52 protein-coding genes and 2 pseudogenes (1 of these 54 only partly in view) are annotated in these 50046 nt (G+C 63.1%); 34 read left to right on the top strand and 20 right to left on the bottom strand.

The features are described from left to right. The first annotated feature begins 176 nt into the window (after positions 1–176). The gene (locus B4393_RS20840; protein ID WP_078335713.1) at positions 177–749 is read left to right on the top strand and encodes a nuclear transport factor 2 family protein; all 573 of its coding nucleotides are present in this window, start codon (positions 177–179) and stop codon (positions 747–749) included. A gap of 24 nt (positions 750–773) precedes the next feature. After that, positions 774–1628 carry an N-acetylmuramoyl-L-alanine amidase-like domain-containing protein gene (locus B4393_RS20835; RefSeq protein WP_078335695.1) on the top strand — a complete coding sequence of 285 codons (855 nt, stop codon included), beginning with the start codon at positions 774–776 and terminating at the stop codon, positions 1626–1628. Here B4393_RS20835 and B4393_RS27595 read toward each other — a convergent pair. Both B4393_RS27595 and B4393_RS20830 read right to left on the bottom strand, forming a co-directional pair. After that, the gene (locus tag B4393_RS27595; protein WP_133285879.1) at positions 1611–1955 is read right to left on the bottom strand and encodes a hypothetical protein; all 345 of its coding nucleotides are present in this window, start codon (positions 1953–1955) and stop codon (positions 1611–1613) included. The two genes, B4393_RS20835 and B4393_RS27595, sit on opposite strands and share 18 nt — an antisense overlap. Before the next feature lie 9 nt (positions 1956–1964). Beyond that, positions 1965–2621: an MspA family porin gene (locus B4393_RS20830; protein WP_236743201.1), complete on the bottom strand. Its 657-nt coding sequence runs from the start codon at positions 2619–2621 to the stop codon at positions 1965–1967. Between the two features lie 84 nt (positions 2622–2705). On the opposite strand from B4393_RS20830, the gene B4393_RS20825 reads away from it, so the two are divergent. Next, a complete protein-coding gene (locus B4393_RS20825) occupies positions 2706–3170 on the top strand; it encodes a MarR family winged helix-turn-helix transcriptional regulator (protein WP_078335694.1) in 465 nt (154 codons plus the stop codon). A gap of 51 nt (positions 3171–3221) precedes the next feature. On the opposite strand, the gene B4393_RS20820 is transcribed toward B4393_RS20825, so the two are convergent. Both B4393_RS20820 and B4393_RS20815 read right to left on the bottom strand, forming a co-directional pair. Beyond that, positions 3222–3590, bottom strand: a complete 369-nt coding sequence (locus B4393_RS20820; protein WP_078335693.1) for a SpoIIAA family protein — start codon at positions 3588–3590, stop codon at positions 3222–3224. Between the two features lie 70 nt (positions 3591–3660). Then, positions 3661–4704 carry an acyltransferase family protein gene (locus B4393_RS20815; RefSeq protein WP_078335711.1) on the bottom strand — a complete coding sequence of 348 codons (1044 nt, stop codon included), beginning with the start codon at positions 4702–4704 and terminating at the stop codon, positions 3661–3663. Between the two features lie 262 nt (positions 4705–4966). Here B4393_RS20815 and B4393_RS20810 point away from each other — a divergent pair, with 262 nt between their 5' ends. Further along, the gene (locus B4393_RS20810; protein WP_078335692.1) at positions 4967–5719 is read left to right on the top strand and encodes an SIR2 family NAD-dependent protein deacylase; all 753 of its coding nucleotides are present in this window, start codon (positions 4967–4969) and stop codon (positions 5717–5719) included. Positions 5720–6044: 325 nt separating this feature from the next. Beyond that, positions 6045–6959, top strand: a complete 915-nt coding sequence (locus B4393_RS20805; protein WP_078335691.1) for an SDR family NAD(P)-dependent oxidoreductase — start codon at positions 6045–6047, stop codon at positions 6957–6959. 7 nt (positions 6960–6966) lie between these two features. Here the strand turns inward: B4393_RS20805 and B4393_RS20800 are convergent. The 4 genes and pseudogenes from B4393_RS20800 to B4393_RS20785 form a co-directional block, all read right to left on the bottom strand. Then, positions 6967–7086 (bottom strand): annotated as a pseudogene (locus B4393_RS20800) (pyrimidine dimer DNA glycosylase/endonuclease V); the annotation flags it as partial. A gap of 3 nt (positions 7087–7089) precedes the next feature. Continuing rightward, on the bottom strand, positions 7090–7977 hold the full coding sequence (locus B4393_RS20795; protein ID WP_078335690.1) for an SDR family NAD(P)-dependent oxidoreductase: 888 nt from the start codon (positions 7975–7977) through the stop codon (positions 7090–7092). A 259-nt stretch (positions 7978–8236) separates the two neighbouring features. Further along, complete coding sequence (locus tag B4393_RS27865) at positions 8237–8428, bottom strand: PASTA domain-containing protein (protein WP_078335689.1); 192 nt, start codon at positions 8426–8428, stop codon at positions 8237–8239. Between the two features lie 119 nt (positions 8429–8547). Then, positions 8548–10086 carry an acyl-CoA synthetase gene (locus tag B4393_RS20785; protein ID WP_078335688.1) on the bottom strand — a complete coding sequence of 513 codons (1539 nt, stop codon included), beginning with the start codon at positions 10084–10086 and terminating at the stop codon, positions 8548–8550. Positions 10087–10230: 144 nt separating this feature from the next. Here B4393_RS20785 and B4393_RS27295 point away from each other — a divergent pair, with 144 nt between their 5' ends. From B4393_RS27295 to B4393_RS20765, 5 genes are all read left to right on the top strand, one after another. Further along, positions 10231–10386 (top strand): hypothetical protein, encoded by a 156-nt coding sequence (locus tag B4393_RS27295; RefSeq protein ID WP_109558521.1) that lies wholly within the window; start codon positions 10231–10233, stop codon positions 10384–10386. A gap of 4 nt (positions 10387–10390) precedes the next feature. Continuing rightward, a complete protein-coding gene (locus tag B4393_RS20780; RefSeq protein ID WP_078335687.1) occupies positions 10391–11521 on the top strand; it encodes a YeiH family protein in 1131 nt (376 codons plus the stop codon). A 92-nt stretch (positions 11522–11613) separates the two neighbouring features. Continuing rightward, on the top strand, positions 11614–12930 hold the full coding sequence (locus B4393_RS20775) for a cytosine permease (protein WP_078335686.1): 1317 nt from the start codon (positions 11614–11616) through the stop codon (positions 12928–12930). After that, positions 12927–13604 carry a biuret amidohydrolase gene (gene biuH / locus B4393_RS20770; protein ID WP_078335685.1) on the top strand — a complete coding sequence of 226 codons (678 nt, stop codon included), beginning with the start codon at positions 12927–12929 and terminating at the stop codon, positions 13602–13604. The genes B4393_RS20775 and biuH overlap by 4 nt, the downstream gene beginning before the upstream one ends. A 58-nt stretch (positions 13605–13662) precedes the next feature. Beyond that, entirely contained in the window at positions 13663–14382 is a 720-nt protein-coding gene (locus tag B4393_RS20765; protein WP_078335684.1) for a DUF2275 domain-containing protein, read from the top strand. Here B4393_RS20765 and B4393_RS20760 read toward each other — a convergent pair. Continuing rightward, complete coding sequence (locus tag B4393_RS20760; RefSeq protein WP_078335683.1) at positions 14371–15783, bottom strand: PepSY-associated TM helix domain-containing protein; 1413 nt, start codon at positions 15781–15783, stop codon at positions 14371–14373. The two genes, B4393_RS20765 and B4393_RS20760, sit on opposite strands and share 12 nt — an antisense overlap. Before the next feature lie 76 nt (positions 15784–15859). Here B4393_RS20760 and sigC point away from each other — a divergent pair, with 76 nt between their 5' ends. Continuing rightward, positions 15860–16411: an RNA polymerase sigma factor SigC gene (sigC, locus tag B4393_RS20755; RefSeq protein WP_070938832.1), complete on the top strand. Its 552-nt coding sequence runs from the start codon at positions 15860–15862 to the stop codon at positions 16409–16411. Here the strand turns inward: sigC and B4393_RS20750 are convergent. Further along, positions 16408–16899, bottom strand: a complete 492-nt coding sequence (locus B4393_RS20750) for an SRPBCC family protein (protein WP_078335682.1) — start codon at positions 16897–16899, stop codon at positions 16408–16410. The two genes, sigC and B4393_RS20750, sit on opposite strands and share 4 nt — an antisense overlap. A gap of 32 nt (positions 16900–16931) precedes the next feature. Here B4393_RS20750 and B4393_RS20745 point away from each other — a divergent pair, with 32 nt between their 5' ends. Then, positions 16932–17948, top strand: a complete 1017-nt coding sequence (locus B4393_RS20745; RefSeq protein WP_078335710.1) for an LLM class flavin-dependent oxidoreductase — start codon at positions 16932–16934, stop codon at positions 17946–17948. Here B4393_RS20745 and B4393_RS20740 read toward each other — a convergent pair. Continuing rightward, positions 17945–18607 (bottom strand): NAD(P)H-binding protein, encoded by a 663-nt coding sequence (locus tag B4393_RS20740; RefSeq protein WP_078335681.1) that lies wholly within the window; start codon positions 18605–18607, stop codon positions 17945–17947. The genes B4393_RS20745 and B4393_RS20740 overlap by 4 nt on opposite strands. Positions 18608–18788: 181 nt before the next feature. On the opposite strand from B4393_RS20740, the gene B4393_RS20735 reads away from it, so the two are divergent. From B4393_RS20735 to B4393_RS20725, 3 genes are all read left to right on the top strand, one after another. Next, the gene (locus B4393_RS20735; protein ID WP_078335680.1) at positions 18789–19598 is read left to right on the top strand and encodes an SDR family oxidoreductase; all 810 of its coding nucleotides are present in this window, start codon (positions 18789–18791) and stop codon (positions 19596–19598) included. 52 nt (positions 19599–19650) lie between these two features. Beyond that, positions 19651–20643, top strand: a complete 993-nt coding sequence (locus B4393_RS20730; RefSeq protein ID WP_078335679.1) for a CobW family GTP-binding protein — start codon at positions 19651–19653, stop codon at positions 20641–20643. Positions 20644–20795: 152 nt separating this feature from the next. Continuing rightward, the gene (locus tag B4393_RS20725; protein ID WP_078280758.1) at positions 20796–21245 is read left to right on the top strand and encodes a 2-isopropylmalate synthase; all 450 of its coding nucleotides are present in this window, start codon (positions 20796–20798) and stop codon (positions 21243–21245) included. 12 nt (positions 21246–21257) lie between these two features. On the opposite strand, the gene B4393_RS20720 is transcribed toward B4393_RS20725, so the two are convergent. After that, positions 21258–22736 (bottom strand): cytochrome P450, encoded by a 1479-nt coding sequence (locus B4393_RS20720; protein ID WP_078335678.1) that lies wholly within the window; start codon positions 22734–22736, stop codon positions 21258–21260. Between the two features lie 116 nt (positions 22737–22852). Between B4393_RS20720 and B4393_RS20715 the strand changes: the two genes are divergently transcribed. Next, positions 22853–23476 carry a TetR/AcrR family transcriptional regulator gene (locus B4393_RS20715; protein ID WP_078335709.1) on the top strand — a complete coding sequence of 208 codons (624 nt, stop codon included), beginning with the start codon at positions 22853–22855 and terminating at the stop codon, positions 23474–23476. On the opposite strand, the gene B4393_RS20710 is transcribed toward B4393_RS20715, so the two are convergent. Beyond that, a complete protein-coding gene (locus B4393_RS20710; protein ID WP_413816159.1) occupies positions 23447–24322 on the bottom strand; it encodes a DUF4349 domain-containing protein in 876 nt (291 codons plus the stop codon). The genes B4393_RS20715 and B4393_RS20710 overlap by 30 nt on opposite strands. Positions 24323–24459: 137 nt before the next feature. On the opposite strand from B4393_RS20710, the gene B4393_RS20705 reads away from it, so the two are divergent. Next, entirely contained in the window at positions 24460–25344 is an 885-nt protein-coding gene (locus tag B4393_RS20705; protein WP_078335676.1) for an SDR family oxidoreductase, read from the top strand. Here B4393_RS20705 and nadE read toward each other — a convergent pair. After that, positions 25341–26162: an ammonia-dependent NAD(+) synthetase gene (nadE, locus tag B4393_RS20700; protein WP_078335675.1), complete on the bottom strand. Its 822-nt coding sequence runs from the start codon at positions 26160–26162 to the stop codon at positions 25341–25343. The two genes, B4393_RS20705 and nadE, sit on opposite strands and share 4 nt — an antisense overlap. A gap of 22 nt (positions 26163–26184) precedes the next feature. After that, on the bottom strand, positions 26185–26811 hold the full coding sequence (locus tag B4393_RS20695; RefSeq protein WP_078335674.1) for a TetR/AcrR family transcriptional regulator: 627 nt from the start codon (positions 26809–26811) through the stop codon (positions 26185–26187). A gap of 131 nt (positions 26812–26942) precedes the next feature. On the opposite strand from B4393_RS20695, the gene B4393_RS20690 reads away from it, so the two are divergent. Then, on the top strand, positions 26943–27467 hold the full coding sequence (locus tag B4393_RS20690; RefSeq protein ID WP_078335708.1) for an NADPH-dependent FMN reductase: 525 nt from the start codon (positions 26943–26945) through the stop codon (positions 27465–27467). Between the two features lie 42 nt (positions 27468–27509). Here B4393_RS20690 and B4393_RS20685 read toward each other — a convergent pair whose 3' ends face one another. Further along, a complete protein-coding gene (locus tag B4393_RS20685; protein ID WP_078335673.1) occupies positions 27510–28823 on the bottom strand; it encodes an MFS transporter in 1314 nt (437 codons plus the stop codon). A 670-nt stretch (positions 28824–29493) separates the two neighbouring features. Here B4393_RS20685 and B4393_RS20670 point away from each other — a divergent pair. From B4393_RS20670 to B4393_RS20620, 12 genes and pseudogenes are all read left to right on the top strand, one after another. Next, positions 29494–29736, top strand: a complete 243-nt coding sequence (locus B4393_RS20670; RefSeq protein ID WP_046254347.1) for a redoxin NrdH — start codon at positions 29494–29496, stop codon at positions 29734–29736. A gap of 32 nt (positions 29737–29768) precedes the next feature. After that, complete coding sequence (gene nrdI, locus B4393_RS20665; RefSeq protein WP_078335707.1) at positions 29769–30239, top strand: class Ib ribonucleoside-diphosphate reductase assembly flavoprotein NrdI; 471 nt, start codon at positions 29769–29771, stop codon at positions 30237–30239. A 62-nt stretch (positions 30240–30301) separates the two neighbouring features. Further along, positions 30302–32383 (top strand): class 1b ribonucleoside-diphosphate reductase subunit alpha, encoded by a 2082-nt coding sequence (gene nrdE, locus B4393_RS20660; protein WP_232783616.1) that lies wholly within the window; start codon positions 30302–30304, stop codon positions 32381–32383. 331 nt (positions 32384–32714) lie between these two features. Then, positions 32715–33257, top strand: coding sequence for a hypothetical protein (locus B4393_RS20655; protein ID WP_133052591.1), 543 nt, complete (start codon positions 32715–32717; stop codon positions 33255–33257). Positions 33258–33618: 361 nt separating this feature from the next. Continuing rightward, complete coding sequence (locus B4393_RS20650; RefSeq protein WP_165758507.1) at positions 33619–35472, top strand: hypothetical protein; 1854 nt, start codon at positions 33619–33621, stop codon at positions 35470–35472. 69 nt (positions 35473–35541) lie between these two features. Further along, entirely contained in the window at positions 35542–36504 is a 963-nt protein-coding gene (locus B4393_RS20645) for a hypothetical protein (protein ID WP_078335669.1), read from the top strand. Between the two features lie 591 nt (positions 36505–37095). Next, positions 37096–37719: pseudogene (locus B4393_RS20640) on the top strand (hypothetical protein); the annotation flags it as partial. A 180-nt stretch (positions 37720–37899) separates the two neighbouring features. Next, complete coding sequence (locus tag B4393_RS27590) at positions 37900–38319, top strand: hypothetical protein (protein WP_133052592.1); 420 nt, start codon at positions 37900–37902, stop codon at positions 38317–38319. 75 nt (positions 38320–38394) lie between these two features. Continuing rightward, the gene (locus B4393_RS20635; RefSeq protein WP_236743199.1) at positions 38395–39753 is read left to right on the top strand and encodes a hypothetical protein; all 1359 of its coding nucleotides are present in this window, start codon (positions 38395–38397) and stop codon (positions 39751–39753) included. Then, on the top strand, positions 39750–40475 hold the full coding sequence (locus B4393_RS20630; protein ID WP_109558523.1) for a hypothetical protein: 726 nt from the start codon (positions 39750–39752) through the stop codon (positions 40473–40475). Before B4393_RS20635 ends, B4393_RS20630 begins: the two co-directional genes overlap by 4 nt. After that, positions 40472–41023: a DUF6636 domain-containing protein gene (locus B4393_RS28410; RefSeq protein ID WP_330359282.1), complete on the top strand. Its 552-nt coding sequence runs from the start codon at positions 40472–40474 to the stop codon at positions 41021–41023. The genes B4393_RS20630 and B4393_RS28410 overlap by 4 nt, the downstream gene beginning before the upstream one ends. A 179-nt stretch (positions 41024–41202) precedes the next feature. Beyond that, positions 41203–41697 carry a TspO/MBR family protein gene (locus B4393_RS20620; protein WP_078335667.1) on the top strand — a complete coding sequence of 165 codons (495 nt, stop codon included), beginning with the start codon at positions 41203–41205 and terminating at the stop codon, positions 41695–41697. On the opposite strand, the gene B4393_RS20615 is transcribed toward B4393_RS20620, so the two are convergent. Genes B4393_RS20615 through B4393_RS20600 form a run of 4 tightly spaced genes read right to left on the bottom strand, consistent with a single transcriptional unit; the run spans position 41694 to position 46031 of the window. Beyond that, the gene (locus B4393_RS20615) at positions 41694–43061 is read right to left on the bottom strand and encodes a cryptochrome/photolyase family protein (protein WP_078335666.1); all 1368 of its coding nucleotides are present in this window, start codon (positions 43059–43061) and stop codon (positions 41694–41696) included. The genes B4393_RS20620 and B4393_RS20615 overlap by 4 nt on opposite strands. Next, entirely contained in the window at positions 43058–44416 is a 1359-nt protein-coding gene (locus B4393_RS20610; RefSeq protein WP_078335665.1) for a TIGR01777 family oxidoreductase, read from the bottom strand. The genes B4393_RS20615 and B4393_RS20610 overlap by 4 nt, the downstream gene beginning before the upstream one ends. Before the next feature lie 50 nt (positions 44417–44466). Continuing rightward, the gene (locus B4393_RS20605; protein WP_078335664.1) at positions 44467–45114 is read right to left on the bottom strand and encodes an SOUL family heme-binding protein; all 648 of its coding nucleotides are present in this window, start codon (positions 45112–45114) and stop codon (positions 44467–44469) included. A gap of 23 nt (positions 45115–45137) precedes the next feature. Then, positions 45138–46031 (bottom strand): cyclopropane mycolic acid synthase family methyltransferase, encoded by an 894-nt coding sequence (locus tag B4393_RS20600; protein WP_078335663.1) that lies wholly within the window; start codon positions 46029–46031, stop codon positions 45138–45140. A 231-nt stretch (positions 46032–46262) separates the two neighbouring features. Here B4393_RS20600 and B4393_RS20595 point away from each other — a divergent pair, with 231 nt between their 5' ends. The 4 genes in view from B4393_RS20595 to B4393_RS20580 are tightly spaced (each overlapping or abutting the next) and all read left to right on the top strand, a layout consistent with a single transcriptional unit that may run on beyond the window. Next, positions 46263–47585, top strand: coding sequence for an NAD(P)/FAD-dependent oxidoreductase (locus tag B4393_RS20595; protein ID WP_191988835.1), 1323 nt, complete (start codon positions 46263–46265; stop codon positions 47583–47585). After that, entirely contained in the window at positions 47582–48319 is a 738-nt protein-coding gene (locus B4393_RS20590) for a DUF1365 domain-containing protein (protein ID WP_078335661.1), read from the top strand. Before B4393_RS20595 ends, B4393_RS20590 begins: the two co-directional genes overlap by 4 nt. Further along, entirely contained in the window at positions 48316–49590 is a 1275-nt protein-coding gene (locus tag B4393_RS20585; RefSeq protein ID WP_078335660.1) for a class I SAM-dependent methyltransferase, read from the top strand. The genes B4393_RS20590 and B4393_RS20585 overlap by 4 nt, the downstream gene beginning before the upstream one ends. Next, a protein-coding gene (locus B4393_RS20580; RefSeq protein ID WP_078335659.1) for a DUF1295 domain-containing protein crosses the window boundary here: on the top strand, positions 49587–50046 show its 5' portion. 326 nt of this gene lie beyond the right edge of the window; only the first 460 of its 786 coding nucleotides appear in the window; the start codon lies at positions 49587–49589; the stop codon falls past the right edge of the window. The genes B4393_RS20585 and B4393_RS20580 overlap by 4 nt, the downstream gene beginning before the upstream one ends.

Here is a 50046-nt window from a genome sequence, read left to right as displayed (position 1 = left end):
TGGGTTCGAATCCCCTTAGCTCCGCAATAATCCCAGGTCAGAGGGCCTGGGATTTTTTGTTTCTCGGGCCAAGACGCTTGTTGTCGTCTCGCCGTGTAGATCGCGGGCACTCTTAACTCCTCACGCTAAACGTTATGGTCGGGCTCAGTCGCCGCGTACTTGTGAAGGAGCTCCCGATGTCTCGCGTAGAGGATCGTCTCGTCATTGCCGACCTCTTGACGGGCTGGTTGCACCGCGACAATGGCCAGTGGGATGAGCTCGCCGCACTGTTCCACGAAGACGCGACAATATCGGTGACATGGTTCTCCGGAGCGGCACGGGATTTCGTCGCTGCCTCGCGTGATCACGGCGCCGGCAGTGCACGCAACAAGCATCTCATCGCTAGCCCGTATGTCACCTTTCATGGGGATCGCGCGCTCGCCGAGACGAACATCATGATCGTGGCCGACAGTCCAGAGGCGAGACTGGGCTGTGTGTCGCACGCTCGCTTCTTTGATCGGATCTCGCGGCGCGACGGGGTATGGCGCATCGAGCAGCGCAATGCGATCTACGACATTGCCGCGTTCACGTTTCCCGATGGCCCGGTCGATGTGGACCCGGAGGTGCTCGCGCGTCATCCGAGGGAGTACGCCGCATTCGCGTACTTCCTCGAGCTGACCGGCAGTGCGGTCGTCGAAGTGCAACCAACACGAGGCAGCGACCAGGAGGCCGCGATCAAAACGGCGGGGCATGAATGGCTTAGGGCTTGAGCGTCGAATCGGTAGCGTTGGTTGATGGGCTACTTGGGATCGCACGGGAAGGGCATCACGACAATGCGTCGAGTTCCGGAACGACCCCGCTACGGCCTATTCGTCGTCCTGGCGCTGATATGTGCGCTATGCGCCTCACCTGTCGCGTCCGCGGACACTGTGCAGATCTCCCCGGCGAATGAACGCAGGCTTCAAGAGCTGCTCGCCGAACGAAACCGCCTCGCGACCATGAACCCCGGGCAGCTGAGTGCCGGAGTGTCGGCCCTCTTTCTGCAGGTGCCCTACGGTGCCGACACCCTGGTTGGATCCGCTTCCGTCCCGGAACAATTGGTTGTCGAGCTCACACGCGTGGACTGCTTCACGTTCGCCGACTATGTCGAAGCGCTGAAGCGGTCCAGTAATCGTGCCGATTTCCTGGCGCAGCTGACCCAGATCCGTTATCGCGCAGGAGAAGTCAGCTTCACGCAGCGCCGCCACTTTTTCACCGACTGGGCCGCCGATGCGCCCATCAACGCCACCGACGTGACGGCGAGTCTTGGGGCGCCCACGGAGCAGGTAGCCAAGATGCTCAACCTGACGGATTCCGGTGGCAGTTACCTGCCTGGGCTTGTGCCGCGGCCACGCACAATTGTCTATGTGCCGAGTGCTCGTGTCTCCGACGGTGTCATCGCGAATCTTCGCGACGGTGATTACCTGGGCGCCTACGCGACGGCCGGCGGGCTCGACGTCACGCACGTAGGGATTTTCCTGCACACTCCAACCGGGCCGGTATTGCGCAACGCATCGTCATTGAAGGTGAACAACCAAGTTGTGGACACACCGCTGAGGGAGTACCTCGCTACGGTCCCGGGGATTGTGGTGCTACGGCCGACTCGCTGACCCTGCGACAGGACTGAGCGCGTCCGCCGAAGTCCGTACTCCCGAGATGCCGCCGGGAGCGTTGGGCGTAGCCGGAGGTGGTGCCACGGGGCTCAGTGCGTCGGCCGATACGGATACGCCCGAGCGTGCCGGGGGAAGCAGCGGAACCCCGATCGCCGCGGGGTATCCCGGTGGCCCGTACTGCAATGGCCCGATTACCGGCGGGGGTGGGGGTGTTACGGGGCCGGGGTCGGCGTGTGCGATACCCGTACCCACGGACAATGCCAGGATGGAGGCCACGCGCAGGGCGGTACCGTGATATCGGGGAATTCTGTTGAACAGCAACATTTGTCGCTCCTAATTGAGGACGTAGGGATCGCCGTATACGGACAACTGCGTCTGCTGTACGGCGCTGGCAACGGCGAATGTCGCGTAAGAGCGCACGGTCACCGGTCCGCCACAGGCATCCACTTTCACATGAACGTCTTGCATATCCAGTCGCCCCATGCCTGCCGTCACGGGCATCGTGCCCATCGCGACAGTGGTGATCACGCCCGGCTGTAGGTCGGTCTGCACAAAGCCGCCGATCGCGCCGGTGCCGCCCACCTGAACCCCCGGCTGGCCGCTGATGGTCGCGCCGACCGATCCCGCCAGCTGACCGGTGCCGCCAATCTGAAGACCCTGTGACACGTCGACCTGGCAGCCGACTTGGTAGCCCGCGACGAAATTGGCCGCGGTGACGGGATTGCTGCCGCTGCCGCCGATATTCGCTTGCGCGGACAGCGTCATGAACGCCTCGCGAGAGTTCTGCGCACCGGCCAAGTTGGGGACCGCATTGATCACCTCGCCCGAGAGGGCGACCGACAGGTGCCAGCCGTCGATGGTGGTGCGGTGGCTGGATTGCGGAGCCATTTCGACGGGCTCGGCCCAGCTGGTTGCCGATGTGGTGAGGGCCAAGCCGATCGCCACCACGATTGCTCCGGCGGTCAAGCCGGGCCGGTTCGATCTGTTCACAGTGGGTTCCTCCAATCAAATAGTTTGAGTAGAACTAATGATTTGATTAAAGCAGATGATACGAATGTATGTACTATTGGGGCCATGAGCGAGTTTCCGCCTGAGGATCACCCCAGCCCAGCGGGGTTATTCGGACCTCTGTTCGAGATCCTCCTGCGACGCATGCATGTCGAAGTGGCTGCCGTATTGGGTAAGCACGAACTGCGGCTGCTGCATATGGGTGTGCTCAACGTCTTGACTGCCGCAGGCAAGCAGTCGCAGGCGGACCTCGCCGAAGCCCTGCGTGTGGACAAGACCACCATGGTCGGGCTTTTGAACGACCTGGAAGCCGTTGGCTTCGTCGAGCGGCAGCGGTCCCCGGAGGACCGTCGCCGTCACGATGTGGTTATGACGCCGGTCGGTAAACGCCGGAACGCCGAGATAGTAGAGGCGCTCAGGGGAGCGGAGGGTCGGGTGCTGTCCGCCCTGAGTGCGACACAGCGATGTGAGCTGTTTGCGCTATTGGAACAGGCGTTTCTGGCGGGGGCCGCAGACCCGCGGCCGGTGTGAATCGTACGCGTCGCCTGATGGATGTCATTCCGGGATAGGAGTATTGATCACCTAATCGGCGGCCCAGGCTTTCGCGCGGTCCAGCTCGTCGAGACCGAACAACGAGATCTCACCGGGCACCATCCACGCGAGTGCGTGCAGGGTGTGCGCCACCCATTCCTTGTCGGTCACCACCGCGATCTTCTTGAAGGCCGAATGGTGCTGGAAAAGCATTCCGAAGCCCAGCTTCAGGTCTGCGGCGAGTCCGCCGGGTCCAAAGCCCTCGTAGTCGCTCGCGATCACCTCGACGATCCGCAGCTCATCGCCCGTCAGGGACTCTTCTATGGTCGGAGCGAGCTCGCGTAGCTCGTCGCCGGCCACCTTGCCGGACACCCGGAACCCCACGACTCCGTCGGGCATATCGGTCAGTGTTTCAATCATCCCTCCATGGTGCCGATCCCAGGGCGCGGCGCAAGAGGCGCCGGTAAAGCCGGCAGGCAACGTCGTTGCGTCAGGGCACCGGTGCACGTCTGAATCGAGTCTTGAGCGACATCGCATGTTTCTCTACGACGAACCAGCTCAGCGCGGCCAGTGGCAGGGTGACGGCAGCGGCGAGCAGGAAAAACACGAATGGTTTGAGGTCTGCTAGTCCCGCAACAGCCATCAACTGCTGGATCGGAAACGCGTAGATGTACACCCCATAGGACAAGTCGTTGCGCAGGGTGAGTCGTCTGTCGTGAATGAGCGCGCCGGACGTGATGACGACATAAGCGAGCGGGAGGGCACCGATGACGCGGTAATTTGAGGTCAGTCCCGAGAGTGTAAGTACGCCAACGCATATCATGACGAGTGACCATCGGGCGGGGAGCACATCTCGATACTGGTAAACAAGCGCTCCCGCCGCGAACATCAATGCGAATCGTGCCACCATCTGCGGAATAGTCTCCATCGCAAAGACGGGGTACGACAAATACGCTGCGGCACAAAGGAAGAACACAAACGCGGCGGGAATGACCCATCGCCGCGCCAGCATCCCCAGTACGCCCAAGATGGCTACTGCTATGTAGCAGACGAATTCGAAGATGAGTGTCCAGATCGATCCGTTCCAGATGCCTGGCCACGGAATGTCGCGTGGTGTTCCGTCGATACCCGCGTAGAACACATTCAGAACGGCGTTGTTGAGGAAGTACTCAACTGGTTTGAGGGAACCCATCAAGCCCGCCGCAGAGCCACCCTGGATCGCGACACTGACGGGTGCGATGACGAATGCGGTGATCGCCAGGCATACCCACAATCCGGGGAAGATGCGCAATGCCCGGGCGATGAAGTAGTCACGCAGATTCGGATTGCGCATCCAGCTTGCGGTGATGAGGAAGCCCGAGAGTGCGAAGAATCCGTCGACTCCTACCTGTGCGAGCAATCCCTCGTAGGCGGGGAAGGGTAGTCGATGTCCGGTGAGCGGCCAGGAATGCCACAAAATGACGGTCGTCGCCAACGCAAGTCGCCACGCGTTGAGCGCGTTTCGTCGAGGGTCGAATACCTGTCCGAGAGTCATGAGACCCCCCGAGTAGACCTGGATGCTCACCCGTAAGGGTGGTGTTGTCGAACTATGTGGCGAACGCTTTCGCCTTTTGTGCCGGCCGCGCTCGTGAGCACCCCGGCCGCGTTCCAGCGTCTGTGTGGCCATATCGGCCACTCGTGATCTTGATGAGCGCACCATACGCCCAATGAAGATCGTCTGTGTCGATTTCGCGCGCCGATAATTGAGAAACGCCCATTTTGGACGCGGGCGGTCGGTGTGGGTGAGAATTTGTTCGATGAAGCACACGCAGGTCCCCGAGGAACTGGTCGCCGCCGCGTCGAAGGCGCGCACCGTCGCGGTACTCACGGGCGCGGGCATGTCCGCCGAGAGCGGGCTGCCCACATTCCGTGATGTTCAGACGGGACTGTGGTCGAAATACGACCCGATGACGCTGGCGACACCGGAAGCCTGGAACGAGGACCCGGGGCTTGTCTGGGCCTGGTACCAGAATCGACGTATCCAGCTGCTGGACGTGCAGCCGAACGACGGGCATCGTGCGCTGGCGCGGTGGGGATCTCACCGCGACATCCGGATCGTCACTCAGAATGTCGATGACCTTCACGAGCGCGCGGGCAGCACGGACGTGACCCACGTTCACGGCAGCCTGCTCAAATCGCATTGTGACACCTGCCAGACCGGTTTCGAGGCGACGGTCGTCGCCCCCGAGTCCGAGCGGGTCGCGCCGCCCGAATGCGGCTGTGGCGGAAAGGTTCGGCCAAGCATCGTGTGGTTCGGGGAGATGCTTCCTGAGGTCGAATTCGGTCATGCCGTCGCGCATTCGCAGAACTGCGACCTGATGCTGCTCATCGGCACGTCCGGGATCGTGTACCCGGCGGCGGGACTCCCGCAGTTGGCATTGAGCCGTGGCGCCACCGTCGTCGAGATCAACCCGCATGAGACCGATCTGTCCGATCGTGCGGACCTGGTCTGGCGGGCCACCGCGGCCACCGCGCTACCGGCGCTTGTCGAGGCGCTGTCGCTGTCTTGAGTAGCGCTGGTTCTTTATGGGAAACAGGCGAAGCACCTGGACCCTCACTCCCAGGAGCACGGGGGCTGGGGTCCCATACTGCGGCGCGGTCGGAATCGGGCGTGCAGGTGCCCGGCTACGAGCGACAGCTGAGCCGGGGGTTTTGTCGCTCATAGCCGGGCACTGTCGAGTGGTCTTCTCGGAATCGCCCTCAGCGGCACGCCGCTCAAGATCACCCTTGCGCCACATACGTTATTTCCGATAACGTATCTGCCGAGGCGAGGGTTCAACTCAACGTCGAGATGAATTCAGATGGAGGCGTGTGTGTTTGGGGTGGGAGCAGTCAATGAATGACATCCGATTCGATGGACGGGTAGCCATCGTCACCGGTGCGGGAGGCGGGCTCGGGCGTGAGTACGCGCTGTTGCTGGCCAGTCGCGGCGCCAAGGTCGTGGTCAACGACATCGGATCGCCCGACGAGCTGCTGGGCACCGGCAGTTCCGATACCCCGGCCAGCTCGGTGGTGGCCGAAATTCAGGCGCTCGGCGGTGAAGCCATCGCCGATACGCACACCGTCGCCACCGGAGACGGCGGACGTGCCATCGTCGGCGCCGCGCTGGACACCTGGGGGCGGGTCGACATCGTCATCAATAACGCGGGAATCGTCGGGCCCATCAAGGCTTTCGCCGAACTCACCGATGGGGACGTGGACACCGTTCTCGGCGTTCAGCTGCTCGGGCCGTTCAACGTGCTGCGCCCGGCGTGGAAGGCCATGGTCGACCAGGGATACGGGCGAATCCTGAACATCTCCTCGGGCAGCATGTTCGGGCAGGGGGAGGCCTGCACCTATCCGACCGCAAAGGCCGGAATGATCGGCATGACAACCAATCTGGGCCTCGCGGGACCGGCGTACGGCATCAAGGTGAACGCGCTGCTCCCGGTCGGGTTCACCCGAATGGTGGAGAACATGCCCGAACCGGCGCTCAGTTGGCTTCGCGATACCTTCCCCGCCGCAGCTGTGGCACCGGTGGCGGCCTTCCTGGTATCCGATGACGTGCCTTGTTCGGGGGTCAGCTTCAGCGCCGGCGGCGGGCGATTCGCGCGGGTCTTCCTCGGCGAGGCGCAGGGTGTCACCTCGGCTCAGCTCACCATCGAAGAGGTGCGCGACACATTCGGGGCAGCGATGGAGACCGACGGTGCCGCGACCATCGCCAACGTCGGTGACGAACTCGCGCTCTACGCGGCCACATTGGCCGGGTAGTGAGACCTCACGCCGGGTAATCCGGCAGCACCTTCTCCCAGCCTTCGATCTCTCCGCGAACCGGCCGGAAGATGGGATGCGGGCGTAGTCTGCGTGGGTTTTCTGCCGCGAGTAGATCCGGATCACGGTGTTACAGATTCACCAGCTCGCCGGAGCGCCGCCACAGTCCTTCTTGCGCCTGCAGGTTGGAACGGATTCGTACGGCCGGCAAGAGGCCCAGTCCAGGGGTGGAGGTGAAGAACTGCCCGGTGATACTTGCGAGATCCTCATCGAGCACCAACCGGATTCCCATCTTGGCGCCCTGATCGGGCCGTCGCACGAATGGTGTGCGCGAGGCAAGGCCCGTCGCCGCGGTGAGCACGCGGCTGTCCCGAACCAGTCCGGTCGACACCATGCCGGGGCAGAAGCAGTTGACCGTCACGCCGGTGCCCTCGAGGCGCCGCGCAAGTTCCTGGGTGAACAAGATGTTCATCAGCTTTGACTGGCCGTACCGAACCTCCGAGCGGATCGCCTTGTAGCGGCGTGGTTCTGTGAATCGCTCCAAGTCGATACGCGGCCACGACCGATGCGCCTCGGAAGCGGTGACGACGATGCGTGCACGATCCGCGGCGATGATCGGATCCAGTAGCAGGTTGGTCAGCAGAAACGGCCCGAGGTGGTTGGTCGCGGTCATCAGGTCAAAGCCGTCGGTGCTGGGCTTGCCGGTGAGGGAGTGGATGCCGGCGTTGTTCACCAGCGTGTCGATCCGGGGGTGTGTCGCGGCGATCTCGCGTGCTGCGGCCCGCACCGAGTCCAGGTCGGCGAGGTCGGCCTGGATGTACTCCGGCGCCGTGATCGCGCCGTTCTCGGCCGCCAGTTCACGGACCGTCTCGGTGGCCTTGTCGGGATCCCGGGCCAGCAGGGTCAGCAGCGCCCCGCGCCGCGCCAGAGCCCGGGCAATCTCCTTTCCGATTCCGTTGGTCGCACCGGTGATGACGATCCGGGAACCGGCGATAGGGCGATCTGGATAGGTGGCCATGACCCTCCTCAGTGAGTGAACTCCGCGCATTCAAATTCTGTTGACATGCGAATGCTGCGAGCATCTCAATGGAGTGCCGCCGTGTCAAGAGGGGGCGAATGGCGGCGGGAGGCCGGACCGGGGCATGGGGAGCTGGCCTGGGGTCAAGACGAATCGAATCCGCGTCGCGGCCGTGCCGGGCAGACGGCTGTGCGGTGATGTCCGCGGGTGCGGTCTCGTGAAGAGTAGCCCGGTAATGCTCGAAAGGTGCTGCTGCGCCTTAGGTTCCGAAAGTAAGGGTGATCTTCGCGCCCGGCTCGAGGTGAGCCCCTGCGGTGGGGTCCTGTGCGATGATCCGGGACTTCTTACTCGGGTCGTCGACGGGAATTTCCTTGGTGGCCACGTTGACCCTGCCCAACTTGCGCAGCAGGGGTTTCACGTCACTCCACTGCAGTCCGGTCAGATTGGGCATGACACCCGGTTGAACTGTGGGCACCGTGACGCTCGGCGCGCTCGATGGCCCCTCCTGTGTGGCGGATGTCGAACACCCTGTCAGTAACCCCGCGGCAACGCAGATCGCGGCCACCGTCCTCATTGAGCCCCCTCCCAATATTTCTGGCGCACCTGTCCTTTGGCGAGCTTACCGGTGGGGGTGCGCGGAAGGGTATCGGTGAAGTCAAAGCTACGGGGCACCTTGTACCGGGCGATGCGCTCACACAGAAATTCGGCGAGCTCGGCGGCGAGAGCCTCTCGATCCACCGAGGGATCCTCGGGTTGCACCACCGCCTTTACCGATTCGCCCATCTCGGCATCGGGCACCCCGATGACGGCGACATCCAACACGGCAGGGTGCAGCGCCAGCGCATTTTCGATCTCCTGGGGGTAGATGTTCACGCCCCCGGAAATGATCATGAATGCCTTGCGGTCGGTCAAGAACAGGAAGCCCTCGTCGTCGACGTAGCCGATATCGCCCGTCGTCGTCCACGTCTCATGATTGGGATGGCAAGCGCTACGCGTCTTTTCGTCGTCGTTGTGATAGGCGAACGGCAGCTCGTCTCGCTCGAAATACACCAGCCCGGCCTCACCGGCGGGAAGCTCGGCGCCTTCTTCGTCGCAGATATGCAGTACCCCGAGTGCGGGGCTGCCGACCGAACCCGGCCGCTTGAGCCAGGTCTCGCAGTCGATGAAGGTGACACCATTGCCCTCGGTGGAGGAGTAGTACTCGTACAGGATCGGGCCCCACCAATCGATCATCGACTGTTTCACCTCGATGGGGCATGGCGCGGCGGCATGCACGGCGACCTTGAGTGAGGAAACGTCGTATCGGTCCCGGATTTCTTTGGGCAGCTTCAGCATTCGCACAAACATCGTCGGAACCCATTGGCTGTGGGTTATCCGGTGTTTCTCGATGGCCGCCAGCGCCTCTTCGGCGCCGAAGCGTTCCATGACCACCGCGGTGCCACCCATCGACTGCACAAAGCCGCAAAACCGCAGCGGTGCCGCGTGATAGATCGGTGCCGGCGACAGATACACGGTGTCGGCGTTGAATCCGTACAGATGGGCGAAAAGCATCGCGAATGGACTTGGCTCATCGATCTGCCGGTCCATGAGCGGAACCTTGATTCCCTTGGGCCGACCGGTCGTTCCCGAGGAGTACAGCATGTCCGACCCGGCGGGCTGTGAGGGGAGCGGCTCGTCGGCGGCATTTTCGAGCGCCTCTTCGTACGAGTCGTACCCGGGCACCTCGCCGCCGAATGCCAGGCGCAGCGTGACTGCCGGAATGTCGTCGAGGATCGCCTCGGCCTGCTCTCGCACACCGGCGGCGACCACGAGTGCCGTGGAGCCGGAATCGTTGACGATGTAGCTGACTTCCGCGGGCGCCAGGTGATGGTTGACCGACGTGATGTACAGCCCGGACCGCAGTGCGGCCCAGTACACGACGAACACCTCGGGAACGTTGTCGCTGAGCAGCGCCACGTGATCGCCTCTGCGTAGACCGCTGTCATACCAGTGGCGGGCCAACCGCCGGGACTGCTCGTCCAACTCTCCGTAGGTGAGCGTGGCCCCGGAGCCTGCCATCACGACGGCGGGCTTGTCGGGGAACTGGGCTGCGTGGGTGCCTGGATACACGGGACGAGGACCTTCCGACGGCGTTGTCTGCGGGCGTCGTCGACTGTACTTGACAGGGTGTCAAGTTTGATCCGGGGCCTGGCCTCGACTCAATACGAGCGGATGTCTTGCGGGCCTGGTGGCGCAGCAGAAAGATTTCCGTCCGTGACCGACGAACAGTCCGGCGCCTCGACACCCGCCGCGGACCAGCCCACAACATCTCTCATCGCGCGCATAGGCGTCGACTGGTGGGCAACCATCATCGCCGGTGTGATCGCCCTACTGGCCGTGGCCAATGTGCTGCCGAAGATTCCGTGGTGACCCGATGACTTCAAAGACCGAGACACAAACCGCCGCCGAGGCATACGAAGACCCTGAGGCGAGTTTCACCTCGCACCGCCCACTCGACTACGTGCCCGGCATCCTGCTGCTCATCGGCGTGGGTCTGCTGGGCAAGTACGCGCAGATTTGGTGGAAAGATCTGGCCAAGGCGCAGCACTGGACGGTGCCCGACATCGAATATGTCTTGTGGGCCATCGTGATCGGCCTGCTGATCACCAACACCATCGGGCTACATCGCATCTTCCGGCCCGGGGTGCAGACCTACGAGTTCTGGCTCAAGATCGGCATCGTGGCGCTCGGTGCGCGATTCGTGCTGGGCGACGTCCTCAAGTTGGGTGGCACCAGCCTGGTGCAGATCCTGGTGGACATGACCGTGGCCGGTTCCATCATCTTGTTGGCGGCCAGATGGTTTGGGCTGAGCGGAAAGTTGGGATCGCTGCTCGCCATCGGCACCTCGATCTGCGGGGTGTCGGCCATCATCGCGGCCAAGGGCGCCATCCGGGCCCGCAATTCCGACGTCAGCTACGCCATCGCGTCCATTCTGGCGCTCGGCGCGGTGGCATTGTTCACCCTGCCGGCGATCGGACACGGGCTTGGCCTCACTGACTACGAGTTCGGTTTGTGGGCGGGCCTGGCCGTCGACAACACCGCCGAGACGGTCGCCACGGGGCGCCTCTACTCCGAGCATGCTGGTGACATCGCAACGGTCGTCAAATCCACCCGCAACGCGCTCATCGGGTTCGTGGTGCTCGGTTTCGCGCTGTACTGGGCGGCCCGCGGTGAGGCGGACAACGTCGCTCCCGGACTGAAGGCCAGGGCCGCGTTCGTGTGGGACAAGTTCCCCAAGTTCGTTCTGGGCTTCCTGGCCGTATCCGCCGTCGTGACCCTCGGGTGGCTGACAAAGGGTCAGGTCAACAACCTGGTCAATGTGTCCAAGTGGGCATTTCTGCTGACCTTCGCCGGAGTGGGGCTGAACACCAATTTCCGGGAGATCGCTCGCAGCGGCTGGCGCCCGCTCGTCGTCGCGGTGATCGGTCTGGTGGTGGTGGCGGCGGTGTCTCTGGGCCTGGTTCTACTGACATCACGGGTGTTTGGCTGGGGCGCGCACGCCTAGACCCCCCGGTATTGAACCGGGGGGGGTGTCGTCACGCACACGTAACCGGTGCGGACCGCGCGTGCAACATCGTGCCGAGATCCTGTGCGTCGATGACCACAGAAGTCGCTGCTTCGTCAGACGTCACTGCCGCCGACGCCCCCGAATCCGGGAGCTCCGAGTACGAGAACGAACCGGTTCCGCAACACGCGCGACGAAGCCTGATCTCCGTTGGCGCGGTGTGGCTCGGATTCCCGATGATCCTGACCTGCGCCGTATTTGGCGGGCTCGTCGTCTACTCGCTGGGCTTTTGGCGCGGGATGTTGGCGATCGCATTGGGCAACGCCGTGCTGACCGGCTACGTCGGTGCATTGAGTTACCTCGCAGGTAAGACGGGAAAGAACTTCGCGCTCATCGCGATCGGGACATTCGGGACGCTCGGATACCGGGTGGTCTCCGGCTTCCTGGCTACCGTGGTGATCGGTTGGTTCGCGTTCCAGACGGGTCTCACCGGATCGGTGTTGGCCAGCAGCGCAGGATGGGACGCGCGGTGGACGGCCCTGGCCGCAGGCATCGGCTATGTGACGGTGACGCTGCTCGGCATCAGGGCGCTGTCGGTGATCGGCCTGGTTGCCGCGCCGCTATATCTGTTGCTGGGTGCGGTGGCTATTGCTCTGGCCCTGCGTAATTCGACGCTTGCGGACGCCTTCGGCTATGGCGGAGGAGCGGGCGGGGCCGCGATGAGCATGGGCGCCGCGGTTACCCTGGTGGTCGCCTGTTTCATCGATTCAGGGACCATGACCGCGGACTTCACCCGCTGGTCTCGCAGTGGGCGCCAAGGCTTTTGGGCCTCTTTTGCGGCCTTCCCGCTCGGCAACGCCATTGCCATGGTGATCGGCGGCCTGATCGTTGCCCTGGGTGCCGCACCTTCACCCGGTACGGACGGCGGCAATTTCCTCGGCGCGCTGATCGGCGCGGGCGGTTGGCTGGTGCCGGTCTCCATAGCGTTCGTTTTCGTCAACCTGGGGTCGGTCTGCACGCATTGCCTGTACAACGGCGCGGTCGGCTGGAGCCAACTCGCCGGTCAGAAGATGCGGCTGCTGGCCGTGCTGCTCGGCTCGGTGGGGGTGTTGTTGGCGGTGCTGGGTGTGTGGTCGCAGTTCGAGCAGTGGCTGACCCTCTTGGGTGTGGTGGTTCCGCCCATCGGAACGGTGCTCATCCTTGACCAGTTAGTGTTGCCGCGTTTCGGATTCACCACGGGTGACGCGGCGATTCGTTGGGAGTCCTTCGGGGCCTGGGCGGCGGGCGCGGCGTCGGCGTTGGCCGCACATCTGTGGGCGCCGCAGTTTTCCGACGCTCTGGTGGGAATGGTGACCGCCGCACTTGTCTATGTCGCGATACGCCACGCGCGGCGCGGGGTGTCGGCATGACGGGGCAGGTGGACGCACAGCCGTACCCGTGGCCGTTTGACGGCCCCGTGGACCCCGCGCACACCGCCGTGCTGTGCATCGATTGGCAGGTCGATTTCTGCGGTCCCGGCGGGTACGTCGACACCATGGGTTATGACCTATCGCTGACGCGTGCAGGTTTGGAACCGACGGCACGTGTGCTCGCGGCGACACGGGCCGCAGGGATGACCATCATTCACACTCGCGAGGGCCATCGACCGGATCTCTCGGACTTGCCGGCCAACAAACGATGGCGGTCTGCCCGGATTGGCGCCGAGATCGGCGTGGCTGGGCCTTGCGGGCGGATCCTGGTTCAGGGGGAACCAGGATGGGAAATTGTGCCGGAGGTGGCCCCGCTGCCGGGCGAGCCCGTCATCGACAAGCCGGGCAAGGGGGCCTTCTACGCAACCGATCTCGATTTGGTGCTGCGCACCCGCGGCATTCGGTACATCGTGCTGACGGGCATCACGACAGATGTCTGCGTGCACACCACCATGCGCGAGGCCAACGATCGAGGCTTTGAATGCCTCATCTTGTCCGATTGCACCGGTGCGACCGATCCCGGAAACCACGCCGCCGCGCTCAAGATGGTGACCATGCAGGGCGGGGTGTTCGGTGCCGTTGCGGACTCGAATCAGCTGCTCGCGGCGCTGTAGAGGTCCGCAGATCAGGGGTCTTCACACCTAAGTTCACGCGATAGGCGACCATAGAGGGGTGAACTGTCAGGAAGTGCGCGAGCAGCTGTCGGCGTGGGTCGACGGTGAGCAGGCGAGCGTCGCGCGCAAGCGTCTGGATGAGCATGTGCTCTCCTGCGCGTCCTGCCGGGAATGGCTGGGACGGGCGCGCGGACTGGATCGTCAGTTCGCCTACGCGCGTTCGGCCCCGACGCGCGACCTCACCGGACAGATCCTGGCAGCCGCGGCCGTCGAACCCCTCACGCCAATGGCCCGGTACGCGCACTGGGCGCGTCAGAACATCAACCGGTGCGCACTGGTGCTCATCGGGCTGCTTCAGCTAGGTGTGGCCGGGATGCAAGTCGCGGGAATCGACTTCGGGATGGTGTCGTCGCATCACCACGGTGCGATGACCGGCGAGCATCTGATGAACGAATCCACCGCCTGGGTGGTGGCCCTCGGCGTGGCCATGGTGATCGCCGGTGTGCGTCCCGCCGCCGCGGCCGGAATGGCAACGGTGCTGGGCGCATTCGCGCTCGTGCTCACCGGGTACGTGATCAACGACGCCGTCAACGATCAGGTGACATTGGCGCGCGTCATCAGCCACTCGCCGGTACTACTCGGGTTGATCTTCGCGCTGCTGGTGCTGCGTGACTACCGTGCCGGACGTACACCGCCGAACCAGCATCGCGCGGTGTTCCTCGACGAAGTGGCTGCGGGGGAGCGGCATCTGCGCTCCACCGACAACTCAGCCGCCTGACGCCCCGGCGCGGCGGTTCGCCACGAACCCCCAGACAAGGTCGACGGCGAGGAACGCCGCCAGTGAGATTCCCAGCAGCGGCATGAACCAGCCGGCTCCGATCACAGCTGCCGCCACCCCGGCCAATTCCAGCGGTTTGAGAGCAAGTAGGCCGCCCCGTCGCGGCGGTACGGACCAGCGGCCACTCTTGGTCGGGCGCCTGCGCCACCACATCAGATAGCCGCGGGTGATCACGGTGATGAGACCAATCACGATGAGCGCGACCAGAATCTGATTCGGGATGCCGAACAGGACGCCCATGTGCCCGTCGATCGCCCACTCCGTCGACTTCTGCAGCAGTGACCACTCCGAGAAATTACTGCGCCCGGTGATCTCCCCGTTGGCGGCATTCACGGTGATGGCGTCCAGATACGTCGGGATGTTGCGCTTGCGCTCGGAGACCAGCCATGCCGTGTTGGGCCCGGGCGGCGGTGTCATCCACAGCGGCCCACGCAGCCCGGCCTCACGCACCGTCTGCAGCACCGTGTTGACACCGGCCAGCGGCTCGCCGCCTGACGTCGCGGCGGCGCCATGGTGCTCATGTCCGGTCATCGGCGTGGCGGCAGCAGCCGGGTTGAGCTCGGTGGACAGCGCCGGGCGGATGGCCTGGGTGAGATCACCGATGTTGGTGCCGGCATAACGCGACCAGGTGAGCCCGGTAACCGAAAGCGCCAGCAGCCCAAGAACAATCCAGACCCCGACCGCGCCGTGCCAGGTCAATCTGCGCCGTCGCGGGGTGGCGTCCCGATCGGGGAGCGCGATCCTGCTCAGCCGTCCGGTACGGCGGCGGTAGCCGATCCACAGCAACAGCCCGCCCAGGGCGACCACCCACAGCCAGCTGGCCGCAAGTTCGCTGTAGTTGCGCCCGAACGCGCCCAGATGCAGGTTCCGGTGCAGCTCGTCGAACCAGGCGCGTACCGGCAGCCATTCGCCGTACGTGGTCAAGGTGCCGCGGATCTCCCCGCTGTACGGATCGACGAACACCGTGCGCGAGTAGTCGGCGGGAACGGTGTTGTCTTCGGGAACGGCCAGCACTACGCGGGTCGTATCGTCCGGCGCCGCCGGCGGGCGAATGGAGGTGACCGTGCCGGACGGCTGCGCCGCGGTCGCGACCGCCAGTTGTTGCGATAGCGGCAGCTGCTGGGATCCGACGGAATCGACCTTGAGCTCCTGGCGGTACACGACGGCATCGACCTGTCCCACCAGCGCGTACGCGAGCCCGGTCAGCGCCGCGATCAGCAGGAACGGGCCGACGAGGAGCCCCGCGTAGAAGTGCAGGCGCAGTACGATCGGTGCGAATCGCCCCCACACGGTGTTCGTCTGGGACTCGCGAGCATCGGGCCTGTCCTCGGTATAAGTCACGAAATATTGGTCGGATGAACCGGTTAAAGAGTTCCCGCTGTTCACCTGTGAACGTCTACGACATAGAGTAGGACTCGTGGCCACCGGCACCGACGACGAGCAGCTGCTTGAGCTTGCGCTGTCCGCCGGTCGTGGTGACCAATCCGCCCTCGAATCTTTGGTCAAGGCGACCCAGGGTGACGTGTGGCGATTCGTCGCCTACCTGGCCGATACCGGTGTCGCCGATGACCTCACCCAGGAGACATACCTGAGGGCCCTCGGCGCGCTGCCGCGGTTCGCGGGACGCTCGACGGTGCGCACCTGGCTGCTGTCGATCGCGCGCCGCGTGGTTGCCGACCATATTCGTCACCTGAAGTCCCGGCCGCGTATTGCGCACGGCGCCGACCTTGAGGAAGCGTCACTGCGCCGCCCGACACATCGGTTCGAGGAGTTGGTGGAGCTCAAGTCTCTGCTGGCAGCGCTCGACGACGACCGGCGCGAGGCGTTGGTGCTCACGCAGGTTGTAGGCCTGTCCTACGCGGAGACGGCGGATGTCTGCGGCTGTGCGATCGGCACCATCCGGTCGCGTGTGGCCCGGGCCCGCGATGAGCTGATCGGCTGGTCCGAGCCCGAGAACTTGACCGGCTAGCGCGACAGACGTTCGGCGATCTCGCGGAGGTTGGACTCCATTCCCGCCTGCCATTCCTGTAGGCGGCGTGACACGATGCGCGCTTCCTTCTCGGGCATGGCCTTGATCGCGGGTGTCAATCCCGAGGGGCCCGGACCGAGGCGCCCCCATTGCCGCACGATCACTCCATCACTGGCCGGTTCTACCTCGAAACCCCAACTCGCCGCATACGTCCCGCCCTCGGAGAGCACGTTCCACACCCAGCGAGACTCGGGCCCGACCTCGGTGATCTCCGAAATGGTTTCCCACCGGCTGCCATCCCCACCGTTGGTGCCCTTGAATCGCGCGCCCACCGCAACCTTGTCGGCGCCGTCCAGCCACTGGACGTCGATGAGCTCTCCTGTGCAGTAGGTGGGGAAGGAGATATCGGTGACCAGAGCCCACGCTTCGGCGACTGTTCCCGACATCCGTTGTGACACTTCGATAGTGGGACAGTCGCGGTATCGCATAGGCTGATCCTACGTCTGCGATGGAGGGTCGGATGCGAATTGGTGTGACGATCGAGCCGAGGTTGCCGGGTGCTGCCGACTTTGCGCGGCGGGCTGAGCGGCTGGGGGTGGCCTCGCTCTGGGTGCCCGAGGTATGGGGGTATGACGCCCTGACCGGTATTGCCTACCTGGCTGCCCACACCGAGACCATCGGCCTGGGGACCTTCGTGGTTCAGCTGGGCTCGCGGTCACCGGCGATGCTGGCGACGTCGGCGCTGAGCATCCAACAGCTCTCCGGCGGGCGCTTCATTCTCGGAGTGGGCGCCTCGGGCCCGCAGGTGATGGAGGGCTGGCACGGGGTGCGCTTCACCAAGCCGGTGCAGACCACCCGGGAAACCATCGACATCGTCCGGATCGTGGCCCGAGGGGAGCGGCTTCAGTACGAGGGGCAGGTGTACACGTTGCCGTTGCCGGGCAGTTCCGGAAAACCCTTGCGGCCCATGGTGGCACCGCAGGGCGTGCCCATCTACATCGCAGCCATGGGTCCGGCGAATCTGGCGCTCACCGGCGAACTTGCCGACGGCTGGCTCGGTAACTCCTTCATCCCGGAACTCTCCGAGGTGTTCCTCGGCCCCATCGGGGAGGCGGCGGTGGCCGCCGGACGGGAGCTGAGCGATATCGATTTGGTGGCACCGGTTGCTCTCGAATTCGCCGATACCGCAACCGATGCCGCAGCCGCGATCAAGCGTCACGCTTCCGGATATGCCTTCACCATCGGCGCCATGGGTGCGTCCGGGCGAAACTTCTACAACGAGGCATTCACCCGGCTCGGATACGGCGATGGCGTCCGTACGGTGGAATCGCTGTGGCGTGCCGGAGATCGGGAAGCGGCACGAGACGCTGTTCCCGAGGACCTGGGTCGGCTGACCAACCTCGTCGGTACCGACGAGATGATCGGCGAACGACTGGAACGCTATCGCGCGGCAGGCATCTCGACGCTGCTGGTCAAGTTGGACACTCCGTACGACGAGCAGCTACGCACCCTCGATCGGCTGTTCGCTTTGCTCTAGAGCGCGGCGATCGCGCTGGTGATCGGTGTGGGCCCTTCGGTGAGGAACAGGACCTGGTGCGTTGTATTCGGAGTCGTCAGCAGCCCCGCCACCACCGTCGCAACATCGGCCCGCGAGACGGACCCGCGCTCGATCATGCTGGACGACAAAGTAACTGAACCGGTCGGTGCCGCGTCGGTGAGTAGGCCCGGGCGCAGGATCGTCCAGTCCAAGTCGTCACGTGCGCGCAGGTCTTCCTCGGCGGCCGTCTTCGCGATCACGTAGGCGATCCACGATTCGTCGCCTTCGGTCGGTGCGGGCTCCCCGGCGCCGAACGCACTGATCTGAATGAACCGGCGGATCTGTGCGTGTTCTGATGCGCTGGCCAAGAGAACGGCGGCGGCCCGGTCGACGGTGTCCTTGCGGGCCGGCCCGCTGCCCGGTCCGGCACCGGCGGCGAAGACCGCGGCATCGGCTCCCGCCAGCGCCGCCGCGACGGTTTCTGTGTCGGCTGATTCCAGGTCTAGAACCAGCGGCTCAGCGCCCCATGCCCGGACGTCGGCGGCGTGATCGGGATTGCGGATCAACGCGACGGCAGTATCGCCGCGTGCGGCCAGCAGGCGGATGAGATGCGCGGCGATCTGACCGTGACCACCGGCGATGACGACCTTCTGCGGCATGGTGTTCCCTTCGTGAGCCCTCGAGCGACAACTCCGACGGTAGTTCGGGCATTCCCGGGCGGGGGAGTCTCACAAGGTGCGCTTGTTAGCTGTCAATCATCTTTTGTTGGCTTTGGTTAGGGCGACCCCATAGCGTTGAAGCTTGCCCGACACGGGCGACTGACTGCTACGAGGAGTAGACATGGTCGACATCCCACAGACAATCGATCCGGTTCAGCCCTACCGGCCGCAGGAGCGGCCGCTGGCGGGGAAGGTCGCGGTGGTTACCGGGGCATCGGCCAACATGGGTGCGGCACTTGCACAGACGCTGGCGTACGACGGCGCTCAGATCGTGGTGCACTATCGCAGCGATAACAAGTCAGCGATGGCCGCGGACGTCGTTCGGCAGATCCAGGAGTCCGGCGGCGAGGCGGTCAGCTTCCAGGCTGACCTTTCCGTTCCGGAGAACTGCACCAAGGTCGCCGACGCCACCTTCGAGGCGTTTGGCCGCTGGGACATCCTGATCAACACCGCGGGGATGATTGTGCGGAAACCCCTGGCGGATATCACCGAAGACGAATATGACGGTGTTTTCAACGCCAACGCCAAGACGGTGTTCTTCATGATGCGCGAGGCTGCGCGCCGGATGGCCGACAACGGGCGGATCCTGAGCTTCGTCACGACCATGGTGGGGGCGCTAGCGCCCACGTACAGTGCCTACGCCGGATCCAAGGCCCCCGTGGAGCATTTCACCAAGGCGCTGGCCAAAGAGGTTGGTGGCAGGGGGATCACCGTCAACTGCATCGCGCCCGGCCCCTTGCAGACGAGCTTCTTCTATCCCGCCGAATCCGACGAGAACATCGGATGGCTGGAGTCGATGAGCATCAACGGCCAGATCGGTCGCGGCGATGACATCCTGCCGGTGGCCAGGCTGCTGGTGCTTCCGGAATCGGGGTGGACCACGGCCCAGACGATTTTCGTCAACGGCGGCATCATCTCCACCATCAACTAGTTGACGGGCTTACCTACACTGGCACTGTGCGGAGAAGTGTCGAGAACACAGCTTGATCCCGGTCACCATCGTCTCCGGCTTCTTGGGTGCCGGCAAGACAACGCTGCTGAACAACCTGTTGCGCAACACCCTGGGTGTTCGAATTGGCGTGGTAGTCAATGACTTCGGTGCCATCAACATTGACGCCATGCTGGTCGCCGGTCAGGTCGACTCGACCATGACGATGTCCAACGGATGCCTGTGCTGTGCCGCCGAGGACGACGAACTGGGCGCCATGCTGACCACCCTCGCCGGCCGGGATATCGACGCCATCGTCATCGAGGCGAGCGGGCTGGCCGAGCCGCTGCCCTTGGTGCGGATGGTGCTCGCCGCGACGGCCGAGGACCGCCGGATCGGTTACGGAGGGCTGGTCACCGTCGTCGACACCGCCCAGTACGAGGACGTCGCGGCCCGGCATCCGGAGGTCGTCCAGCACCTGGACTTGGCGGATCTGGTGGTTCTCAACAAGATTGACCTGGCCGACGCAGGAGATCGCACTCACCTACGTGCCGTCGTCAAGGAACGTAACCCGCGTGCGTCGATCGTGGAGACCGCCGGGGCCGATGTGGACCCCCGGCTGCTGTTCGACAAGAAGGAACGGCCTGCGCCGGTCGGTCAGCTCTCGCTTGAGGACCTCATTCGCGAGGACCACGGTCATGAGCACCATGCGCACCATCACTATGAGACGGTGGAGTTCGCCACCGAGCAGCCGCTGCATCCGCGACGGCTCATCGAGTTCCTCGACAGCCAGCCCGCCGGTGTCTATCGCATCAAGGGCCTGGTGCGGTTGGGTGACAAGATGCTGGCCGTGCACACCGTGGGAGACCACATCAGTATCGACAAGGTGCCCAAACGAGCCGATTTCTCGTCGGGGGCGAGTCTGGTGCTCATCGGCACCCATCTGGACGGTGACACCATCACCGAACGTCTGCGCGTCCTCGTCGACGATCCTCCCGATCCCGACCACGAACGATCGATGCTGGTTCTGGGAAAGTATTTGCGCTAATCAGACGCCGCGTCTACTGTTGTTCACGTGTTGTACTTCTCCGGTCATCTCGTAGTAGCAACCCGCAGCGGGGTCTGATCCAGACCGACCCCTCGCTGTGGGTCGAAGCTACTACCTGTCGGTCACCTCCACTTCGGATGAAAGACCGGAACATGTTCTCCCACACAACAATTTCCCCGCAGATCGATCCGTTCACGGCCCGCTTCGGCGTCCCGCTGCCACGCGGACTGCGCGAGGAGGCCAGCGATATGTCCTGGGCCTCGTTCTGTCAGACCTATGAGCGCAGTGGTGGCGTGTTGAAGCTGGGCCAGTGGTCCGAGGCCAACGGCACCTACCAGGCGACGCTGGCGATCGATGAGTGCATCGAATCATCAACGGTCAGCGCCTGCGGGCCCATGGCGGCGCTGACCGCCATGCTGTCCGAGCGCGGGATACAGATGGAAACGCTCAGCTTTCACCAGATGCACGACGGCGATGAGACGTGCACCTTCGTCTACGGCACCAACGGCAGCGGCACCGCGTGGGCGATGGGCCGCGCCCACGACGCCACCACGTCTTCGCTGAAGGCGGTCACCGCCTGTGCCAACCGTCTGGCCTGCTAGCGACCCACGCGCTCAGTGCAAGGGACGCAGGACTATTGGCATGCCGTCGATGGGCAGCGGCATGCCGGCGTAGTCCCACTTGGCCTGGTAGTCGGGGTGCGCCAGCTCAAACCGGTACCGCCGGAGCAGTCGGTGCATGATGGCCTTGATCTCCAGCTGACCGAACACCATGCCGATGCACTTGTGCGCACCTCCGCCGAACGGTGAGAACGCGTAGCGGTGACGCTTGTGCTCGTTGCGCGGTTCGGAGAAGCGGTCGGGATCGAATGTGTCCGGATCCGTCCACAACTCCGGCAATCGGTGGTTCATGCCGGGCCAGATGTTGATCATGGTCCCGGCCGGTATGTGGAATCCGAGCAGATCGGTATCGCGCACCGCGGAGCGGATATTGAACGGCAGCGGGGTGACGAGGCGCAGCGCCTCGTTCATCACCAGGTCCAGGCTCTCCAGCTTCTCCAACGCGTCGATGTCCAGCGGGCCGTCGCCCAGGCGGTCCGACTCATCCCGAACCCGTTCCTGCCATTCGGGATTGGCGGCCAGGTAGTACGCCATGGTCGTGGTGGTCGACGTGGTGGTGTCGTGCGCGGCCATCATCAAGAAGATCATGTGGTTGACGATGTCGGTGTCGGAGAAGGCGTCGCCCTCGTCAGTTTCCGCGTGGCACAACGCTGTCAGCATGTCTGCGCCCGAATCCTTGCGGCGGGCAATGCCTACCCGCTCGGCGAAGTACTCTTCGAGCAGCTTGCGGCCCTGTAACCCCTGCCACCACTTGAAGGGCGGCAGGCCGAACCGGAAGATGGCGCCACCGGCGCGGGTGGTCGCCACGAATGCCTTGTTGACCTTCTCCAACCGCTCATGCTGAGCATGCGGCTCGTTGCCCATGAACACCACGGAGGCGACGTCCAGGGTCAATTCCTTGATGGCCGGATAGAACAGGAACCGGCTGTCGTTCGTCGGCCACTCGGCGACGATCTCACTTGCGACCGAATCGATCTGCTCCACGTAGCCCGCCAGCCGACTGCGCAGGAACGCCTGCTGCATGATCAGCCGATGCTCGCGGTGCTCCTGGAAATCCAGCAGCATCAGCCCACGGCTGAAGAAGGGGCCGATCACCGGGACCCAGCCCTGCTGGGAGAAGTCTTTGTTCGCGTTGCTGAACACCGCCTGGGTGGCGTCGGGACCCAGCGCGGCGACGATCTTGCCGATGGGGGTCTGTGACCAGCTGACCGGGCCGCGCTCCTGGTACATGTTGAGCACCCAGTCGATGCCCCCGCGGAACATCTCGACCATGTGGCCGAGCAGCGGCAGCCCTTGGTCGCCCATCACCGGCTTCAAACCGCTTCCGGGTGGCGGCGGGGCCAACTCTTTGAGCGGCCATTCGCGATTGTTGAGGTAGTTCTCGACGTAACCCATCCCAGGAAGGGTGTTCATCGTGGGAAGGCGGCGTTTGGCCTGGTCGATGAGGTAATCGGTGCTGTTGATCGTCGCCATGGGGCGTCGCTCCTTCGCTCGCGGCAAGCACGTCAATGTGCTCCAGCTCATCTTCGCCGCAGAACTTGACGGGTGTCAAGTTCTGTTCATGCCGTGTTTCAGTGCAAACTGTGCAGGTGGTCAGTCCAGCGCGCAGTGGCACGCAGACCCGTGGTGATCGCCAGCGGGACGCGATCATGGCTGCCGTTGCCGAGCTGATCGCGGAAAACCACAGCTTCGCGGACCTCTCGGTCAGCGCGATCAGCGAGCGGGCCGGAGTGGGCCGGTCGGGGTTTTATTTCTATTTCGACAGCAAGTACTCGGTGCTTGCGCAGATGGTCGGCAATGCGTTCGCGGAACTCGACGAGCTGACCCACTACTTCGCGCCGCGCGGAGAAGACGAGACCCCCGAGCAGTTCGCCAACCGCATGGTGGGCAGCGCCGCCGCGTCATTCGCGCACAATGACCCGTTGATGAAGGCGTGCCAGGAGGCGCGGATCACCGACCCGACCATCGCCGGGCTGCTCGACGACCTCACCGACGTTGTCATCGAAAAGATCCTCAAGATCGCCGAGATCGAGGTGAATGAACGCGGCGCGCAACCGATCTCGGACGATCTACCCGCCTTGGTGCGGTCCCTCGTGGCGCTCACCGCGTCCACCGTCTCGGGCGACAGCTCGTTCGTCGGGCGTGACACCGACCCGGCCCGGGCGATCGCGACCATTGAAACCCTATGGCGTGTCAGTCTTTTGGGTCGCTAGCGGCGTCGTATCGGATCGGCGTTGCAGCACCACACGGTGGACGCCGTAGCCGACTCCGCCGAGAACGGCCAACGCGCCGAGCCAGGGGAGTAGCAGTCCGAAGAGCAGCAGCACGTTGTTGCCCGCCGCGACGAGACCATCCCAGCCACGCTCGATCTGTCCGAAGAACCCTTGGTACTTGGGTGGTGTCGGCGGCAGGCCCACTTCTTCGGCGAGGAACGTAACGGTGACCGAGCTGTAGGCGATTTGTTCTCCGAGTTGGTTGCGTTGCGCCCGCAGACTATCGAGGTCGGCTTGACGCTTGGACAACTCGGTTTCGGCCTTGATCAAGGCATCGGTGTCCTTGGAGTCGCGCATGATCCCGAGCAGCCGGTCGACGGATGTCTGCAGGGCCGCGATCCTGGCATCCAGGTCGACCCGCTGTGACGTCACGTCATCGCTTTTGGTGTCGGCCGACTTGACCTTTCCGAGTTCTTTGAGGTCGCGCAGTACTCCGTCGAGCTTGGCCGCCGGTATCCGCAGCACGATCGACGTCTGCGCACGGCCAGATCTCGATCCCGCGTCCTCCGAGCGGCTCTCCACCCGGCCGTTGGCCGATTCGGCGAACCCGGCCGCTTTGTCGGCGGCGTCGGACGGATTGGACACGATGAGCGTCATAGTCCCGGTCTTGACGATGTCCCGTTTGGCCTCCGTCGGCGGGCCGTGTTGCGGGGCCTGTTGCATCGAGTCGCGCATGGGGGCCGCCGGGGCCTGGGGGTAAGTGGAGGCTCCGGTGGCGGCGGGGGCGTCGTCCGTGCCTCGCGAAAGGTGGGTGGAGGTTCCGCCGGCGCATGCCGTGGTGGCTATCACCACTACTGCAATTGTAGTTGCCCACGGTAACCAACTGCGGCGAGATTGCGTGCTATCAACCGTCATATTCCGAAGGTACCGTTTGCTATTGGACCGCGCAGAAATTTAAGAATGACGGCCGGTACGGTTCAGTAATGGCATACGACTTCACCGGTAAGCGATGCTTCGTCACCGGGGCCGCCAGCGGGATAGGACGGGCCACCGCGCTGCGTCTGGGGCGCGAGGGCGCCGACCTGTTTTTGACCGACCGTGCCGTGGACGGACTCGAGTCCGTGGTTGAGGAGATCAAGGCAGCCGGAGGGAAGGTCAGCGCCTACCGGGCGCTCGATATCTCCGACTATGACGCGGTGGCCGCCTTCGCCTCGGACATCCTCGCGACGCACCCGAGCATGGATGTCGTGCTCAATATCGCGGGCATATCCGTGTGGGGGTCTGTCGACAGGCTCAGCCACGAGCAATGGCGCTCGGTGGTCGATATCAACCTGATGGGACCCATCCACGTCATCGAGAGCTTCGTGCCGGCCATGATCAAGGCCCGCAGCGGTGGTCAGATCGTCAACGTGTCCTCGGCAGCCGGGCTGGTCGCGTTGCCCTGGCATGCGGCCTACAGCGCCAGCAAGTACGGGCTGCGTGGCGTCTCGGAGGTCCTGCGCTTCGATCTGGCGCGCTACAAGATCGGCGTCACCGTGGTGGTGCCTGGCGCCGTCAACACTCCGCTGGTGCGCACCGTCGACATCGCCGGAGTGGACCGCGACAACCCCGACGTCAGTAAGTGGGTGAACCGGTTTGTGGGGCATGCCACCTCGCCCGAGAAGGTGGCCGACCGGATCGTGCACGGCATCCGCCACAACCGCTACCTCGTCTACACCGGGATCGACATCCGTGCGCTCTACCTGTTCAAGCGCACGCTGTGGTGGCCCTACAGCGTCGCGATGCGGCTCGTCAATCACGCCTTCACCAATGCACTGCGTCCCGGATTTCAGAGGGCCGGGACGAGTCCGCCGTCGACGGATTCTTAGCGCCACCAGCCGTCGAACGGGGTGACCGGCACGGTCCGCTTGTGCCTGGTCTGCAGGTACCAGCGTTCGATACGGTCGGCGGCCTCGACGGTGACCGCCTTGCCCTCCAGGTAATCGTCGATCTGTGCGTACGTGACGCCGAGGGCGACCTCGTCGGGCAGGGCGGGCCGATGATCCTCGAGGTCGGCGGTGGGCACCTTCTGGGAGATGCTCTCAGGCGCGCCGAGGTGGGTAAGAAGCTGTGCTCCTTGGCGTTTGGTGAGCCCGGTGAGGGGCGTGACATCGACGCCGCCGTCGCCGAATTTGGTGAAGAATCCCGTGACAGCCTCGGCGGCGTGGTCGGTGCCGACCACGAGTAGCCGGTGCTGACCGGCGACGGCGTATTGGACGACCATGCGTTTCCGGGCCTTGATGTTGCCGCGCACGAAATCCGACGGTGTCTCGCCGAGTGCATCGGCCACCGCATCCACCGCGGCATCGGAGGTGTCTTTGACGTTGATGACGATGGAGCGGTCGGGGTCGATAAACCTAAGGGCCACTTGGGCATCGTTCTCGTCGGCCTGTATACCGTAGGGCAATCGCACCGCGATGAACTCAGCCTCCGTCCCCTCGAGCCTTGATTCCTGTGCCGCCAGCTGGCACAGCCGCCCGGCCAGGGCGCTGTCCTGTCCGCCTGAGATTCCGAGCACGAATCCCTTTGTCCCACTGACTCGTAGATAGTCCTTGAGGAACCCCACCCGTCGCGACACCTCGGCGGCCGGATCGATCGTGGGGGAGACGTCGAGGGCGGACCGGATCTCTTCGCGAAGGCTGCTCATTGCCCGACTGTAGAACGCTCGGTCAGCGTGCGCACACCTTGCACACCAGGTCTTCCCACGCGTCGCCGAGCCCTGTCAGTGTCTGGCCGTTGGCGCTGGTGGCGAAGTGCACGTAGCCGGGATCGATGATCGACATCAGGGCATGGGTCTGTGTATCGAGGTCTCCAGTGCATTCGAGCTGGGCCAGCAGCATCCGGATGTGTGCGCGGACGAGCAGGGTGGGCGGCGCGTTGTGCCAGGCGTCGGCATCGGCGGTGGTGGCGCGTGCGAGGTCGAGGTGCCGTTCCAGGAAGGCAAGCCGGGCCCGCCCGAACGCGATGAGTCGGGTGAGCGGTGGAGCGTCGGGGCCAAGAGGGGGCGGTCCGAACATGAATGCCTGCTGCTCGATGTGCTCTTCGTGGTCGAGCAGCGCCAGTAACAGTCCGGTGCGGCTGCCGAAACGGCGAAACAGCGTGCCCTTGCCCACGCCTGCCGCGTTGGCGACGGCATCCATCGACATGCCGTCCGGGCCGACCTCGTCGAGAAGCTGGCGGGCGGCGTCCAGCAGTAGCGCGCGGTTTCGGGTTGCGATGGCTCGCTCTCGAACGGGTCCTTGTGCTGGATTTTGCGCAGAGTCGACAGAAAGCAGGGGGATTTCTTGACCAGCCATAACACATTGATACTAGCCGTTGGGAATCAAACGGACCACGGTCCGTATTGTAAAAGATGACAAAGAAACAGGATGTTGGTGCGACAAACGCGCCGCTCTGATGAAAGGTGTTCCCCATGGCAGAGAAGAACGTGTTGGCAATCGTCGGAAGCCTGCGCAAAGCATCGATCAATCGGCAGCTCGCGGAGGCGGCAGCGGAGAACGCGCCGGCCGGGGTGAGTGTGAGCATCTACGAGGGTCTGGCCGATCTTCCGCACTACAACGAGGACATAGACGGTGACAGCGCGCCCGCGGCCGCCGAGGCCCTGCGCGCCGCTGTCGCGGGCGCTGACGCGGTACTGCTGGTCAGCCCCGAGAACAACGGCACCATTTCCAGCTCGCTGAAGAACGCGATCGACTGGCTCTCGCGTCCCTTTGGCTCCAGCGTCTTCAAGGGCAAGCCGACTGTCGTGATCGGCACCTCGGCGGGCCGCTACGGCGGTATCTGGGCGATCGACGAGACCCGCAAGGCTGCCGGGATTGCGACTGCCAACGTGCTCGAAGAGGTCAAGCTTGCGGTGCCGTCCTCGGCTTTCGATGGCAAGCACCCGCGCGAGCATGCCGATACGGTCGCCGAGCTGACCAAGGCGTTGGACGCGTTGACGGCGGATAACTGACGGAAACTGGTTGCCCGCCATCGCATTTCGGTGGCGGGCAATTCAGTGCCCAGCTCCGGCCCATGTTTCTTTCATGCCGGAGACGGACGCGACGCTGATGGCGCAGATCGTCAGCAGCATCAGGCCGACGGCCCAGCTGCCCAGAGTGTTCTGCAATGGACCGGCAATCAGTGGGGGGATGGCGCCGCCGAATACGCCGGCCACGTTGAACGCCACCCCGGTGCCGCTGTAGCGGGTACCGACGGGATAGGACTCCGGCAGGAAGCTCGCCATCGGCCCAAAGGCGAGCCCGAACAGCACATAGGTGAGCACCATGGCTGCCAGGTAGGCCCAGAACGGGCCGCTGATCATCAGGGGAGTGATCAGTAGCGTCCACGGGAGCATCAGGCCCATGCTGGTCAATATCACTCTGCGTCGGCCCAGTCGGTCGCTGAGGATTCCGCCGGCCGCTGCCGACACCATGAGAACGATCGCCCCGAGCGCGCCGGCGGTGAGTATGGCCGCGCGGGAGAAGTGCAATTCGGACCGGGCGAATCCCGGGAAGTATGTGTTGGTCATGAAAGACAGCGTGAAGATGATCAGCATGGTGCCGCTGGTCAGTACCAGGGTGCGTGGGTTCTCTTTCATCACTTGTCGCAGTGGCGATTTGACCAGTTGGTGGTGAGCCTTCGCGTCGACGAACTCTGGTGTCTCGGCGATATGGAGCCGGATGTACAGACCCACCGCCACCAGGAGCCCGCTGGCGATAAAGGGCACCCGCCATCCCCACGACAGGAATGCGGGGCTTTCTTCCCCGACCGTCACGCTGACGATGAGGAAGACCAGACTGCTGAGCAACAGCCCTGTTGAGGTTCCGATCGGCACGGCAGTCGCGGCGCGGCCGCGATCGTGGCTTGGCGAGTACTCGGCGGAGAGTAGTGCCGCGCCGCTCCACTCGCCGCCGACCGCAATGCCTTGCACGAGTCGCAACAAGACAATGGCCGCCGGTGCGGCCGCCCCGATCGAGGCGGCGCCGGGAACCATGCCGACTGCCATGGTGGCCAGCCCCATGGTGATCAGGGTGACCACCAAGGTGCCTTTGCGGCTGAAGCGGTCGCCGTAGTGGCCGAATATCGCGGCGCCGATTGGCCGGGCCAGAAAAGCGGTGCTGAAGGTGGCTATGGAGGCGAAGAGCGCCAGGGAATGGCTCAGGTTCGGGAAGAAGACAGCGGGGAAGACCAGTGCGGCCGCCGTGCCATAGATATAGAAGTCGTAGAACTCGATGGCCGAGCCGACCGCGCTGGCCATGAACACTCTGCGCGAGCTGACGTCTGTGTGCGTCATCCGCTGCGGTGGTCCTGCGGGGGATGACGTCATCGTGGGACTACCTCCGGTGATGGTGATTGTCGCGCCGTTGAGTAAACCGGCAGTCCTTGGCGTGGGAGCTTAGCCTGCCCACGTCGGCCGTTCAGGGAGCGCCGATACTGCGCCGGTCCGCTTTCCGTGGCGTGGGCGAACAAAAGTGGCGGCCCAGCTGACCGGGTACCTGGGTACCACTTTCGTGTCGTGGGTGGCCGACAACCAGGGGCTCTTCCGCGGAATCCGGATCTGTCCCCAGATTCGTCCACAGAACTTCACAGTTTCCACAGACTCGCCGGGCGAAATCGTTTGCCCGGCGATGGGCGGTCTGCTAGCCGGTGTCGGTACCTGGTGGTAGACACCCCATATGTTCCAGCCATCACCGCGTGCCCGAACACGCCGCGGTTGCGACACGCCGGAATTTCATGGGTGGCAGGTCTCACGACCAGGGAATTTCATGAATGTTGTTCCGAACATCTTGTATGAGTTCCGATTGTCGGACACTAGGTGTAGTGTCTGGAACACCGAAAGGCCGGGAACGAATCCGGGCCGCCCGGGCCGGATTTTTGCCAGATATTGCGGCCAATCCCGGCGCTCAGCCACCACGGGCGGCGCGGAATTTTCCCGGGCGCTGGACTGCTGAAAACTTTGTTGAGATGTCTACGATCGATTCGCTGAGGAGCTACGCATGAGCATCACCGTCTACACCAAGCCCGCCTGCGTACAGTGCAACGCGACGTACAAGGCCCTCGACAAGCAGGGCATCGAGTACAACATCGTGGACATCACCGAGGTGCCCGAGGCACGTGATTACGTGATGGCGCTCGGCTACCTGCAGGCGCCCGTGGTCGTGGCCGGTGACGATCACTGGTCGGGTTTCCGTCCGGACCGCATCAAGGCGCTCGCCGGCGCCGTCGCCGTCTCTGCCTAATAAGTAGTAAGCAAGTAGTGCGGGAGCCGGGCATGGCCCATCTGGTCTATTTCTCCAGCGTGTCGGAGAACACCCACCGCTTCGTCCAGAAGCTGGCCAGGGCAAGCGAAGCGCAGGGCGGGGGAGCTTGCCCCGCCACCCGGATCCCGCTGCGCGGCGATATAGAAGTTGACGACCCCTACGTTCTGATCGTGCCGACCTATGGCGGCGGGCATCCGGTGCCCGGTAAGGCCGGGGGATACGTTCCCAAGCAAGTCATCAAGTTTCTCAACAACGAAAACAACCGATCCCTGATCCGCGGGGTCATCGCCGCCGGGAACACCAATTTCGGCGCCGAGTACTGCTACGCGGGCAAGGTCATCTCGGCCAAGTGCGACGTGCCGTATCTGTATCGCTTTGAACTCATGGGCACCGCTGACGATGTGGAGCAGGTGCTCGCCGGACTCGACGAATTTTGGAAGGACACACCGTGGCGCCAACCGCGACAACTGCAGAACCAGTGACCGCCGGAACACGAGGGCACGGCGCCCCGTCGGATGAGCTGGACTATCACGCCCTCAACGCGATGCTCAATCTGTATGACGCAGAGGGCAAGATCCAGTTCGACAAGGATGCGGCGGCTGCGAGGCAGTACTTCCTGCAGCACGTCAACCAGAACACGGTCTTCTTCCACAATCAGGACGAGAAGCTCGATTACCTGATCGAGAAGGAGTACTACGAGCGCGAGGTGCTCGACCAGTACTCGCGTAACTTCGTGAAGTCGCTGCTGGATCGGGCCTACGCCAAGAAGTTTCGGTTCCCGACCTTCCTCGGCGCGTTCAAGTACTACACCTCGTACACGCTGAAGACATTCGACGGAAAGCGCTACCTGGAGCGCTTCGAGGATCGTGTTGTCATGGTGGCGCTGACCCTGGCCGCCGGCGATCTGCAGCTGGCCGAGAAGTTGGTCGACGAGATTATCGACGGACGGTTCCAGCCGGCCACCCCGACGTTCCTCAACTCGGGCAAGAAGCAGCGCGGCGAGCCGGTGTCCTGCTTCCTGCTGCGTATCGAGGACAACATGGAGTCCATCGGGCGTTCCATCAACTCGGCACTGCAGCTGTCCAAGCGCGGTGGCGGTGTTGCCTTGCTGCTCACCAACATTCGTGAGCACGGCGCCCCGATCAAGAACATCGAGAACCAGAGCTCGGGTGTCATCCCGATCATGAAGCTGCTGGAGGACTCTTTCTCCTACGCCAACCAGCTCGGTGCGCGCCAGGGTGCCGGTGCGGTGTACCTGCACGCGCACCACCCGGACATCTATCGCTTCTTGGATACCAAGCGCGAGAACGCCGACGAGAAGATCCGTATCAAGACCCTCTCGCTGGGGGTGGTGATCCCGGACATCACCTTTGAGCTGGCCAAGAAGAACGAGGACATGTACCTGTTCTCGCCCTACGATGTCGAGCGCACCTACGGAGTGCCGTTCGCCGATATCAACGTCACCGAAAAGTATTACGAGATGGTCGATAACGGCCAGATTCGTAAGACGAAGATCAAGGCGCGCGAGTTCTTCCAGACCCTCGCCGAGCTGCAGTTCGAGTCGGGCTACCCGTACATCATGTACGAGGACACCGTGAACCGCGCCAACCCCATTGACGGCAAGATCACCCACTCGAACCTGTGCTCGGAGATCCTGCAGGTGTCGACGCCGTCGCTGTTCAATGACGATCTGTCCTACGCCAAGGTGGGCAAGGACATTTCGTGCAACCTTGGCTCACTCAACATCGCCAAGACGATGGATTCGCCGGATTTCGCGCAGACCATCGAGGTGGCGATCCGTGGGCTGACCGCGGTGTCGGATCAGACGCACATCTGGTCGGTGCCGTCGATCGAGCAGGGCAACAACGACTCTCATGCCATCGGCCTGGGGCAGATGAACCTGCACGGCTACCTGGCGCGCGAGCGGATCTTCTACGGTTCCGAAGAAGGTGTGGACTTCACCAACATCTACTTCTACACGGTGCTGTACCACGCGCTGAAGGCGTCGAACCGCATCGCCGTCGAGCGCGGCGCGAAGTTCGGTGGCTTCGAGAAGTCGAAGTACGCCAGCGGCGAGTTCTTCGACAAGTACACCGAACAGGTATGGGAACCGGCGACCGAGAAGGTGCGTCAGCTCTTCGCCGACGCCGGGATTCGCATTCCGACACAGGACGATTGGTTGCGGTTGAAGGAGTCGGTGCAGCAGCACGGCATCTACAACCAGAACCTGCAGGCGGTGCCGCCGACGGGATCGATCTCCTACATCAACCACTCGACGTCGTCGATTCACCCGGTTGCCTCGAAGATTGAGATCCGTAAGGAAGGCAAGATCGGACGGGCCTACTACCCGGCGCCTTACCTGACGAACGACAATCTGGAGTACTACCAGGACGCGTACGAGATCGGCTACGAGAAGATCATCGACACCTACGCCGCGGCCACCCAGCACGTGGATCAGGGTCTGTCGCTGACACTGTTCTTCAAGGACACCGCCAGCACGCGTGACGTGAACAAGGCGCAGATCTACGCCTGGCGCAAGGGAATCAAGACGCTGTACTACATCCGGCTACGGCAGATGGCGCTGGAAGGCACCGAGGTCGAGGGTTGCGTTTCCTGCATGCTGTAAGAAATTTCAGACAATAGGCGGGCCAGGGAGAACACTCTCTGGCCCGCCTATTTGTCGGGATTCGGTCTGGCTAAGTTTTGCGCTCGATGGGCGATGCCGCCCGTAGCTACTTGCAATGCAAAACTCGATCGAAGCCGGCGAGTGTCCGACTATGGGGCCAGACTGTAAAAGCGGTAGCTGAGAAGACAGCTTTCGGTGCATGGTCGCACCACCGATCGAAGCCGCACCGCATCTACACAGCGATAGCTCCGGGCTCTAGGACCCGGTGCGCAAATAGCTGTAACTTCAGTGTGCAGCCACAAGATATGCGTATGCGGTATCGTCACGGCGCATGTTGCCCGGCTTTATGAAAGCACCCTTCGGCGTAGTCACGCTGATTGCCGTTGCATTTCTCGGTGCTCCGGTAGCTGCAAGTGAGCCGGAAGTCCCTGATCTCGACGCTCTGCCCCGCGTAGTGGCAGCCGACTTCCACATTGCCGAGTCCTATCAAACTGTGTTTCGTGCCGCACCGGATGTTTGGTGTGCGATGAGCTACTCGCGGTTCACCAACGACAGCAGCTGCGCTGGCCGCCTTCCGGGTGTGGCGGATGGCGAAAACTATGTGTCGGTGTGGTGGGAGATGCTCAACCACACCGGTAGCTCGAAGATCAGCAGCACGTCAGATGTGGTGCCCAAACCAGATCGGCAACAATTCTATCGCCCGCTGCCCACCGGTCATGCGCTGTGGCTAGGCTCCAATTATGAGGTGGGGACCCATGTGTGCGGCTCACCACCTGGATACCTGTTGGTCTGCAGAATCGATGCCAAATCCCGTGAACTAGCCTTGCAGACGCACGGATTCGTGCTGTCTGAGAGCGGTAGCTGGACTTTCTAGCCAGTAGCCCGATCGCTGTGTTCGCTGGTCTGGGCCGATGAGCAAACCATGGCGGCGGCTTCCAGCAGCAGCCGTTGCACCTCCTGTGATGGCGGCGACGCCTGCGGGCGCTGACCCCGACTTTCCGGACCTCGCCCAGTATCGCGCGGTAGATGCGTCGACGTACTTTGCTCCATCCGGTTGCGGGAATACGGGAGTGCGGTTCAGCACGCCAGATGGCTTGCGCTGTGGCGCCAATTCGTCGTACCCCTAGGTTGCCCCGATCACGCCAGGGAAGGCGGTGCTTCGGACTTGGGCTTTGTTTGTAGTTCGCTGCCCACCGCCTGGCACACTGGCGGTCATGGGTAGGGAGGGGTTTTGGATGAGGCGAGGGTTGCCCTGTGTGGCGCTGGTGGTCGTCATGGGTGGGTGCGGACAGGCGAGCGAGCCGCGTCCGATCGACCCGGGCCCGGTTCGCCCTTCGAACGTGGAGCTGGCCCGGTTCCTTCCGGTCCTGGCCGACTATCCCGGCCCGTCATGGGACGTCACATTGACTGCCGGCGCGTCTGACTGGATCCCGGGCCCGTACATCGGCCCAAACACCACTGTCGAGCCTTCGGGCTGCGCCGATATCCCCTTCCAGCGCAGCGACCTGGTGGCGGCCAGCTCGGCCGGCGTCGTGCAGAACGGGATCGCCGGCAACGCCGGGGAGGCGGCAGTGCGCATCATGCGTGACCGCCTCGGCACGGATCTGATCGCCGACTCGGTGGCCTGGGCCGAACGCTGCCACCAGTACCGCGAGACATACTCCGGTGCAACACCTGGCGACCCTTCGATGGGAAGTCCCACTGCTGTCAGCGTGCTCCCGCCTCGAAATCTGGAAGGTGTTGAGGTCACACGGATTCATCTCACCGACAACCGGGATCACCGCGATCAGGGCGAAGGCACCCGGGAAAGCGTGATTTCGCTGGCGCGGGTGCGCGGTGTTGTCGTCGTTGGATACCGGCATGATCGTGCCGGTGAAGCCGACGCGATTCTGGCGACCACTATCCGGCGGCTCTCATCGGACCGGCCAGCATCAAGACCATTGTCCGACAAGGCCGATGCCAGTGCCCTGACCACACGCACCGACAAGGACCTTGAGCAGTTGCTGCCCTCAATTGTCGACACACCTGCGGGCTGGACTGTCTTGCAGAGCTCGCCGATCGTGCCGTACAGCACCGAGGACGGCGAGAGCGCCACGGGCTGCAGCCGATTGCCCTTCGCGGACGAAGTCGGCAACCGCTCCGATTCACATCGGAATTTCCGCAAGATCGCTTCGGTGTCCATGTCACGTAAGGCCGGTAAGGACACATACTCGACCGACACCGTGACTCTGGGACTTGAGCATTCTGGATCTTCGGTAATCGACGAAACAATCAAGTGGGCCAACCAATGTCACTTCGCGAGCGTGCCCGCCCCCCAGCTCGACGGCATCAACATCACTAGCTTTCACATTCCCGGCGATCGGACCGGTACAAACGGCCGGACAGTATCGCTGTTGCGGGTTCGCGGGCTGCTGGTGATCGCAGAACCTGCTTTCAGTCAGCAGGACACCCAGCTGATGCGCCAGAGCGTCGAGAACCTACGGCACGCCAAATTCGAGACTCGAGCAACCGGCCCCGACTCGATGCCAATTCCTTCCGAACCGACTGCGCCAGCGCCCGGCGACGTGAAATTCCCCCAACCCACTGCCGATGCGACGGTGAAGCTGGCCCGCGTTGCGCAAGGCGCACTGGTTGACCCGGGGCCTTTTCACGTGGGCGGTTACCTGCCCGAGGATTCCCCGACCGCCAGCTCGCCAGATTATCTGCACTTCCGATCGCCTACCGGCGCGATCATGTGCACCTGGCGTAAATACATACTCGTCTGCGATGTCCCACGCGGAACATATCCACGGACACCAAAACCCGTTGACTTGCTGGGCAATTGGCAAGACTCGGTCACCACGTTCGGGTTTGAAAGCCTGCAAAACGGCATCGTCGCACCAGATCCGGTCGTCTACGCGGTGTCGAACGTGCTGGCGTACGGCTCCACGATCAGGCTGACGGACGACACAGAATGCCGGATGGATACCGGCGGCTTGACCTGCGTTGAATACGGCAAAGACATCGGTTTCCATCTGAGCCGTACCGACTTGACGCCATTGGCGGCGACGTCGGCACTCATCAATGACACTCGGCCGCAACCGCATTAGCGCCCGCGAATCAGAATTGCAGATGTTCCATCAGGACCAGCCCCGGCGACTCGGTATGAGGTAGGGCAAGTGAACAGCGACAGTAACGAACCGGCCGCCGATGGAATTGTCGCCGTCGCAGACGAGCGACGGCGTAGGGCTATCCGCGCCCTGGCGGTACAGGACCTGGACCGCCGCGGCCTGAGCGTGCAATCGGCCGCTCACGATGCATCCGGCGACGATCGGCTGGTCGATGATGCCGGGCACCAGTACTGGCTGCATAACCTTCAGCTTCAATGCGCCAAGCTGCCCGAATCTGAATGGGCTGGGGCAGTCGAGTTTCACTTCCGGCAGCAGTTCGCGGCCCGTGAGGCTCCGCGAGTGGGCGACCTGGCTTATGTCGAGTTCCTCGCGCAGGTGCGCACCCGCCTGCAACAACCGGATACCTCTGGCATGTTGTCGATGAACTACGCCCGGCCGGCATTTGACGGGCTTGTCGCAGAGTTGAGCCGCGACCTACCGACCGCTGTCCGCACCGTCAGCGACAGCGATGTCGCCGGTCGCGACCTGGATTTCCTGTACGAGGTCGGGCAACGCAACACCGATGCCGAGCCAACGACCATTGATCGCCTCGATCACGAGGTGTTCGCGTTGACCGGCGACTCGTTCTTCATTGCGTCCAAGGCCTTGAACATGCCGCATCTGATTGACACGGTGCTCGGTGGCCGTGCACCGCTCGGGGTCCTCTTCGGGGTGCCGTACCGAAGCGTGTTGTTGCTGCACGCGGTTGGTTCCGCAGCGCCGGGGGAGGCTGTGAGCTTGCTCGCGTCAGCGACCCTACGCCAGGCCTACGATGCGCCCGGCGGTACGGTCAGCCATAACACCTATTTCTGGCAACGCGGCACCGCGCAATGCATCACCCGCATCAATCCTGATACCCAGATCCTGGAAATCCTTGTCGATGGTGCATTCGGCGAGGTCTACACGGCAGCGGTGCGACAACGCGTGGACGGCCAGTGGGACGCCCAGAATGAGATGGAAGATGAAGGCTAGCTTGATGATTGGTGCGGCACTGCTGACAATGACCGCATTCACTAGCTGCCACCAACGAATCGGCCCGAATAGGGGGCTCCTCTAGGAGCGTTCTCGTCCCCACTTGTCCACTTCAATATCGCACTGGCTGCAGGTGCCTCCACCCCACATCGTTTGCCGGAAAGACCTTGGTGCACGGATTAGGGACATCGTCACACCGCATCTCGGGCATGAGGGTGAAGACAAGCAGATGCCCCAGTCGTTCTTCTTGAAGGTGCCACGGATGACCAGCACCGAGCCGACGAGCGACAAGACGAACAGCGTCGCTGCGAGAAACGCGACCGTCATAGCGGAAGTTTGGCGCTGGGCGCCGCCGCGGCTAGGTGTTCGATGAGCGGTTTCATTCAGACTTCCTGTCGGTTGAGCTGCGAAGTGCGGCTGTTGCCAGGTGGTGTGCTCTCATCTGGGGATACACGTTCGTCGCTGCTGAGCGATTCTTGCGCACAGGCGTCCTCGCGGCAAGGAGAATGTTTGCTATCCGCATGGACAGTAGTCGGTGGACGGGCGTAATGTCACGTCTCTGCAGAATTTGCGGGAGTTGACGGAGGCGATGTGTGGGGGAATGGAAGATCGACTGAACGTCTGACAGCGGTGACGGACTGTCGTGATCTGACTCGTTCAGTCGCAGCGATGTGCAAGAGTTGCCCACTCGTGATCGTGTTCACCAATCCGACCCCGAAAGTGGTCGTGGTCACCGTCTTGCTGCTTTCGCTGTTGGAAGCGTTCTGGTCGTTGGTGCGGTGGCCGCGCTGCATAACCTGTACCGCTCTGGCGACGGCGCCGCTGAACTGATCGTATGGGCCGGACCGTTGCTGCTCGCCTTGACCGCGCTTGGTGGGGGAGTCAAGCTTGCGATGTGGGGCGCCCGGCCGGTCATCACTGCGCTATTTGATGGGGCGAAGGTGCGTTGGGCGAAGCCGGTGTTGGCGGTGGCCGCGTCGGGGGCGGTCGTCGCCGGGGCGCTGGGTATGTGGTGCACGTTCCGCGGTGGCTATACCCGCTGGTGGCAGGACCTGACTGGTGAGAGTCGGTGGTCACTGTCGCTCGGGGTCGGCCAGATGCTGGTGGCAGTTCTGGCGGGCGCTGCGCTGTTCACCGGTGGTAAGTATCTGACCGGCTTAGTCAAAGAAGTGCTGACGGATTCGGGTCTGCTTATCGAGCGCGAACGTGCGGCTTCCCCCACGTGGAGAATGTTTCGACCACCGTTGAAAGCTACGACTGTGTCAGCGGCTTTAGCGACATCGCCGGATCTCTGAGTGCTTTCATCTTGAGGTTTTCGTTCGGTTCCCGCGGTGGAGTGCTAACCGCTCTATGGGAATTGTCCTCAATGGTCGCCGGTGGAGGAGAGTAGGACAGATGGCAGTGGATGAACGGGGCCAACTGGTTGCAATCGACCTCAGCCCTCAAGAGCGTGAGTTGATCCGTGGTGGGCTACTTGAGTGGGGTGGCTCGGCCAGCTATGTGCCATTCCCGATTGAAGTGCTCGGCGTTCACGATTGGCCTGAATTTGATTGTCTTACAAGCCGACTGAGAGCAGCCATCGAGGAAATATTGCCGCTTTCGGACCTCGATTGGGCTCGTGTGTTGTTACTCACCGAAATCTGTTTTGCAAGTTCGCTTATCGGTTCGGGCCTCGACTTTCCAATCGTCACAGGCATTCCCGACCAAGAAGCCATCGCAACGCTACGGTCTCTGCAACGCAAGACCGGCAGCAGTTATCGTGCGGGTTTGTTGTTCCCCAATGGAGGACGTCCTCGTGTGTCAGGTCCGGCATAGCGGTCGCCCTGCTGCGGCGCTGGGCGCCGGTGCGCCGGACGCTAGAACTGTTGTGGCCGGGCATACTGTGTTCCGATGAGGAGTTTGCTGCATAAATATTGGGCTGTGGTGGTGGCTGTTGTGTGTGTCGCTGTCATGGCTGCCGGTGCGGCGTTGTGGGTGCACCGTGATTCCCGCCGTCCGGTCCCGGGGCCGGCGCCTCGAGAGTTGGCCGACTTGTCTGCTGCTGAGCTGTCCCAGTTTCTTCCGAATGCTGCCGACGTGCCAGAGGGTTGGGGAGCGCAGCAGGACGCTGCTGATCCCGGGATCTCTGAAATCCTCGGCGGGGCTTCGCGCCCCTCATGTTCGGAGCGGCCGGATCAGGTCGCGGCGCGAGCGGCTGTGGTTTCCTCCAGGGCGCACGGACCCAAAGTGGTTGATAAATCTTGGTATCCGGAAGTCAGCATGGCCCTGATTCGCGGTAATGCCGGAGCTGACTTGCAAGAGCGGACGCGGCGTTGGGTCGCTGATTGCGACAACATCACGATGCACTACCGCGGCACCGGTCTCTGCCAGGCAGCCCTGCATCCTGTGCTGCTGCCAAACTTGGTGGTGGGCACTGTGACCGCTACTCGGATCAAGATCGTCTCCACCAACGGTCACTGTCTGCGTGGCGGAGCTGAACCGGACTCCTCCCGCACCGTCGGTGTCGCGGTGATTGGAGGACTGACCCTGGTCGCCCAAAATGACAAGTTAAGCGATCTAGGCGAACCTTTGATGAAACTGACTCTGCAACGCCTGCAGAACTACCCCGCACTGCCTGCCCCGAGCCCGGATGCCCTCACCGCCGGTGGGCCGACGTTTATGGCGTTGGCGCCCAGTCTTGCTCAGACCTCTGGGAACGGCCGATGGTTCGTCGATCAGTGGACCTCCGGCGCAGATGCGGATACGACCGCCCCGCCGATGGCAACCGAGCCCACTAAATGCGAGCCGTTCCCGTTCCCGGGCGGATACGGACTACCGATCGATCAGTCACTGTTCTCCGTGATCGGAAGTATCCACGTGCTGCGCTACGGCACCGACCCGAAAAATGCTGATCTCCAAGGTGATACCCAAGCACAGTACTTTCGCGAACACCCGGGATCTGATGTGCTTACCTCCGTCCGCTCTTGGGCCAAACGGTGTCAGCAGTATCAGATCGTGAGCGGGCAGCCCTGCGGGTCTCATCCAGTCGTCCAAGTCGATGAGTTGCCTGCCGGCAAATACCGCACCGACGATGCGATCGGCCTACGGCTCGACACGGCGAACTGGTGTGGCGACGGCACCCGTCGCTTCGCAGTTGTCACGTTGCTGCGTGTGCGGGGAGTGCTCTTGGTGACTCGGTCATCCGAGTCGAACAGTGCCACCGATTGGCTGCTGTCCACCGCGATCGACAATTTACGGAAAGTGCGATGAGAAGAGCCGCGCTCGTGGTGGGTGCCTTTACTCTGCTGGGCACCGGGCTTGCGCCGTCTCCCGCCTACGCAGATGTGCTTCCCGAATGCTCGGACAAGTTCACCAACTTGAGCGGCCCGGATTGTCAGTTGACCTCCACCGACTCGCAGGGCCTCCGGTTCGAGAAAAGGATCATGGACACCGCCGCCCAAATCCGTGTTCTCGACAGAGACGGGATGTTGGTGCAGACACTCGACGATCACCTCGACGGTTCGGTGGACTCGGGTGTCATGCTGTTGCGTGACCTTGACGGAGACGGCCGTGATGAAGTGCTGCTGTCCCTGGACACTGGCAGTGCACACCCGAACTCGCACTGGGTGTTGTGGCGCGCGACCGAAGACTCAACACAACTTGCCGTCGTTCCCGCACCGCACCTGGACGACGACACCATGCACAGCCCCGGAGCATTCTTCGGGGTCGACTTCTGGCATGCCGGTGACGGATTCATCGCCGAGTACGGGGTCGGCCCGATGCGAAGCTGGCTTACACGGATCTACCGGTTCACAGGCGAGGAGCTGGTACCGGTGGTGTCCGTCCAGAACGATGGCGTCAAGACTGACGGCAGCGTTCCGCCGTGTCATCTGGAGAAGGATTACGGCCTGGACCGCTTCGGCCTGTCCCCGGAGGCTGCGCGAGATCGCTTCTGCGCCAACACTGAACAACACAGGGACGGTGGGCGGTGACCGCGTCGAGTCGGCACTGTTGTGCGAACATCGCCGGGTATTGTCGAGGTGCTGCCCGCCGCGCTGTCCTGAGGCCAGCTGAGCCGTTTTCGGTGCTGCCATCGCAGCTATCCAGTTTTATCGCGGCTATCGGGGCAGTGTTGGTGTGCTTAGGGATTGCTGCACCACCTGCGCTGGCCGATACCTACGGGGTCAGACACTTCACCACACCTTCGCGCAACATTTACTGCGTCATCGACAACGATTGGCCTAGGCCTTATGTGCGGTGCGATCTCAACGACGCTACGTTCGCCCCGCCGCCCCGGCCCACTAAGGATTGCCATGGCGCGTGGGGGCGCAGTGTGACCATGAATATCGGCGAAATCCCGGCATTTCACTGCATCTCAGATTCGGCAGGTGGTGAGAACTTGTTCGTATTGAAGTACGGCGACGAGACGGAGGTGGGGCCCTTCCAATGCTCAAGCCGAGAGGTCGGCCTCATCTGTGTCGACACCTCCACCAGCAGAGGATTCCGTCTCGCGCAGCAATCCTATGAATTCTTCCCCTGAGAAGACCAAATCCGGCCGATTGCCCACTGGCCGTGCCCTGAGAACGTGATTGCCTCAGCCAGGAATTGATAGTCCTATACGGCTACCCTGCTCTCGCCCACTTTCGGCAATGCCCGCGTAGTGAATCGAGATCTGGGTAGAGCGTCGCCGACGTGCGAAATTCTGTTTACTATGGCGTTATGACTCAAGGGGTTTCGCGCCGCTGGCCCAGGGAATGGGCTGGGCTTGCCGTGTCTGTCATTGCGGTGACCATCGCTGCGGGAGTCGGCGGTGCTGCTGCGGCGCGCGCTGCGGACACTTATGGACGCCTGCAACAACCCGGATGGGCCCCACCGGCTTCACTATTTGGCCCCATGTGGACAGTGCTGTACGTAGCGATGGCGATATCGGCGTGGTTGGTATGGCGATCAGAGCCGTCACGGGAAAATCGTGTGCCGCTAATCGTGTACGGCATACAACTCGTCCTGAACATGGCGTGGACGCCGCTGTTCTTTGGGCTTGGATGGCGGGGAGTGGCATTCATCGAGATTCTCGTGCTGTGGGGATTCATTGCCGCAACGGTGATGCTGTTCTGGCACCGAAGCCGTTGGGCCGCCACCTTGTTGCTTCCCTACTTAGCATGGTCGACGTTCGCGGCGGTGCTGAATTTCTCGGTGTGGCAGCTGAATAGCTAGTGGTCTTGCCTGGAGCGGTACCGGTGCAGTGCGATGTTCCTCTCCTCTGCGTGATCGAGGATGGGTGGCGGGTACCCGCGCGCATGGCCGTCGGGGTGCTTCCAGGGTGCGATGGCCGAGGCGCCGGGCAGGTGCTGTAGTTCCGGGATGTATTTGCGTATGTAATCGCCGTTCGGGTCGAACTTTTGTGCCTGAGCCGTCGGATTAAAGACCCGGAAGTACGGCGCTGCATCAGTGCCCGTTCCTGCAACCCATTGCCAGCCGTGGGTATTGGATGCGCTGTCGGCATCGATGAGGTGGTTCATGAAGTGCTTGGCGCCGTGCGGCCACCAGATATGGAGATCCTTGGTAAGGAAGCTCGCGGTGACCATTCGTACTCGGTTATGCATCCAACCTTCGGCAAGTAGTTGCCGCATACCGGCGTCAACCAACGGGTATCCGGTTTCTCCGCGTTGCCAGGCCGTGAAGCCCTCGCCGGGCTTGGTATAGGTCAAATGCGCTAGTGCATCGGTCAGGTCGGCGTGCGCGGAGTGTGGTTGGTGGTAGAGCACGTCGGCATAGAAATCTCGCCAGGCTAGCTCCGAGGCGAACTTGGCGGCGTCTTGGCCCGCGATGGATGCTAGGTCGGCGAGCAGTGTGCGGGGGTGGATCGCCCCGACTTTGAGGTAGGGCGAGACCCTGGATGTGGCGTCGACGTCGGCGCGGTCACGACCTACGGCGTACCCAGTGAGGTCGTGCGTGAGGAAGTGTTCCCACCGCATGCGGGCCGCACCCTCACCCGCGGGAGGCAAAGTGATGCTGCAGCTTTGGGTGAGTTCGGCAAGTAACGACCTGGCGGGGCCTGATCGTGCGGACCGGGGAGGCTTCGTCCAGGAAGGGCTGGATTTCAGCTGGGCGGGGCGCGGCCAGTGGTGCTCACGCCAGGCGCGTTCGAATGCGGTGAACACCCGATACGCAGTCCCGTCTGATTTGGTGATTCGGCCCGGCGTCACTGCGTAGGGTGAGCCCGTCTCGATCCAGTCCACACCGATTTTGGCCAGCGCGGCCGACACCAACGTGTCCCGGCGCCTGCCGAAGGGGGTCGTCTCCCGGGCCACGTGCACTTCAGTAGCACCGACACGTTCAGCCAGCTCAACCAGGACCTGTTCCGGCGCACCGGAACAGAGGCAGAGCCGACCATCGAGTTGTTGGTCAAGGTCAAGAACGTTGGCGGCAAGCCACGCATCTCGCGGTCGGGCTGCGCTGCGAAGCAACTGCGGGTCTAGGACAAAGACGGCAAGTACATCACCACTCGCGGCGGCAGCCCGGAGCGCGGGATTGTCGGCCAACCGCACATCGCGGCGGACCCACCAGATAACAGTCACGAGGGGATATGGCTTCCCAAGAGATGTCCCAAGGCGGGGCCGATACTGGGAGTGCGGAAAACATGCTGGCGGTCCAATAGTGTTGCAGGAGAAACGCACTGATTTGCCATCGCGAGTTCTTCGGCCCCCTCGCGTCCGAGTAGCAGCGCCGGGCCGAAGGCGGGCACTGGTAAGAACGCTGGGCGGTGGACTGCCTGGGCCAGTGCGCGTGTGTAGTCGATGTTGCGAACCACGCCGGGGGCCACGGCGTTAACCGGGCCTGATAGTGAAAGGTCCCACAGGCATCGGTGATAGATGTCTACCAAGTCGTCGACGCCAATCCAGGGCAACCACTGGGTGCCGGAGCCCAGTCGCCCGCCCAGACCGGCCCGGAAAAGCGGGAGCAGGAGCTTGAGGGTTCCGCCGCGTGGCGACTGAACGATGCCGGTGCGGACGGTGACAACACGGGTCCCGGCGCTCTCGCCTGTTAACGCTGCCTGCTCCCAGCGAGCGACCACGTCGGAAAGGAAGTCGGCTGTCGGCGGGGGAGGGCTTGTCTCGGTGAGGGTTTCATCGCCTCGGTTCTTCCCGTAGTACCCGACCGCTGAGGCGCTGACGAAGGTGCCGACACCTGCGGATGCGGCGGCTCGGGAAAGGAGGCGAGTGGGCTCGATTCGGCTCGATGCGATGAGTTCTTTGTGCCGTGGGGTGAAGCGTCCGGCGATGGTGGCACCCGCCAGATGGATTATGGCATCGACACCCTCCAGTGCGGCCGGGTCCGGATCATCGGGTTTCCAGTTGCGGTCGGTGCGGTTCTTGGGTTTTCCGCGGACCAGGCGGATTACGTGGTGCCCACCCGTGCTCAGGAACGCGGCAAGAGCGGTACCCACCAGGCCCGATGCCCCGGTGATGGCCACTGTCGACGCATTCATTCCATGGTCGGCTGCTCTGCGGTGCGCGGCCAGATCCCCGGTGAGTTGCCGGTGTCGATATGCGATGAGTTCGGCGAGAAGCCGCCCTGGAACAGGAGTTTCGATCGTGTCGCGTACCCGAGTGCTGCTGTCGCCGACGGGCTCGAACTCGTGAATATGCCGCCAGGGCAACACGCCACTGACCGCCGACCGCAATCCCGTCGCGACCCCTTCGTCGATGAATCGTCGGCCGGGCAGGAACGCTTCCTGATCGTGCCGGGCGACCCAGCGCAAGCCTCCCGGTAAATCCAGTACCGCAGTCCCGTCGCGCAGCGAGGCGGCTTCGGTACGCAACTCGACCGGCGCCCACGGTGCCGCCAAGCGATGGAACGCACCCGGCCTGGAGTACCAGGCGAACACGTCCTCGACGGGCGCGTCGACAATCACCGAACCACTGATACCCATAAGTCTCCGATCATCGGGAAGTCTAGTTCCACCGTCCTCTGCGTGGTCCCTCAGAAGGCGTCGTCACCCCGTGCGTGGATGGGAATCGCAATCTCGTTGCGTCGAGCGCACGAGAGTGTCCACGGCGGGTCGTAGAACCAGGCTTGGGGATCACCCGCGGTCTTTATATTGTTGTCACGCAGGGTATTAAGTAACTCGTCGGTTCGTCTGGCGACAGTGGGCGCCGATCGGTCACCGCTGAAGCGCAGCACCGCGAGCGTCTCGGCGGGCACTTCGGTGAGCCGGATGCTCTCATCGCCGGGCGTGGGCAGGCTTGCCAGCGTCCATTTCGTCGGCATGTAAAAACGGATTGTTGAACCGCCAGTAGCACTTGACAGTTGGCCCACCGGGGCCGTCATGGCGATGGTGTCGTTTTGTTGGGCTACCGGTGCGGTCATGGCGATCTTGGCCTGTCGGTGGTTCTTGCCGAAAATGTAACCTGCAAGGCGGCGAAAACCTTCGCTACGGGCCCTGTCGTCATCGGCCAAGACGGTGGTTTCTGCCGCGATTCGGCTGCTGTACTGCCTGATCTGCACCGAAGCGGTCAGAGGCCGTGACGAGTATCGCGGTTCTTCGGTGCCCGAACGGATTCCGAAGATATTGCCCGCCGCTTTGAGTAGTTCGGCCCCTAGGGTCCACAGTGGCACGATGGCGCTCAATTTCCTTCTCCTTTCGACAATCGCTACTTCTCGAGATATGGGATGTGCAGCTTCGGGAGGGTGAATTGGGCGACGTCGATGTAGCCGATGCGGAAGTAGTTCGCACATCCGGTGAGGTACTTCATGTAACGCTCGTACACAACCTCGTCCTGGATGGCGATGGCCTCGTCTTTGTGTTCCTCGAGTGCTGCCGCCCACAGGTCCAGGGTCTTGGCGTAGTGCGGCTGCAGTTGGTGTACGCGCGTACAGCTGAAGCCCGCCCGCTCGGCATGCTCTCGCACCATCTCGATGGAGGGCAACCGCCCACCGGGGAAGATCTCGGTGACCATGAATTTGATGAAACGCGCCAGTTCGAAGCTCAGCGGCAGGCCCTTGGCGATGATCTCGTTGGGGTGCAATCCGGTGATGGTATGCAGCAGCATGACGCCGTCATCGGGTAGGGCGTTGTAGGCGAACGTGAAAAAGTCGTCGTAGCGGTCAAAGCCGAAATGTTCGAACGCGCCGATCGATACGATCCGATCGACCTTGCCGTCGAACTCCTCCCACCCGTGCAGCTGGACGCTCTTTGACCGGGTGCTCGCCGATGCCGCCAAAAGCTTTTCGACGTGTGCCTTCTGATTCTTACTCAGAGTCAACCCGATGACGTTGACGTCGTACTTTTCCAAAGCACGATTGAGCGTGGCGCCCCAACCACACCCCACATCCAGCAGCGTCATCCCAGGCTCCAGGTGCAGCTTGCCCAACGCCAAGTCGATCTTGGCAAGTTGGGCTTCCTCGAGAGTCATATCGGCGCGCTCGAAGTAGGCGCAGCTGTATGTCTGGGTCGGGTCAAGAAAAAGGCGGAAAAAGTCATCCGATAGGTCGTAATGGGCCTGAACATCGGCGAAGTGCGGGCGAAGCCGCGGTGATTCTGGCATCTGGACGGAACCTTTCGTGGGCGGAACGGGAAACGTCTACCTGCCGGCCCTCCTTCTGCGGGCGCACGGGACGGGCCGCGCTCCAGGGGGCATGTGCGTGCGGCTCTGTTGTCATTCGGTGCCGAACGTCATCCGGATGGGTCGGTTGCACAAAAAGGCCGAGCCCGCGCCGAGCCGCCGCCCGATAAAGGCAATACCCATCCGCGGGCAGGTTTACTCCGAATACGGGATGTGAGTGCAATATCTGGCCCCGGCGGGTCACGGTCCGTCGCCGTCATCGGCAGTGGGGTGGCCGGATTAACCGCAGCTCATGTGCTCTCCGCCTACGATCGGATCTCGTTGTACGAGGCTGATGGGCGTTTCGGGGGCCACGCTCACACGCAGTTCGTCGATGCAGGCCACGGTGTGCCCACTGCCGTCGACACCGCGTTCTTGGTGCACAACGACCGGACCTACCCCACACTGTGCCGATTGTTCGATGAACTCGGTATCGCCACCGCCGACACAGATATGTCGATGTCGGTGCGCGATGACAGCACCGGGCTGGAATACGCCGGTGCCAAGGGCGTGCGCGGCCTCTTTGCTTCGCCCGCGACAGCGAATCCTCGCTATCTGTGGATGCTGGCAGAGATCAAGCGGTTTCATCGCCACGCCCGCCGATTGCTGGCTGCCCCGGAGGCAGACGACAAGGCTCTGAGTCTCGGGGATTTTGTTCGGCAGCTGGGTTTCTCACAGTTCTTCCTCGGCCGCTTCCTGACACCACTGGTGGCCGCCGTGTGGTCGTGCCCGCCCGGGCAGGCTATGGCGTACCCGGCGCAATACCTGTTCAGGTTCCTGGACCATCACGGCATGCTGTCGGTATTCGGGTCGCCGCAGTGGAAAACAGTCACCGGGGGTTCGCGCACCTATGTCGATGCCGTGGTGCGCGGCCTGTACGAGGCGTTCACCGGCTCCCCTGTCGCCCAGGTCAGAAGGATTCCTGAGGGCGTTGTGGTCACGGCGGCGGGTCACCCGCCGAAGGTGTTCGATGCCGCCGTGATCGCGACGCATCCCGATCAGGCGCTGGCTCTGCTGGCACAGCCCACCGCTGCCGAGCGTGCGGTGCTGGGAGCCATTGGGTACGTGAGCAATTCCGCGCAACTACACACCGATGAGTCGCTGTTGCCGCGATATCCACACGCCCGTGCGTCGTGGAACTATCTGTGCAGCGGCGGCGCCCAAAGCGTCGTGGTGACGTATGACATCACCCGGTTGATGAGATTGCCCGGCCCGCGCAGGCTTCTGGTCACCCTCGGCGGCGAGCACCTGGTAGACCCCGGGACGGTGCTTGCCGAAATGACCTACCAGCACCCGGTCTATACGTCGCAATCTGTTGCCGCCCAACGCAGACTGCCAAGCCTCAACGATGGCCGCATCACGTTCGCCGGTGCGTACCACGGATGGGGTTTCCATGAGGACGGTGCCGCCTCGGGCCTACGCGCCGCACAAGCACTGGGCCGGGACTGGCCGGTTGGTGCGGCCGACAAGCGCGAGCATCGCGTGGGGGCGCGATGAATTCGGCGACGATGGTTCCCTGCCTCTACCGCACCCGGATCATCCACGTGCGGCGTTCGCCGGTGACACACCGGTTCGCCTATCGGGGCTACTGCTGGTACATCGATATCGACAGACCGCCGCGCCTGCCCTTCGGCCTGCGCGCTTTCGCCAATTTCCAAGCACGGGACCATTTCCAGGGAGATGTCGACGACACGCTGCGCCAACGGGTGGACCGATTCTTGGCCTCGCACGGGGTAGAACTGGGCGGCGGTGTGGTCACCGCGCTGCTGCAGGCGCGGGTATTGGGCCACGTTTTCAACCCGCTCAGCCTGTATTGGTGCCACGACCGCCACGGCAATCTCGCCCACATCATTGCCGAGGTCCACAACACCTATGGCGGACGGCACGCATACCTGCTGCCCCCGACCACCAATTCCACAGTGGACAAACAGCTTTACGTATCGCCATTCAACGGTGTTGACGGGCAATACCGAGTTCGAGCCACGCGTCCCGGCGACACATTGAACATCAGTGTCTGGTTGCGGCGAGGCGGACATCTGCCGTTCTTCGCCGCGGTGCGCGGCACCCGCCGCCGGGCCCGGGTCGGTGAACTGTTGTGGTTGCAGGCCGTTGCGCCCCTGGCGCCACTCATGGGTGCGCTGGCCATCCGTAAAGAAGGGATCAGGCTGTGGCTGAAAGGGCTACCGGTGGTAGAGCGCACACCTGCACACGAGAGGGAAAGGATAGCGTGAACGGTCATCTCGACGGCGCCACTGCCGATGTGCGCGATATCAGATCGCGCTACGGGCCGGATATCGCGCCGGTTCCTTCCGGGCCGCTTGCGACGGCACGAGCGGTAGTGGCTGACAAGCTGCTGCGCCGTGCGGCCGCGCGGCTCCCGGTGCGGGTGGTGAACCCGGACGGGTCCGTTGTGGGGGCAGCAGATGCGTCCCTGCCCACCATGAGAGTTCGGCGGCCGAAGGCACTGGCACGACGGCTGGGTCGCTCCGGCTTGATTGGATTCGGCGAGGCCTACACGGATGGAGACTGGGACTGCGACGATCTGGCCGACTTTCTCACCCCGTGGGCAGCATCGATGGGGGAGTTGATTCCCCCTATCTTGCAACGCTTCCGGCATCTCGCCGTGCCGCGCGTCCCGCACGCTCAGCGCAACGAGCCACCACAGGCCCAGCGCAATGTTGAGCATCACTATGACCTGTCGAACGAGTTCTTCTCCCTGTTTCTAGACGAGACGCTGACGTACTCGTGTGCACTGTTCGACCACATCCCGAGCTCAGCAGAGAGGCTGGTGGATGCCCAACACCGCAAGATCGATCGCTTGCTGGACCACGCACAGGTAGGCCCCGGCACCCGAGTTCTCGAGATCGGTACAGGTTGGGGGCAATTGTGCCTATCGGCCGCCGCGCGCGGGGCGCACGTGCGGTCGGTCACGTTGTCGAGCGAGCAACAGAAACTGGCACAGCGGCGGGTGCGAGCTGCCGGGCTGTCCGACCGAGTACGGATAGAGCTGTGCGATTATCGAGACGTTCAAGGCCAATACGACGCGATCGTGTCGGTAGAGATGCTCGAAGCGGTCGGGTTCGATTTCTGGACAACGTACTTCCAAACCATCGACCGATTGCTTAGACCAGGCGGCCGGCTGGCCCTTCAAACCATCACCATGCCCCATGAGCGGATGATGGCCAGTCGCAACACCCACACCTGGATACAGAAGTACATTTTCCCTGGCGGCCTACTTCCCTCGGTGCGGGCAATCACCGAAACGACCACTGATAACACGCATTTGCGGACCATCGAGACAATGTCCCTGCGGCCGCACTATGCCGAAACGCTGCGGTTATGGAGTCAGCGGCTCGCGGCTCGGCGCGAGAGCGTGTTGGCGCTGGGATTCGACGACGCGTTCTATCGAATGTGGCAGCTGTATCTGGCGTACTCGGAGGCCGGGTTCCGATCCGGGTATCTCGATGTCCACCAATGGATTTTCCAGCGAGGTCGACAATGAACTTCTTCACCGTGATGGCGTGTTCGCTGTGCGTCGTGGTGGCCGTGCACAGTGTCGCCTTCCTGATCGGCCACCGCATCGGGCGCTACAACGTGGTCGATGTCGCGTGGGGCCTCGGGTTCATCGCAGTGGCCGCGGTGTGCACTACGTTCGGTGGCGGTGACCGGCAGCGCCAGGTTCTGCTGCTCACGCTCATCGGCATATGGGGCGCCCGGCTCTCATGGCACATGTTGGTGAAATCGGTGGGGAAAGGCGAAGATCCGCGGTACCGCGACTTGCTAGGCGGCGACTTCTCTGTGCCGCATGTGCTGCGCAAGATCTTCGTCATCCAAGCCGCCGCCACGTGGCTGGTATCCATACCGATCCAGCGCTCAGCCGTGGAAGGGCCCACCCCGGAATCGCTGTGGCCGGTGTTGGGCGCCGGTATCGGATTATGGTTCGTCGGAATGCTTTTCG

Source organism: Mycobacteroides franklinii (assembly GCF_002013895.1).
Taxonomy (GTDB): Bacteria; Actinomycetota; Actinomycetes; order Mycobacteriales; family Mycobacteriaceae; genus Mycobacterium; species Mycobacterium franklinii.
This window is presented reverse-complemented; position numbering and strand designations above follow the sequence as displayed.

What these genes read in the sequence shown, in the direction of transcription:
- B4393_RS20840 (WP_078335713.1), top strand. Translation starts at nt 177, where the DNA reads ATGTCTCGCGTAGAGGATCGTCTCGTCATTGCCGACCTCTTGACGGGC.
- B4393_RS20835 (WP_078335695.1), top strand. Translation starts at nt 774, where the DNA reads ATGGGCTACTTGGGATCGCACGGGAAGGGCATCACGACAATGCGTCGA.
- B4393_RS27595 (WP_133285879.1), bottom strand. Translation starts at nt 1,955, where the DNA reads ATGTTGCTGTTCAACAGAATTCCCCGATATCACGGTACCGCCCTGCGC.
- B4393_RS20825 (WP_078335694.1), top strand. Translation starts at nt 2,706, where the DNA reads ATGAGCGAGTTTCCGCCTGAGGATCACCCCAGCCCAGCGGGGTTATTC.
- B4393_RS20820 (WP_078335693.1), bottom strand. Translation starts at nt 3,590, where the DNA reads ATGATTGAAACACTGACCGATATGCCCGACGGAGTCGTGGGGTTCCGG.
- B4393_RS20815 (WP_078335711.1), bottom strand. Translation starts at nt 4,704, where the DNA reads ATGACTCTCGGACAGGTATTCGACCCTCGACGAAACGCGCTCAACGCG.
- B4393_RS20810 (WP_078335692.1), top strand. Translation starts at nt 4,967, where the DNA reads ATGAAGCACACGCAGGTCCCCGAGGAACTGGTCGCCGCCGCGTCGAAG.
- B4393_RS20805 (WP_078335691.1), top strand. Translation starts at nt 6,045, where the DNA reads ATGAATGACATCCGATTCGATGGACGGGTAGCCATCGTCACCGGTGCG.
- B4393_RS20795 (WP_078335690.1), bottom strand. Translation starts at nt 7,977, where the DNA reads ATGGCCACCTATCCAGATCGCCCTATCGCCGGTTCCCGGATCGTCATC.
- B4393_RS27865 (WP_078335689.1), bottom strand. Translation starts at nt 8,428, where the DNA reads ATGCCCAATCTGACCGGACTGCAGTGGAGTGACGTGAAACCCCTGCTG.
- B4393_RS20780 (WP_078335687.1), top strand. Translation starts at nt 10,391, where the DNA reads ATGACTTCAAAGACCGAGACACAAACCGCCGCCGAGGCATACGAAGAC.
- B4393_RS20775 (WP_078335686.1), top strand. Translation starts at nt 11,614, where the DNA reads ATGACCACAGAAGTCGCTGCTTCGTCAGACGTCACTGCCGCCGACGCC.
- biuH (WP_078335685.1), top strand. Translation starts at nt 12,927, where the DNA reads ATGACGGGGCAGGTGGACGCACAGCCGTACCCGTGGCCGTTTGACGGC.
- B4393_RS20750 (WP_078335682.1), bottom strand. Translation starts at nt 16,899, where the DNA reads ATGCGATACCGCGACTGTCCCACTATCGAAGTGTCACAACGGATGTCG.
- B4393_RS20745 (WP_078335710.1), top strand. Translation starts at nt 16,932, where the DNA reads ATGCGAATTGGTGTGACGATCGAGCCGAGGTTGCCGGGTGCTGCCGAC.
- B4393_RS20740 (WP_078335681.1), bottom strand. Translation starts at nt 18,607, where the DNA reads ATGCCGCAGAAGGTCGTCATCGCCGGTGGTCACGGTCAGATCGCCGCG.
- B4393_RS20735 (WP_078335680.1), top strand. Translation starts at nt 18,789, where the DNA reads ATGGTCGACATCCCACAGACAATCGATCCGGTTCAGCCCTACCGGCCG.
- B4393_RS20725 (WP_078280758.1), top strand. Translation starts at nt 20,796, where the DNA reads ATGTTCTCCCACACAACAATTTCCCCGCAGATCGATCCGTTCACGGCC.
- B4393_RS20720 (WP_078335678.1), bottom strand. Translation starts at nt 22,736, where the DNA reads ATGGCGACGATCAACAGCACCGATTACCTCATCGACCAGGCCAAACGC.
- B4393_RS20705 (WP_078335676.1), top strand. Translation starts at nt 24,460, where the DNA reads ATGGCATACGACTTCACCGGTAAGCGATGCTTCGTCACCGGGGCCGCC.
- nadE (WP_078335675.1), bottom strand. Translation starts at nt 26,162, where the DNA reads ATGAGCAGCCTTCGCGAAGAGATCCGGTCCGCCCTCGACGTCTCCCCC.
- B4393_RS20695 (WP_078335674.1), bottom strand. Translation starts at nt 26,811, where the DNA reads ATGGCTGGTCAAGAAATCCCCCTGCTTTCTGTCGACTCTGCGCAAAAT.
- B4393_RS20685 (WP_078335673.1), bottom strand. Translation starts at nt 28,823, where the DNA reads ATGACGTCATCCCCCGCAGGACCACCGCAGCGGATGACGCACACAGAC.
- B4393_RS20670 (WP_046254347.1), top strand. Translation starts at nt 29,494, where the DNA reads ATGAGCATCACCGTCTACACCAAGCCCGCCTGCGTACAGTGCAACGCG.
- nrdI (WP_078335707.1), top strand. Translation starts at nt 29,769, where the DNA reads ATGGCCCATCTGGTCTATTTCTCCAGCGTGTCGGAGAACACCCACCGC.
- nrdE (WP_232783616.1), top strand. Translation starts at nt 30,302, where the DNA reads ATGCTCAATCTGTATGACGCAGAGGGCAAGATCCAGTTCGACAAGGAT.
- B4393_RS20655 (WP_133052591.1), top strand. Translation starts at nt 32,715, where the DNA reads ATGTTGCCCGGCTTTATGAAAGCACCCTTCGGCGTAGTCACGCTGATT.
- B4393_RS20650 (WP_165758507.1), top strand. Translation starts at nt 33,619, where the DNA reads ATGAGGCGAGGGTTGCCCTGTGTGGCGCTGGTGGTCGTCATGGGTGGG.
- B4393_RS27590 (WP_133052592.1), top strand. Translation starts at nt 37,900, where the DNA reads ATGGCAGTGGATGAACGGGGCCAACTGGTTGCAATCGACCTCAGCCCT.
- B4393_RS20635 (WP_236743199.1), top strand. Translation starts at nt 38,395, where the DNA reads ATGAGGAGTTTGCTGCATAAATATTGGGCTGTGGTGGTGGCTGTTGTG.
- B4393_RS20630 (WP_109558523.1), top strand. Translation starts at nt 39,750, where the DNA reads ATGAGAAGAGCCGCGCTCGTGGTGGGTGCCTTTACTCTGCTGGGCACC.
- B4393_RS20620 (WP_078335667.1), top strand. Translation starts at nt 41,203, where the DNA reads ATGACTCAAGGGGTTTCGCGCCGCTGGCCCAGGGAATGGGCTGGGCTT.
- B4393_RS20610 (WP_078335665.1), bottom strand. Translation starts at nt 44,416, where the DNA reads ATGGGTATCAGTGGTTCGGTGATTGTCGACGCGCCCGTCGAGGACGTG.
- B4393_RS20600 (WP_078335663.1), bottom strand. Translation starts at nt 46,031, where the DNA reads ATGCCAGAATCACCGCGGCTTCGCCCGCACTTCGCCGATGTTCAGGCC.
- B4393_RS20590 (WP_078335661.1), top strand. Translation starts at nt 47,582, where the DNA reads ATGAATTCGGCGACGATGGTTCCCTGCCTCTACCGCACCCGGATCATC.